Origin of the sequence: Pantoea agglomerans (assembly GCF_020149765.1) — a bacterium.
GTDB lineage: Bacteria > Pseudomonadota > Gammaproteobacteria > Enterobacterales > Enterobacteriaceae > Pantoea > Pantoea alvi.
The window spans coordinates 2,101,320-2,157,117 of record NZ_CP083809.1 but is presented as its reverse complement, the minus strand read 5'-3'; the positions used below and the strand labels follow the sequence as shown (position 1 = coordinate 2,157,117).

General features: G+C 59.6%; 54 protein-coding genes and 3 pseudogenes (2 of these 57 only partly in view). 28 read left to right on the top strand and 29 right to left on the bottom strand.

What is annotated here, in order from left to right; genetic code table 11:
- The 3 genes in view from ytfR to yjfF are tightly spaced (each overlapping or abutting the next) and all read left to right on the top strand, a layout consistent with a single transcriptional unit that may run on beyond the window.
- On the top strand, positions 1–1,169 hold the 3' portion of the coding sequence (gene ytfR / locus LB453_RS12975) for a galactofuranose ABC transporter, ATP-binding protein YtfR (RefSeq protein WP_103795661.1). Its footprint begins 352 nt before the window's first position; only the last 1,169 of its 1,521 coding nucleotides appear in the window; its start codon lies beyond the left edge, outside the window; its stop codon occupies positions 1,167–1,169.
- Positions 1,162–2,172, top strand: a complete 1,011-nt coding sequence (gene ytfT, locus LB453_RS12970; RefSeq protein WP_103795662.1) for a galactofuranose ABC transporter, ATP-binding protein YtfT — start codon at positions 1,162–1,164, stop codon at positions 2,170–2,172. Before ytfR ends, ytfT begins: the two co-directional genes overlap by 8 nt.
- Positions 2,169–3,155 carry a galactofuranose ABC transporter, permease protein YjfF gene (yjfF, locus tag LB453_RS12965; RefSeq protein ID WP_103795663.1) on the top strand — a complete coding sequence of 329 codons (987 nt, stop codon included), beginning with the start codon at positions 2,169–2,171 and terminating at the stop codon, positions 3,153–3,155. The genes ytfT and yjfF overlap by 4 nt, the downstream gene beginning before the upstream one ends.
- 758 nt (positions 3,156–3,913) lie before the next feature.
- Here yjfF and araA read toward each other — a convergent pair.
- Complete coding sequence (gene araA / locus LB453_RS12960; RefSeq protein WP_103795664.1) at positions 3,914–5,416, bottom strand: L-arabinose isomerase; 1,503 nt, start codon at positions 5,414–5,416, stop codon at positions 3,914–3,916.
- An 11-nt stretch (positions 5,417–5,427) separates the two neighbouring features.
- The gene (locus tag LB453_RS12955; RefSeq protein ID WP_103795665.1) at positions 5,428–7,113 is read right to left on the bottom strand and encodes a ribulokinase; all 1,686 of its coding nucleotides are present in this window, start codon (positions 7,111–7,113) and stop codon (positions 5,428–5,430) included.
- A 68-nt stretch (positions 7,114–7,181) separates the two neighbouring features.
- On the opposite strand from LB453_RS12955, the gene LB453_RS12950 reads away from it, so the two are divergent.
- The 6 genes from LB453_RS12950 (at position 7,182) to LB453_RS12925 (ending at position 13,146) form a co-directional block, all read left to right on the top strand.
- A complete protein-coding gene (locus LB453_RS12950) occupies positions 7,182–7,388 on the top strand; it encodes a hypothetical protein (RefSeq protein WP_158253392.1) in 207 nt (68 codons plus the stop codon).
- Between the two features lie 92 nt (positions 7,389–7,480).
- Entirely contained in the window at positions 7,481–8,464 is a 984-nt protein-coding gene (locus LB453_RS12945; protein ID WP_103795666.1) for an arabinose ABC transporter substrate-binding protein, read from the top strand.
- Positions 8,465–8,525: 61 nt separating this feature from the next.
- Positions 8,526–10,046, top strand: a complete 1,521-nt coding sequence (gene araG / locus LB453_RS12940) for an L-arabinose ABC transporter ATP-binding protein AraG (RefSeq protein WP_103795667.1) — start codon at positions 8,526–8,528, stop codon at positions 10,044–10,046.
- 14 nt (positions 10,047–10,060) lie between these two features.
- Positions 10,061–11,047, top strand: a complete 987-nt coding sequence (araH, locus tag LB453_RS12935; RefSeq protein WP_103795668.1) for an L-arabinose ABC transporter permease AraH — start codon at positions 10,061–10,063, stop codon at positions 11,045–11,047.
- A gap of 62 nt (positions 11,048–11,109) precedes the next feature.
- Positions 11,110–12,027, top strand: coding sequence for an arabinose operon transcriptional regulator AraC (araC, locus tag LB453_RS12930; protein ID WP_103795669.1), 918 nt, complete (start codon positions 11,110–11,112; stop codon positions 12,025–12,027).
- A gap of 78 nt (positions 12,028–12,105) precedes the next feature.
- Positions 12,106–13,146 carry an oxidoreductase gene (locus tag LB453_RS12925; RefSeq protein ID WP_224481433.1) on the top strand — a complete coding sequence of 347 codons (1,041 nt, stop codon included), beginning with the start codon at positions 12,106–12,108 and terminating at the stop codon, positions 13,144–13,146.
- A gap of 175 nt (positions 13,147–13,321) precedes the next feature.
- Here the strand turns inward: LB453_RS12925 and add are convergent, their stop codons facing one another.
- The 3 genes from add to malX all read right to left on the bottom strand — a co-directional run bounded on the left by add (position 13,322) and on the right by malX (position 17,227).
- Complete coding sequence (gene add / locus LB453_RS12920; protein WP_103795671.1) at positions 13,322–14,320, bottom strand: adenosine deaminase; 999 nt, start codon at positions 14,318–14,320, stop codon at positions 13,322–13,324.
- A gap of 133 nt (positions 14,321–14,453) precedes the next feature.
- Positions 14,454–15,638 (bottom strand): MalY/PatB family protein, encoded by a 1,185-nt coding sequence (locus LB453_RS12915; protein ID WP_224481432.1) that lies wholly within the window; start codon positions 15,636–15,638, stop codon positions 14,454–14,456.
- A 5-nt stretch (positions 15,639–15,643) separates the two neighbouring features.
- Positions 15,644–17,227: a maltose/glucose-specific PTS transporter subunit IIBC gene (malX, locus tag LB453_RS12910; RefSeq protein WP_103795673.1), complete on the bottom strand. Its 1,584-nt coding sequence runs from the start codon at positions 17,225–17,227 to the stop codon at positions 15,644–15,646.
- Positions 17,228–17,408: 181 nt separating this feature from the next.
- On the opposite strand from malX, the gene malI reads away from it, so the two are divergent.
- On the top strand, positions 17,409–18,440 hold the full coding sequence (gene malI / locus LB453_RS12905) for a Mal regulon transcriptional regulator MalI (RefSeq protein WP_103795674.1): 1,032 nt from the start codon (positions 17,409–17,411) through the stop codon (positions 18,438–18,440).
- 43 nt (positions 18,441–18,483) lie between these two features.
- Here malI and LB453_RS12900 read toward each other — a convergent pair whose 3' ends face one another.
- The gene (locus LB453_RS12900; RefSeq protein WP_103795675.1) at positions 18,484–19,986 is read right to left on the bottom strand and encodes a YdgA family protein; all 1,503 of its coding nucleotides are present in this window, start codon (positions 19,984–19,986) and stop codon (positions 18,484–18,486) included.
- A gap of 125 nt (positions 19,987–20,111) precedes the next feature.
- Complete coding sequence (manA, locus tag LB453_RS12895) at positions 20,112–21,287, bottom strand: mannose-6-phosphate isomerase (protein WP_103795676.1); 1,176 nt, start codon at positions 21,285–21,287, stop codon at positions 20,112–20,114.
- Positions 21,288–21,480: 193 nt separating this feature from the next.
- Between manA and fumC the strand changes: the two genes are divergently transcribed.
- Positions 21,481–22,878 carry a class II fumarate hydratase gene (gene fumC / locus LB453_RS12890; protein ID WP_103795677.1) on the top strand — a complete coding sequence of 466 codons (1,398 nt, stop codon included), beginning with the start codon at positions 21,481–21,483 and terminating at the stop codon, positions 22,876–22,878.
- Between the two features lie 42 nt (positions 22,879–22,920).
- Here the strand turns inward: fumC and tus are convergent, their stop codons facing one another.
- Positions 22,921–23,850 carry a DNA replication terminus site-binding protein gene (gene tus, locus LB453_RS12885; RefSeq protein ID WP_103795678.1) on the bottom strand — a complete coding sequence of 310 codons (930 nt, stop codon included), beginning with the start codon at positions 23,848–23,850 and terminating at the stop codon, positions 22,921–22,923.
- A gap of 211 nt (positions 23,851–24,061) precedes the next feature.
- Between tus and LB453_RS12880 the strand changes: the two genes are divergently transcribed.
- The 3 genes from LB453_RS12880 (at position 24,062) to LB453_RS12870 (ending at position 26,447) form a co-directional block, all read left to right on the top strand.
- Positions 24,062–25,246, top strand: coding sequence for an MFS transporter (locus LB453_RS12880; RefSeq protein ID WP_224481431.1), 1,185 nt, complete (start codon positions 24,062–24,064; stop codon positions 25,244–25,246).
- A 192-nt stretch (positions 25,247–25,438) separates the two neighbouring features.
- Positions 25,439–25,927, top strand: coding sequence for an RrF2 family transcriptional regulator (locus tag LB453_RS12875; protein WP_224481430.1), 489 nt, complete (start codon positions 25,439–25,441; stop codon positions 25,925–25,927).
- A gap of 187 nt (positions 25,928–26,114) precedes the next feature.
- Positions 26,115–26,447, top strand: a complete 333-nt coding sequence (locus LB453_RS12870) for a zinc ribbon domain-containing protein (protein WP_224481429.1) — start codon at positions 26,115–26,117, stop codon at positions 26,445–26,447.
- 92 nt (positions 26,448–26,539) lie between these two features.
- On the opposite strand, the pseudogene LB453_RS23360 reads toward LB453_RS12870, so the two are convergent.
- From LB453_RS23360 to LB453_RS12855, 3 genes and pseudogenes are all read right to left on the bottom strand, one after another.
- Positions 26,540–27,042 (bottom strand): annotated as a pseudogene (locus tag LB453_RS23360) (DUF4760 domain-containing protein).
- Positions 27,043–27,329: 287 nt separating this feature from the next.
- The gene (oqxB, locus tag LB453_RS12860; RefSeq protein WP_103795679.1) at positions 27,330–30,482 is read right to left on the bottom strand and encodes a multidrug efflux RND transporter permease subunit OqxB; all 3,153 of its coding nucleotides are present in this window, start codon (positions 30,480–30,482) and stop codon (positions 27,330–27,332) included.
- A 17-nt stretch (positions 30,483–30,499) separates the two neighbouring features.
- Positions 30,500–31,660 carry an efflux RND transporter periplasmic adaptor subunit gene (locus LB453_RS12855; RefSeq protein WP_103795680.1) on the bottom strand — a complete coding sequence of 387 codons (1,161 nt, stop codon included), beginning with the start codon at positions 31,658–31,660 and terminating at the stop codon, positions 30,500–30,502.
- 310 nt (positions 31,661–31,970) lie between these two features.
- On the opposite strand from LB453_RS12855, the gene LB453_RS12850 reads away from it, so the two are divergent.
- The 3 genes from LB453_RS12850 (at position 31,971) to LB453_RS12840 (ending at position 33,108) form a co-directional block, all read left to right on the top strand.
- The gene (locus tag LB453_RS12850; protein ID WP_033747323.1) at positions 31,971–32,315 is read left to right on the top strand and encodes a helix-turn-helix domain-containing protein; all 345 of its coding nucleotides are present in this window, start codon (positions 31,971–31,973) and stop codon (positions 32,313–32,315) included.
- A gap of 86 nt (positions 32,316–32,401) precedes the next feature.
- On the top strand, positions 32,402–32,836 hold the full coding sequence (locus LB453_RS12845; RefSeq protein WP_103795681.1) for a ribonuclease domain-containing protein: 435 nt from the start codon (positions 32,402–32,404) through the stop codon (positions 32,834–32,836).
- A gap of 2 nt (positions 32,837–32,838) precedes the next feature.
- Complete coding sequence (locus LB453_RS12840; protein WP_033747317.1) at positions 32,839–33,108, top strand: barstar family protein; 270 nt, start codon at positions 32,839–32,841, stop codon at positions 33,106–33,108.
- On the opposite strand, the gene LB453_RS12835 is transcribed toward LB453_RS12840, so the two are convergent.
- The 4 genes from LB453_RS12835 to LB453_RS12820 form a co-directional block, all read right to left on the bottom strand.
- A complete protein-coding gene (locus tag LB453_RS12835; RefSeq protein ID WP_103795682.1) occupies positions 33,105–35,480 on the bottom strand; it encodes a virulence factor SrfC family protein in 2,376 nt (791 codons plus the stop codon). The two genes, LB453_RS12840 and LB453_RS12835, sit on opposite strands and share 4 nt — an antisense overlap.
- On the bottom strand, positions 35,477–38,440 hold the full coding sequence (locus tag LB453_RS12830) for a virulence factor SrfB (protein ID WP_103795683.1): 2,964 nt from the start codon (positions 38,438–38,440) through the stop codon (positions 35,477–35,479). Before LB453_RS12830 ends, LB453_RS12835 begins: the two co-directional genes overlap by 4 nt.
- A gap of 2 nt (positions 38,441–38,442) precedes the next feature.
- On the bottom strand, positions 38,443–39,762 hold the full coding sequence (locus LB453_RS12825) for an SrfA family protein (RefSeq protein ID WP_103795684.1): 1,320 nt from the start codon (positions 39,760–39,762) through the stop codon (positions 38,443–38,445).
- A 162-nt stretch (positions 39,763–39,924) separates the two neighbouring features.
- Positions 39,925–41,100, bottom strand: a complete 1,176-nt coding sequence (locus tag LB453_RS12820) for a benzoate/H(+) symporter BenE family transporter (RefSeq protein WP_103795685.1) — start codon at positions 41,098–41,100, stop codon at positions 39,925–39,927.
- A gap of 92 nt (positions 41,101–41,192) precedes the next feature.
- On the opposite strand from LB453_RS12820, the gene LB453_RS12815 reads away from it, so the two are divergent.
- The 4 genes from LB453_RS12815 (at position 41,193) to LB453_RS12800 (ending at position 43,886) form a co-directional block, all read left to right on the top strand.
- Entirely contained in the window at positions 41,193–41,750 is a 558-nt protein-coding gene (locus LB453_RS12815; RefSeq protein ID WP_103795686.1) for a helix-turn-helix domain-containing protein, read from the top strand.
- A gap of 66 nt (positions 41,751–41,816) precedes the next feature.
- Positions 41,817–42,248 carry a MarR family winged helix-turn-helix transcriptional regulator gene (locus tag LB453_RS12810; protein ID WP_103795687.1) on the top strand — a complete coding sequence of 144 codons (432 nt, stop codon included), beginning with the start codon at positions 41,817–41,819 and terminating at the stop codon, positions 42,246–42,248.
- An 11-nt stretch (positions 42,249–42,259) separates the two neighbouring features.
- Positions 42,260–42,817 (top strand): isochorismatase family protein, encoded by a 558-nt coding sequence (locus LB453_RS12805; RefSeq protein WP_103795688.1) that lies wholly within the window; start codon positions 42,260–42,262, stop codon positions 42,815–42,817.
- 1 nt (position 42,818) lies between these two features.
- Positions 42,819–43,886: an AbrB family transcriptional regulator gene (locus LB453_RS12800; protein ID WP_103795689.1), complete on the top strand. Its 1,068-nt coding sequence runs from the start codon at positions 42,819–42,821 to the stop codon at positions 43,884–43,886.
- Between the two features lie 33 nt (positions 43,887–43,919).
- On the opposite strand, the pseudogene pqqU reads toward LB453_RS12800, so the two are convergent.
- Positions 43,920–45,785: pseudogene (gene pqqU, locus LB453_RS12795) on the bottom strand (TonB-dependent receptor PqqU); the annotation flags it as partial.
- Between the two features lie 189 nt (positions 45,786–45,974).
- On the opposite strand from pqqU, the gene LB453_RS12790 reads away from it, so the two are divergent.
- On the top strand, positions 45,975–47,153 hold the full coding sequence (locus LB453_RS12790) for a tyrosine-type recombinase/integrase (RefSeq protein ID WP_224481773.1): 1,179 nt from the start codon (positions 45,975–45,977) through the stop codon (positions 47,151–47,153).
- Here the strand turns inward: LB453_RS12790 and LB453_RS12785 are convergent.
- The 13 genes from LB453_RS12785 to LB453_RS12725 all read right to left on the bottom strand — a co-directional run bounded on the left by LB453_RS12785 (position 47,134) and on the right by LB453_RS12725 (position 53,122).
- Positions 47,134–47,325: a helix-turn-helix transcriptional regulator gene (locus tag LB453_RS12785; protein WP_103795692.1), complete on the bottom strand. Its 192-nt coding sequence runs from the start codon at positions 47,323–47,325 to the stop codon at positions 47,134–47,136. The genes LB453_RS12790 and LB453_RS12785 overlap by 20 nt on opposite strands.
- Positions 47,326–47,362: 37 nt before the next feature.
- Positions 47,363–48,046 (bottom strand): hypothetical protein, encoded by a 684-nt coding sequence (locus LB453_RS12780; RefSeq protein ID WP_103795693.1) that lies wholly within the window; start codon positions 48,044–48,046, stop codon positions 47,363–47,365.
- A gap of 36 nt (positions 48,047–48,082) precedes the next feature.
- A complete protein-coding gene (locus LB453_RS12775) occupies positions 48,083–48,421 on the bottom strand; it encodes a hypothetical protein (RefSeq protein ID WP_103795694.1) in 339 nt (112 codons plus the stop codon).
- The gene (locus LB453_RS12770; protein WP_103795695.1) at positions 48,421–48,771 is read right to left on the bottom strand and encodes a hypothetical protein; all 351 of its coding nucleotides are present in this window, start codon (positions 48,769–48,771) and stop codon (positions 48,421–48,423) included. The genes LB453_RS12775 and LB453_RS12770 overlap by 1 nt, the downstream gene beginning before the upstream one ends.
- Complete coding sequence (locus tag LB453_RS12765) at positions 48,771–49,277, bottom strand: hypothetical protein (protein WP_103795696.1); 507 nt, start codon at positions 49,275–49,277, stop codon at positions 48,771–48,773. Before LB453_RS12765 ends, LB453_RS12770 begins: the two co-directional genes overlap by 1 nt.
- Entirely contained in the window at positions 49,274–49,966 is a 693-nt protein-coding gene (locus LB453_RS12760) for a hypothetical protein (protein ID WP_103795697.1), read from the bottom strand. Before LB453_RS12760 ends, LB453_RS12765 begins: the two co-directional genes overlap by 4 nt.
- Positions 49,959–50,261 carry a hypothetical protein gene (locus tag LB453_RS12755; protein WP_103795698.1) on the bottom strand — a complete coding sequence of 101 codons (303 nt, stop codon included), beginning with the start codon at positions 50,259–50,261 and terminating at the stop codon, positions 49,959–49,961. The genes LB453_RS12760 and LB453_RS12755 overlap by 8 nt, the downstream gene beginning before the upstream one ends.
- The gene (locus tag LB453_RS12750) at positions 50,261–50,605 is read right to left on the bottom strand and encodes a hypothetical protein (protein ID WP_103795699.1); all 345 of its coding nucleotides are present in this window, start codon (positions 50,603–50,605) and stop codon (positions 50,261–50,263) included. Before LB453_RS12750 ends, LB453_RS12755 begins: the two co-directional genes overlap by 1 nt.
- Positions 50,602–51,039: a hypothetical protein gene (locus LB453_RS12745; RefSeq protein ID WP_103795700.1), complete on the bottom strand. Its 438-nt coding sequence runs from the start codon at positions 51,037–51,039 to the stop codon at positions 50,602–50,604. The genes LB453_RS12750 and LB453_RS12745 overlap by 4 nt, the downstream gene beginning before the upstream one ends.
- 10 nt (positions 51,040–51,049) lie before the next feature.
- Positions 51,050–51,208 carry a DUF1317 family protein gene (locus LB453_RS12740; RefSeq protein WP_103795701.1) on the bottom strand — a complete coding sequence of 53 codons (159 nt, stop codon included), beginning with the start codon at positions 51,206–51,208 and terminating at the stop codon, positions 51,050–51,052.
- The gene (locus tag LB453_RS12735; RefSeq protein WP_146053816.1) at positions 51,195–51,713 is read right to left on the bottom strand and encodes a hypothetical protein; all 519 of its coding nucleotides are present in this window, start codon (positions 51,711–51,713) and stop codon (positions 51,195–51,197) included. Before LB453_RS12735 ends, LB453_RS12740 begins: the two co-directional genes overlap by 14 nt.
- Positions 51,714–52,120: 407 nt before the next feature.
- Entirely contained in the window at positions 52,121–52,258 is a 138-nt protein-coding gene (locus LB453_RS12730; protein ID WP_224481428.1) for a hypothetical protein, read from the bottom strand.
- Between the two features lie 168 nt (positions 52,259–52,426).
- Entirely contained in the window at positions 52,427–53,122 is a 696-nt protein-coding gene (locus tag LB453_RS12725; RefSeq protein WP_103795703.1) for an XRE family transcriptional regulator, read from the bottom strand.
- Between the two features lie 98 nt (positions 53,123–53,220).
- Here LB453_RS12725 and LB453_RS12720 point away from each other — a divergent pair, with 98 nt between their 5' ends.
- From LB453_RS12720 to LB453_RS23320, 6 genes and pseudogenes are all read left to right on the top strand, one after another.
- Positions 53,221–53,475, top strand: a complete 255-nt coding sequence (locus LB453_RS12720; RefSeq protein ID WP_033750701.1) for a helix-turn-helix domain-containing protein — start codon at positions 53,221–53,223, stop codon at positions 53,473–53,475.
- Positions 53,476–53,488: 13 nt separating this feature from the next.
- Entirely contained in the window at positions 53,489–54,037 is a 549-nt protein-coding gene (locus LB453_RS12715; protein WP_103795704.1) for a YmfL family putative regulatory protein, read from the top strand.
- 186 nt (positions 54,038–54,223) lie between these two features.
- A pseudogene (locus LB453_RS12710) lies at positions 54,224–54,400 on the top strand (DUF4222 domain-containing protein); the annotation flags it as partial.
- Positions 54,396–55,283 (top strand): transcriptional regulator, encoded by an 888-nt coding sequence (locus LB453_RS12705; protein WP_103795706.1) that lies wholly within the window; start codon positions 54,396–54,398, stop codon positions 55,281–55,283. The pseudogene LB453_RS12710 and the gene LB453_RS12705, both read left to right, overlap by 5 nt.
- Before the next feature lie 14 nt (positions 55,284–55,297).
- Positions 55,298–55,729, top strand: coding sequence for a PerC family transcriptional regulator (locus tag LB453_RS12700; protein ID WP_103795707.1), 432 nt, complete (start codon positions 55,298–55,300; stop codon positions 55,727–55,729).
- Positions 55,726–55,798 carry the 5' portion of a hypothetical protein gene (locus LB453_RS23320; RefSeq protein WP_263489576.1) on the top strand. The gene runs 50 nt beyond the window's last position, so the window shows 73 of its 123 coding nt (coding positions 1–73); it begins with the start codon at positions 55,726–55,728; its stop codon lies beyond the right edge, outside the window. Before LB453_RS12700 ends, LB453_RS23320 begins: the two co-directional genes overlap by 4 nt.

Genomic DNA, 55,798 nt, shown 5'->3' with positions numbered 1-55,798 from the left:
ACCGCCGCAAAATGGTGCGCGACGCCGACGCGCTGATGCGCAACTACGGTTTTATTCTCGACGTGACGCGCCCGCTGGGACACTACTCGGTGGCGATGCAGCAGATTATCGCTATCTGCCGCGCGGTGGATCTTTCGGCGCAGGTGCTGATCCTCGACGAGCCGACCGCCAGCCTTGACGCCAGCGAAGTCGAGATGCTCTTTACCCTGATGGCGCAGCTGAAAGCCAAAGGGATGAGCCTGATCTTCGTGACTCACTTTCTCGATCAGGTCTACCGCATTACCGACCGCATCACGGTGCTGCGCAACGGCCAGTTTATCGCCACGCGCGACACCGCGACGCTGCCGCAGATTGAGCTGATCAAGCTGATGCTGGGGCGCGAGCTGCTGGAGACCGCGCTGCAGCGCCAGGGCAGCACGCTGCGCAGCGATCAGCCGGTGGCGTCGTTTCGCGACTACGGCAAGAAGGGCACTATTGAACCTTTCGACCTGGAGGTGCGCCCGGGCGAAGTGGTGGGGCTGGCCGGGCTGCTCGGCTCTGGCCGCACCGAGACCGCCGAGGTGCTGTTTGGCATTCGCCGGCCCGATCGCGGCACGGCAACCATTAAAGGCAAGCCTCAGACTATCCGCTCCCCGGCGCAGGCGTCGCGCCTCGGCATCGGCTTTTGCCCGGAGGATCGCAAAACCGACGGCATTATCGGCGCCGCCTCGGTGCGCGAAAATATTATCCTCGCGCTGCAGGCGCAGCGCGGCTGGCTGCGACCAATTAAGCGGCGCGAGCAGCAGGCGATTGCGGATCGCTTTATCAAGCGTCTCGGCATTCGCACGCCGCACGCCGAGCAGCCGGTAGAGCTGCTTTCCGGCGGCAATCAGCAGAAGGTGCTGCTGTCGCGCTGGCTGGTGACCAAACCGCAGTTCCTGATCCTGGACGAACCCACGCGCGGCATCGACGTCGGCGCCCACGCCGAAATCATTCGCCTGATCGAGTCCCTGTGCGCCGATGGGCTGGCGCTGCTGGTGATCTCTTCCGAGCTGGAGGAGCTGGTGGGCTACGCCGATCGCGTAGTGATTATGCGCGACCTGAAGCAGGTGGCGGAGATCCCGCTTGAGCAGCTGTCGGTGGCGTCGATTGTGAACGCCATCGCGGATGGAGGGGCACAACATGCTTGAATCCCATATGACGAAGCCAGAACGCCGTAAGTTTCGCCTGCCGCCGGGTCTGCCGCAGATCGCCGCGCTGATTCTGGTGCTGCTGGTGGATAGTCTGGTGGCGAATAATTTTTTCGCCATCCATCTGCAGGACGGCCGTCTGTTCGGCAGCCCGATTGATATTCTTAACCGCGCCGCGCCGGTGGCGCTGCTGGCGATCGGCATGACGCTGGTGATCGCCACCGGCGGCATCGATCTCTCGGTGGGCGCGGTGATGGCGATAGCGGGCGCGACCGCCGCCACCCTGACGGTGGCGGGCCACAGCCTGACGACGGTCATTTTTTCCGCGCTGGGTGCCGGCCTGCTGTGCGGGTTATGGAACGGCGTGCTGGTGGCGCTGCTGCGCATTCAGCCGTTTGTCGCCACGCTGATTTTGATGGTGGCGGGGCGCGGCATCGCGCAGCTGATTACCCAGGGGCAGATCGTTACCTTTGACAGCGCGACGCTGGGCTGGCTGGGCAGCGGTTCGCTCTGGCTGCTGCCGGTGCCGGTGTGGATTACCCTGGCAGCGGCGCTGCTGGTCTGGCTGCTGACGCGCAAGACCGCGCTCGGGCTGTTTATCGAGGCGGTGGGCATTAACCTGCGCGCGGCGCGCAACGCGGGCGTGACCGGCTGGCTGGTGGTGATGTCCACCTATGCGATCAGCGGGCTGTGCGCGGCGGTGGCGGGCCTGATTGTGACCGCCGATATTCGCGGCGCGGACGCCAATAACGCCGGCCTGTGGCTGGAGCTGGATGCGATCCTCGCGGTGGTGATTGGCGGCGCCTCGCTGATGGGCGGTCGTTTTAATCTGGTGCTGTCGCTGATCGGCGCGCTGATTATTCAGGCGATGAATACCGGCATTTTGCTTTCCGGTTTTCCGCCGGAGCTGAATCAGGTGGTGAAGGCGGTGGTGGTGATGTGCGTGCTGCTGCTGCAGTCGCCGCGCTTTCTGGCGATGTTGAAACGGAGACGGCCCCAATGATTAAACGTCATCTTCCCCTGATGATTACGCTGCTGGTGTTTGTTGCTGGCTATCTGTTCTGTCTGAGCCAGTTTCCCGGCTTCGCCTCGACGCGCGTAATTTGCAATATCCTGACCGATAACGCTTTTCTGGGCATTATTGCCGTGGGCATGACGTTTGTCATTCTCTCCGGCGGTATCGATCTGTCGGTGGGCGCGGTGATCGCTTTTACCGGCGTGTTTCTGGCGCGCGCCATCGGCGATTTGCATATTCATCCGCTGCTGGCGTTTGCCATTATTCTGGTGGCGGGCGCGCTGTTCGGCGCCATGATGGGCTGGCTGATCGACGCGCTGAAGATCCCGGCGTTTATTATTACCCTGGCGGGGATGTTTTTTCTGCGCGGCTGCAGCTATCTGGTGTCGGAGAATTCAATTCCCATCGATCATCCGCTGTATGCCACGCTTTCCAGCATGGCGTGGAAGGTGCCGGGTGGCGGGCGGCTGAGTTTGCTGGCGCTGGTGATGCTGCTAGTGGTGGCGGGCGGCATTTTGCTGGCGCACCGCACGCGCTTTGGCAATCAGGTTTACGCAATCGGCGGCAACGTTACCTCGGCGCAGCTGATGGGGATTTCCACGCGCGCGACAACTATCCGCATCTATATGTTGTCGACCACGCTGGCGACGCTGGCGGGCATTGTGTTTTCTGTTTATACCTCAGCGGGCTATGCGCTGGCGGGGCTGGGGGTCGAGCTGGATGCCATCGCCTCGGTGGTGATCGGCGGTACGCTGCTGTCCGGCGGCGTCGGGACGGTGCTGGGCACGCTGTTCGGGGTGTTGATTCAGGGGCTGATTCAGACCTGGATTAATTTTGACGGTACGCTGAGCTCCTGGTGGACCAAGATCGCGATTGGTATTTTGCTGTTTGCCTTTATCGCGCTGCAGCGTCTGCTGACGGTGATATGGGATCGGCAGAAGAATGCGCCGGTGAAGCGGATTGCGACCTGAGTTAAAAGAGGGGATTTGAGCCGCCAGCGGGCGGCTTTTTTGTTGTGTGCAAAGGGGATAACGTCATGGCTGTGATGTTATGCCGTGTGAAAGGGGGTATTGCCCGATCGCAAAGAATGCCCGCATCCATGCGGATCGGCCTCGCCATCCTGGCTCGGACGCTTTGCTCTTCGGGCAATACCCCCTTTCCCTTGCTGGCTACGGTATCGCTGTGTGAATAACACTCAGCGCTTAATAACGCATCGGTCTTGCCATCCGGGCAATACCCCCTTTCTCTTGCTGGCTACGGTATCGCTGTGTGAATAACACTCAGCGCTTAATAACGCATCGGTTTTGCCATTCGGGCAATACCCCCTTTCCCTTGCTGGCTACGGTATCGCTGTGTGAATAACACTCAGCGCTTAATAACGCATCGGTCTTGCCATCCGGGCAATACCCCTTTCTCTTGCGGGCCAGGGTATCGCTGTGTGAATAGCGCTCGAAACAAATCGCACAGAGGTTCATAAAGGAGGGAGGATGGGCAGTAGAGTGAAGCGTCCGAGCCATGGACAAAAACGGCGTGAGCGTTTTTGAACGATGCATAGCATTGGCCCGCTTGCGGGCGATTCCAGGACAGGACGAGTAAGGCGAGGCCGAGGCTCCACGAATGTTTTTAAACCGACTTCACAGAACTGCCCATCTTCCCTACCGGGCAGCTTGGGCCTGAAAAAGAAAACGCCAACTGTAAAAGTCGGCGCGTATCTCTCTCAAACCACAGCCTAGCGTTTCGAGCGGTAATACACCTCGTTCCAGCGCAGCGCGTCCTTGAACGCCGGCAGCCGCGTATGCTCGTCAATTACCAGCACTTCAATATCGTTCATCTCGCCGTAGAGATACATATCCTCCAGCGTCAGCGCCTGGCTGAACACCGTATGGTGCGCGCCGCCGCCCAGAATCCAGGCCTCCGACGCGGTGGCCAGCGACGGCTGGGCGCGCCACAGCGCGCGCGCGACCGGCAGCTTCGGCAGCGGCTTCGGCTGCTCAATCGCATCCACCACGTTCACCAGCAGGCGGAAACGGTCGCCCATATCAATCACGCTGGCGTTGATCGCGCGACCGGCTGGCGTAGAGAAAATCAGGCGCGCCGGATCGGCTTTGCCGCCGATGCCGAGGAACTGCACATCGATCAGCGGCTTCTCCTCTTTGGCGATAGAGGGGCAGACTTCCAGCATATGCGAGCCTAATACCAGATCGTTGCCGGGCGAGAAGTGGTAGGTGTAATCCTCCATAAAGGAGGTGCCGCCGGGGCGATCCCCTGCCAGCACTTTGAAAATGCGCAGCAGCGCAGCGGTTTTCCAGTCGCCTTCGCCGGCGAAACCGTAGCCCTGGCCCATCAGGCGCTGCACCGCCAGACCGGGAAGCTGCGTCATGCCGTGCAGCGTCTGGAAGTTGGTGGTAAAGGCTTTACAGCCTTCGTCGTCAAGGAAGCGCTTGATGCCGATCTCGATACGCGCCGCGTCGAGCACGTTCTGGCGCTTCTCGCCGCCGCTGGCCGCCACGTCGCTAAAGCGGTAGAGGCTTTCATACTCATCGATCAGCGCGTTAACCTCGCCGTCGCTTACCTGATTAATCACCTCGACCAGATCGCCGACGCCCCAGCCGTTGACCGCGTAGCCGAACTGGATCTGCGCCGCGACTTTATCCCCTTCGGTCACCGCCACTTCGCGCATATTGTCGCCGAAGCGCGCCACCTTCAGCTGCTGGCTGCTCTGCTTCGCGAAGGCGGCGCGCATCCAGTTGCCGATGCGCTGCTGGCTCGCCGCATCCTGCCAGTGGCCGGTGATCACGCTGTGCTGCAGCCCCATGCGCGCGCCGATAAAGCCGAACTCGCGGCCGCCGTGCGCGGTCTGGTTGAGGTTCATAAAGTCCATATCGATGCCGTCCCACGGGATCTCCGCGTTGAACTGGGTATGGAACTGCAGCAGCGGCTTGTTGAGCACGCTGAGCCCGCCGATCCACATTTTGGCGGGCGAGAAGGTGTGCAGCCAGGTGATGATGCCGACGCAGCTGTCGTCATGGCTGGCGTCGCGGCAGAGCGCCAGCGCTTCATCCGGCGATTTCACCAGCGGTTTGGCGATAAGCTTTAGCGGCAAGGTGGAAGAGGCGTTCAGCCCTTCAACCACCTGGCGCGCGTGCTCTTCCACCTGACGCAGGGTCTCCGCGCCGTAAAGATGCTGGGTGCCGATCACAAACCATACGCTGTGCGCGTTGTACTGATCCATAAAACCACTCCTCAATTAGCGTTGGCGGGGCGCGACGCATACTGCGGCTCAGCCGCCGCGCACCAGAATTGATAACGTTCGTAAAGCTGCTGATAGCGCGCGACACGCGTGGCGTCGGGCTGTAACGTGACGGCAATAGGGCTGGCCATGGCTTTTTGCGCCTCAGGCACCGAGGGGTAAACGCCCGCGGCAACGGCAGCGAAGATCGCCGCGCCTAACGCGCAGCACTCATCCGAGGCGACGATGTCCAGCGGGCGGTTCATCACGTCGCAGCACGCCTGCATAATGGCGGGCGATTTGCGCGCGATGCCGCCCAGCGTCAGGATGTTCTCCACCGGGATCTGCTGCTGTTCGAAGCACTCCATAATGGCGCGCGCGCCGAAGGCGGTGGCGGCGATCAGGCCGCCGAACAGCGCGGGGGCGTCGGTGCCGAGATTGAGATCGGTGATCACGCCTTTCAGGCGCTGGTTAGCGTTGGGGGTACGGCGTCCGTTGAACCAGTCGAGCACCACCGGCAGGTGATCCAGCTGCGGATCGGCGGCCCAGGCTTCGGTAAGCTGGCGGATCAGGCTGCGCTGCAGTTCAGCCAGCTGCGGCTGTAGCTCAGGGTGCTGCGCTGCCGCCTGCTGCAGCGGCCAGCCGAGCAGGCGGCTGAACCAGGCGTAAATATCACCGAATGCAGACTGGCCCGCCTCACAGCCGATAGCGCCCGGCATAACGCTGCCGTCGACCTGGCCGCAGATGCCTTTGATGGCGCGATCGCCCACCTGATCTGCATCGGCGATCAGAATGTCGCAGGTTGAGGTGCCGATCACCTTGACCAGCGTATAGGGCTGTGCGCCTGCGCCGACGGCACCCATATGGCAGTCGAACGCGCCGCCGGCGATAGTGACGGGTTGGTGCAGGCCAAGTCGCTGCGCCCATTCGGCGCTCAGCGTGCCGACCGGAATATCGGCGGTCCAGGTGTCGCTAAACAGCGGTGAGTCGAGCTGCTGCGTCAGCAGCGGATCGAGCGCGTTAAGGAAGTCGGGGTCGGGCAAACCCTGCCAGTCGGGATGCCACAGTGCCTTATGCCCGGCGGCGCAGCGGCTGCGCCGCAGGCTGGCGGGCGCGGTGGTGCCGCTCAGCAGCGCCGGCACCCAGTCGCACAGCTCGACCCATGATACGGCTGCGTCGCGCACCGCGGCGTCAGCGCGAGAGACGTGCAGAATTTTTGCCCAGAACCATTCAGAGGAGTAGATCCCGCCAATATAGCGGCTGTAGTCGGTAAAGCGCCCGCTGCGGCAGAGCTGGTTAATGGCTTCCGCCTCTTCAATAGCGGTGTGATCTTTCCACAGCACAAACATGGCGTTGGGGTTGTCGGCGAAGTCGGGACGCAGCGCCAGCACATTGCCGTCGCGGTCAATGGGGGCGGGCGTCGAGCCGGTGGTATCAACGCCGATACCCGTGACGCTGTCACGTTGATCCGGCGTCAGCGCGTCGAGCACCCCCAGCAATGCCTGCTCCATCGCCTCGATATAGTCCAGCGGATGGTGACGAAAGCGGTTGGTATGGGGATCGCTGTACATACCCTGTTGCCAGCGCGAATAGTTCACTACGGCGCTCTTCAGCTCGCTGCCGCTGTCGCAGTCAACCGCCAGCGCACGTACCGAATCACTGCCAAAGTCGAGGCCCAGAGTGATGGCTCCAGCACGCATCGCTTATCTCCTGTTATGAATAATCGTCCCTTATCCTGTGACGGCGGCGCAGGAAACGTTATTCCCCGATGGCTGAGAATATGCACTTTTCTGTCATGGGCAGCGATTTTGTGATCGCCGACAAAAGTTGCCGGTCGGTTAAAATTGCTGAATATATGGAACATTTTGCCGTGATTTCAGGGTGTGATACCGCTCTACATTTTTCATCGTCTTTCCCGCTACAACTAGCCCAGCGTTTGCACAGGCTTTACTCATTCGCCGGTCTAACGCGCTGATTTTCATCTGTACCCAAAAAAGAAAACTGACTGGTAGCGTTTACACCGATTCGTTAACAGCAGGGAAAAACACCCTGGCTCCGGAGAGCATCATGCATAAATTCACTAAAGCGTTCGCGGCCATCGGCCTGGCAGCGGTTATGTCACATTCCGCTATCGCCGAAACCATGAAGCTGGGTTTTCTTGTCAAGCAGCCTGAAGAACCCTGGTTCCAGACCGAATGGAAATTCGCGGACAAAGCCGGCAAGGATTTAGGCTTTGAAGTGATCAAAATCGCCATTCCCGACGGCGAAAAGACCCTTAACGCCATCGACAGCCTGGCCGCCAGCGGCGCGAAGGGCTTCGTGATCTGTACCCCTGACCCCAAACTCGGCTCCGCTATCGTCGCCAAGGCGCGCGGCTACGATCTGAAGGTGATCGCCGTCGACGACCAGTTCGTTAACGCCAAAGGCAAGCCGATGGATAGCGTACCGCTGGTAATGATGGCCGCCACCAAAATCGGCGAGCGTCAGGGACAGGAGCTCTATAAAGAGATGCAGAAGCGCGGCTGGAACGTCAAAGAGACCGGCGTGATGGCGATTACCGCTAACGAGCTGGATACCGCGCGTCGCCGCACCGGCGGCTCGATGGATGCGCTGAAAGCGGCCGGCTTCCCGGCGGCGCAGATCTATCAGGTGCCGACCAAATCCAACGATATCCCTGGCGCGTTTGACGCCGGCAACTCGCTGCTGGTGCAGCATCCGGAAGTGAAACACTGGCTCATCGTTGGCATGAACGACAACACCGTGCTGGGCGGCGTGCGCGCCACCGAAGGCCAGGGCTTTAAGGCGGCGGACGTGATCGGCATCGGCATCAACGGCGTCGACGCCATCAGCGAACTGTCGAAAGACAAAGCGACCGGCTTCTACGGCTCGCTGCTGCCCAGCCCTGACGTCCACGGCTACAAGAGCAGCCAGATGCTCTATGAGTGGGTGAGCAAAGGGGCGGAGCCGCCGAAATTCACCGAAGTCACCGACGTCGTGCTGATTACCCGCGACAACTTCAAAACCGAACTGGCGAAGAAAGGGTTGATGTAAACCCGCGTACCGTGCCGTCGCCTGCGCGACGGCACCTCTACGGTAAACCAGAGGAGTTACCATGAATAGCGAGCCAACCTTTCTGTCGTTTCATGGCATCAGCAAGACCTTTCCCGGCGTTAAAGCGCTGCAGGATATCTCGTTTGACTGTCGCGGCGGCGAAGTACACGCCCTGATGGGCGAGAACGGCGCGGGCAAATCGACGCTGCTGAAAATTCTCAGCGGCAGCTATCAGCCCAGCGGCGGTGAAATCCGCATTAAAGGCGAGCCGGTCAGTTTTCAGCACACCAGCGAGGCGCTGGATGCTGGCGTCGCCATTATCTATCAGGAGCTGCATCTGGTGCCGGAGATGAGCGTGGCGGAGAACATCTACCTCGGTCAGATCCCGCACAAGCGCGGCCTGGTGAACCGCAAGCTGCTGCGCTACGAAGCGGGGCTGCAGCTGAAAAATCTCGGCATGGATATTGATCCCGATATGCCGCTGAAATATCTCTCTCTCGGCCAGTGGCAGATGGTGGAGATCGCCAAGGCGCTGGCGCGCAACGCGCGCATTATCGCGTTTGACGAGCCAACCAGCTCGCTGTCGGCGCGCGAAATCGAGAACCTGTTCCGCGTTATCCGCCAGCTGCGCGCAGAGGGCCGGGTAGTGCTCTACGTGTCGCACCGCATGGAAGAGATCTTTGCGCTCAGCGACGCCATTACCGTCTTTAAAGATGGCCGCTACGTGCGCACCTTTACCGATATGGCCAATACCCATCATGACGATCTGGTGCAGGCGATGGTGGGACGCAACCTCGGCGATATCTACGGCTATACGCCGCGTCCGCACGGGCCGGTGCGGCTGGTGCTGGAGAAGGTCGAGGCGAAAGGGGTGCGCGAGCCCATCTCGCTTGAGGTGCGCGCCGGTGAAATCGTCGGCCTGTTTGGGCTGGTGGGTGCCGGACGCAGCGAGCTGATGAAGGGCATCTTCGGCGCGACCCGGCTGCGCGGCGGGCGCATTCTGCTGGATGGCGAGGTGCTGAAGCTGCGCGAGCCAATCGACGCTATTCGTGCCGGCGTGATGCTCTGCCCGGAAGACCGCAAAGCCGAGGGGATCATTCCTGTTCACTCGGTGCGCGACAACATCAATATCAGCGCGCGCCGTCATAATCTGACCGCCGGCTGCCTGATTAAAAATCAGTGGGAGACCCGCAACGCCGACAGCCATATCCGCTCGCTCAATATTAAAACGCCTCACGCCGAGCAGCTGATTATGAACCTCTCGGGCGGCAACCAGCAGAAGGCGATTCTCGGCCGCTGGTTGTCGGAAGAGATGAAGGTGATCCTGCTGGACGAGCCGACGCGCGGCATCGACGTCGGCGCGAAACATGAGATCTACAACCTGATCTATCAGCTGGCGAGCAAAGGCATTGCGGTGCTGTTCGCCTCCAGCGACCTGCCGGAAGTGATGGGCCTGGCCGACCGCATCGTGGTGATGCGCGAAGGCGCTATCGCCGGCGAACTGCTGCATGACGCCGCCACGGAGCAGCAGACGCTGAGCCTGGCGATGCCTAAAACCACCCAAGCGGCCGCCGTGGCCTGACAGAGGAAAAAATTATGTCTTCATCCACAACTTCAGGTACGCCGCCGGTGCAGCAGCGCAGCGGCATGCGCTTTGGGCGTATCTGGGATAACTTCGGCATGCTGGTGGTGTTTGCGCTGCTGTTTGTCGCCTGCGCCGTGTTCGTGCCTAACTTCGGCTCCTTTATTAATATGAAAGGGCTGGGCCTGGCGATGTCGATGTCGGGAATGGTGGCGTGCGGCATGCTGTTCTGCCTCGCTTCCGGCGATTTCGACCTGTCGGTCGCCTCGGTGATCGCCTGCGCGGGGGTGGTTACTGCGGTGGTGATCAATATGACCGAGAGCCTGTGGATCGGCGTTTTTGCCGGCCTGCTGATCGGCGTCGCCACCGGCTTTATTAACGGCTTTGTGATTGCGCGCCTGAAAATCAACGCCCTGATCACCACGCTGGCGACGATGCAAATCGTGCGCGGCCTGGCCTATATCTTCTCCGACGGCAAGGCGGTCGGCATCGAAGATGAGCGCTTCTTTACCCTCGGCTTCGCCAACTGGCTCGGCGTGCCCGCGCCGATCTGGCTCACTATCGCCACCATGCTGATTTTCGGCTTCCTGCTTAACAAAACCACCTTTGGTCGCAACACGCTGGCGATCGGCGGCAACGAAGAGGCGGCGCGGCTGGCGGGCGTGCCGGTGGTGCGCACCCGCATCATCATCTTTATTCTCTCCGGCCTGGTGTCGGCGGCGGCGGGCATTATTCTCGCCTCGCGCATGACCAGCGGCCAGCCAATGACGTCGCTGGGCTACGAGCTGGTGGTGATCTCCGCCTGCGTGCTGGGCGGCGTCTCGCTGAAGGGCGGCATCGGCAAAATCTCCTACGTGGTTGCAGGCGTCCTGATCCTCGGCACCGTAGAGAATGCGATGAATTTACTGAATATCTCGCCATTCTCACAGTACGTAGTGCGTGGTCTGATACTGTTAGCTGCGGTGATTTTCGACCGCTATAAACAAAAGCATAAAGCCTGACGGCACAAAGACGCGGCGCCCTGGCGCCGCGCGCGGCTTAATCCTGACTGAGTGAGGACGTTATGTACCACCGTGAATCCACAGCGGCGCAGCAAAATCCTCTGTTGCCCGGTTATCCCTTCAACGCCTGGCTGGTGGCCGGGCTGACGCCAATCACGGCCGACGGGCCGCTCGATTTCTTTATTGACCGCCCGCACGGCATGAAAGGCTTTATTCTCAACCTCACTATTAAAGGCAAAGGCCGCGTATTCGACGGTGAAAACGGCTTTGACTGCCTGCCGGGCGATATGCTGCTGTTCCAGCCGAAAACGCCGCACTATTACGGGCGCGCCTCCGACAGCCCGGAATGGCATCACCGCTGGGTCTACTTCCGTCCGCGCGCCTACTGGAACGACTGGCTGCAGTGGCAGGACGCGCGCGAAGGCGTCGGGCGGCTCCATCTCAACGAAACGCTGCGCGCCGAGTTCGACCGGCTGTTCGCCAGCATCGAGCAGACCCATAACTCCGGCCGCCGTTTCGCCGAGGAGCTGGCGATGAACCTGCTGGAGCGCCTGCTGCTGCGCGCGGTAGAGGAGGATCCGCGCAGCCATCAGCAGGTGCGCGATCCGCGCATTATCGAAGCCTGCCAGTACGTCACCAACCATCTCGCCAGTGAAGTCAAAATTGAAGAGGTGGCGCGCCACGTCTGCCTGTCGCCGTCGCGGCTGGCCCACCTGTTCCGCGAGCAGATGGGCGTTAACCTGCTGCGCTGGCGCGAGGACCAGCGCGTGATCCGCGCCAAGCTGCTGCTGCAAACCACGCAGGAGCCGATCGCCAGCGTCGGGCGCGAAGTGGGTTACGACGACCAGCTCTACTTCTCACGCGTGTTCCGCAAGCGGGTCGGCGTCAGCCCCAGCGATTTTCGTCGTCGCAATCAGGATGCGCAGGATAGCCTGCTTGCCGAAACGCCCTGGCCGATGGCGCAGCGTGCTATATCCTGATTTTTCGGGAGAATCCTGCTTGTTCTAACCGATGCTATGGTCTTAAATCAGTCGGGTATACGAATAAGAGGAGTAATAATGAGCGATAAACTTCGTGTTGGATTGATGGGATACGGCTTTGCGAGCAAGACGTTTCACGCGCCGCTGATTGCGGGCACGCCGGACGTCGAGCTGGCCGCTATCTCCAGTAGCGACGAAGCGAAAGTGCACGCCGACTGGCCGCAGGTAAAAGTGGTGGCCGATCCTCAGGCGCTGTTAGAGGACCCGTCGCTGCAGCTGATCGTGATCCCGACGCCCAACGATACCCACTTTCCGCTGGCCAAGGCGGCGCTGAACGCCGGTAAGCATGTGGTGGTGGATAAACCCTTTACCGTGACGTTGTCACAGGCGCGCGAGCTGGAGGCGCTGGCGAAGGCTAAAGGCCTGCTGCTCTCGGTGTTCCACAACCGCCGCTGGGACAGCGACTTCCTGACGCTTAAGCAGCTGCTGAATGAGGGCACGCTGGGTGAGGTGCGCTATTTTGAATCGCACTTCGACCGTTTCCGCCCGGAAGTCCGTCAGCGCTGGCGCGAGATGAAAGGTGCCGGTAGCGGCATCTGGTACGATCTGGGGCCGCACCTGCTCGATCAGGCGCTGCAGCTGTTTGGCGCGCCGGTGGCCATTAACGTCGATATGGCGGAGATGCGCCCAGGGGCGCAGACCACCGACTACTTCCACGCCACGCTGACCTATCCGCAGCGCCGCGTGGTGCTGCACGCCAGCATGCTGGTGGCGGCGGAGTCACCGCGTTACGTGGTGCACGGCCTGCGCGGCAGCTACGTGAAATATGGTCTCGACCCGCAGGAAGATCGGCTGAAGGCGGGCGATTTTCCGCCGGGCGAAGAGTGGGGCTACGATATGCGCGACGGCGTCCTGACGCTGGCCGACGGCGAAGGGGTCAAGGAAGAGACGCTGATGACGCAGCCGGGCAACTATCCCGCCTACTATGCGGCAGTGCGCGACGCGATTAGCGGACGCGGCAGCAACCCGGTGACGGCGGAAGAGGCGATTCAGGTGATGGAGCTGATCGAGCTGGGGCTGCAGTCGGCAGAGAAGCGCCAGACGCTCTCGCTGAAGTAACCGGCAAAGGTTAACGGCGCTGTTCACGCCGTTGCCCGATCTCAGCCCGCTGGAAACGTAAAACGCGGATAACCTGGCCAAAGAGTAAAGCGCTGGCCCGGCGACGGGGCACCTCAGAGATGAGGTGCCTTGTCAGCACATTACTTACTCACAAAGGCCGCATCCGCGGCCTTTTTTACGCCTGCACTTTATTGCGGATAGCGGTTTTCTCGGCGTCGCTCAGGAAGGCGATGGTCAGGCCATTCTCCTGCGCCTGGCGGATCTGCGCGGCGCTCAGCCCGGCAGCGGGCGCGGCGTGCTGATACTCGTGCGCCAGCTCAATACCCTGAACCGCCGGATCGTCGGTGTTTAGCGTCGCCAGGATGCCGTGCTCCAGAAACTGCTTCAGCGGGTGGTGCGCCAGCGAGGAGACGGTGCTGGTCTGGATATTGGAGGTCAGGCAGGACTCGATGCCGATGCGGTGCTCGGCGAGAAAGTCCATTAGCGCGCGATCTTCAATCGCTTTCACGCCGTGGCCGATGCGCTCGGCGCCCAGCTCGCGGATCGCCTGCCAGATGCTCTCCGGGCCGGCCGCTTCGCCCGCATGCACCGTCACGCGGAAGCCGGCGTCGCGCGCCCGGGTAAAGTGGCTCAGAAACTCGCTGCCGGGAAAGCCCAGCTCGTCGCCCGCCAGATCGACAGCGGTGATGTGATCGCGGTGCGCCAGCAAGCCTTCCAGCTCGCGCAGGCAGGCTTCGTCGCCGAAGGTGCGGCTCATAATGCCGATCAGGCGCACGTCGACGTTATATTTCTGGCAGCCCGCCTTAATCCCGTCGATAACCGCTTCCACCACGCCCGCCACCGGCAGGTTATGGTTCATCGCCATATAGCCCGGCGAAAAGCGCAGTTCGGCGTAGTGAATGCCGGCGCGCGCCGCATCTTCAACGTTCTCCAGCGCAATGCGGCGGCAGGCGTCGAGATCGCCCAGCACTTTGACGCCCCAGTCGAGCTTATTCAGGAAGCTCACCAGATCGGGCTGGTTCTCCACGACCTGAACGTGGGGACGCAGCGCTTCCAGGGTGGTGGCGGGCAGGGCAAGGTTAAACTGGCGGCCTAAATCCAGAATGGTTTGCGCGCGGATGTTGCCGTCAAGATGGCGATGGATATCGGTAACGGGAAGGCTGGAATCGAACATGCTGCACTCTCTGACAGGAATAAAAGTGCAGACCATTATAGAAACATCTTGCGCAACATAGCGAGTCCTTTGCGCAACCCACGCCGCAACTGCTGGGATAGTAAGCGAAAGGGCGGCGATTCACCGCCCGATGTCAGACGCCGAGCGCGTGCAGCGCCGCGATCAGGCGGCTGACGCCTTCCTCCAGCTTGCTGCGCGGACAGCCGGCGTTAAGGCGCAAATAGCCACGGCCCGCTTCGCCGTAGGTGGAGCCGGGCATCATCGCCACTTTCTGCTGATGGATAAGCTGTTGCTGCAGCGCCGCCTCGTCGACGCCGAGCGGGTTGAGATCGATCCACGCCAGGTAGGTCGCCTGCGGCGGCTGCCAGCTCAGCTGCGGGAAGGCGCCGTTAAGACGCTCCGCTATCCACTGCATATTCGCCTGCAAATAGCGGCGCAGCGCGTCGAGCCAGGGCGCGCCGTGGCGATAGGCGGCGATATGCGCCGCGACGGCGAGAACCGCAGGGGAAGAGAGGCCGTCCGCCGCCTTTATCTGCCGCAAAAACGCCTGGCGATCCCCGGCATCGGGAATAATCCCCCATGCGCCGGTTAACGCCGGCACGTTAAAGCTCTTTGATGCCGAGGTGAACAGCGCCCAGTCGCTGCGCGCCACCTCGCTCCAGGGCAAATGCACAACATCCGGCATAACCATATCCATATGGATCTCATCGCTGATAACGCGCACCTGATAGCGCGCGCAGAGCGCCGCCATCTGCATCAGCTCCTCGCGCGTCCAGACCTTGCCGGTGGGATTGTGCGGGCTGCAGAGCAGCATCACTTTGCAGCCGGGGTGCGCCAGCTGCTGCGCCAGCGCCTGCATATCACAGCGCCAGCCGTGGCCGTCGCGCTGCAGCGGCTGCGTCAGGACACGCCGTTGACTGGCAGTCAACAAGGCATAAAAGGCGTCATAGGCGGGCGTATGGATCAGCACTTCGTCGCCCGGATCGCTCCAGAGCCGCACCATCTGCGCCACCATATAGATCACCGAAGGCGCGTAAACCAGCGCGCGCGCATCCAGCGTGGCGTTAAATCGCCTCTGCATCCAGTTGCAGACCGCCGAGAGAAAGTCGTTATGCTGCCAGCGGCTGTAGCCGAACACACCGTGGTCGAGCCGCTGCTGCAGCGCCGCGCGGATAGCGGGCGCGACGGCGAAATCCATATCGGAAATCGTGAAGGGCAGCAGATCCGGCACGCCGAAGCGGTCGGCGACAAAATCCCACTGGGTGCAGTAGCTGCCGCGTCGGTCGATGGGCTGGTTAAAGTTAAAATGATCGCTCATATTCGTTACACCGTCACATTCATCAGCGACGCCAGCTCTTCCTTAACCGACTGCACCTGCGGCCCAATCACCACCTGCAGCGTGACCGGGCTGAGATGCACCACGCCGATGGCGCCGTTGGCCTTCAGCGCGGCGTTGCTTACTTTGCTCATATCGACGATACGCAGGCGCAGGCGGGTCAGACAGTTATCCAGCGAGGTAATATTCTCTACGCCGCCCAGCGCGTCGAGGATAGCGGGCGCGTTATAGCCCGACTTGCCTGCCCCGGCGCGGCTGACCTGCTGCTCGACGCCGCTCTCTTTTTCACGCCCGGGCGTAGCGATATTAAAGCGGGTGATGGCAAAGCGGAACAGCGCATAGTAGCCCGTAAACCACAGCGCGGCGGCGACCGGCACCCAGTACCATTTGGTGGCGAGCCCGTGCAGGATGCCAAATACCACAAAGTCGATAATGTTGCCGTCGGTATTGCCGATGGTCACCCCCAGCACCGCCATCAGCGTGAAGCCCAGCCCGGTGAGCAGCGCGTGCAGCAGATAGAGCGCCGGCGCGACAAACAGAAACAGAAACTCGATCGGCTCGGTGGTGCCGCCAACCACACAGGCCACCACCCCGGAAATCAGCAGCCCCTTGATTTTGTGGCGATTCTCCGGCCGCGCGCAGTGGTAGATGGCGAGCGCCGCGCCGGGCAGGCCGCCGAGGAAGGCGGGCATTTTGCCCTGCGAGAGAAAACGGGTGGCGCTTTCCGAGAAGCCTTTCACTTCCGGGCAGGCAAGCTGCGCCTGGAAAATGGTCAGCGCGCCGCTGACGCTTTTGCCGCACACCTCCAGGGTGCCGCCCGCGTCGGTAAAGCGAATAATCGCCACCAGAATATGCTGCAAACCAAACGGCAGCAGCAGGCGTTCGCCGGTGCCGAACAGCATCGGGCCAAGGTCGCCCGCGCCGTTAATCATCCAGCCAAGGGCCGCGATGCCGCGCGCGAAAAATGGCCATATCAGCGGCACTACCAGGCCGAGCAGGCCGGTGACCAGCAGGGTGATAATGGGAACAAAGCGCGTGCCGCCGAAAAAGGCGAGCGCGTCCGGCAGCCGGATAGTGTGGAAGCGCTCATGCAGCCAGAACACCACCACACCCGTGATTACTGCGCCGAGGATGCCGGTGTCGATCGCCTGGATGCCCAGCACCGACTGCACGTTGTTCGCCTTCAGCAGCGCCGCGTCGCCGCTGGGCAAGATGCCTTTAACGGTGAGCCAGAAGTTGGTGCTGAGATTCATTACCGTGTAGCCGACAAAACCGGCGAAGGCCGCGACCCCTTTATTTTCGCGCGCCATGCCGAGCGGTATGGCGATGGCGAACATTACCGGCAGAAAGCGAAAGGCGAAGGCGCCGGTAGTCGCCATCCAGACAAACAGATGCTGCAGCAGCGGCTGGTCCAGCAGCGGGATCAGCGTCAGCACGTCGCGGCTGCTGAGCGAACTGCCGATGCCGAGCATAATGCCGCAAAAGGAAAGCAGGGCGACGGGCAGCATAAAGGTCTTGCCGAGGCTCTGAAAAAACTCCCAGAGCGTCAGACGCGGAAGTGAAGCGGACATATTTTCTCCTGAAAAGAAAGCGGGCAGCGGTTAGGTGAAATTCAGGATAAAACGTTTTACCACTACGTTTTGAGCGGCCTGTCACAATCCAGGTGAGCGCCGGGAGGTTAAGTTTTTTCGGCAGGTTTAACGTTTTACCTATATGATGGAGCCACGTAATAGCTCTCCCCAGGCGCGCACTATGACGCAGCAAAAAATTACCATTAACGACGTCGCCGAGGCGGCTGGCGTCTCTGTTACCACCGTTTCGCTGGTGCTCTCCGGCAAAGGCCGCATCTCGCCCGCCACGGTGGCGCGGGTTAACGAGGCGATCGAACAGTCCGGCTATGTGCGTAACCGAACGGCGGCCGCGCTGCGCGGCGGCACCAGTGGGGTGATCGGATTGATCGTCAGGGATCTGAGTCAGCGCTTTTATGCTGAAATGACCGCCGGGCTTAGCGAGGCGCTGGAGGCGCAGGATAAGATGCTGGTGCTGACCCAGAGCGGCGCGCAGGGGCAGCATCTGACGCGCTGTTTCGAGTCGCTGGTGGCGCAGGGCGTCGACGGCGTGGTGCTGGGCGGCGATGCGGGCAACGGCGCAGCGCTGGCGGCGCGCGCCGCCGAGCTCGGCCTGCCGTTGATCTGCGCCTCACGCGCCAGCTATCTGGAGGGGAGTGACAGCCTGCGGCCAGACAACGCGCTGGGCGCGCGCATGGCAACGGAGTATTTGATCCGCCAGGGGCATCAGCACATTGCCTGGCTGGGCGGCAGCGGTGCCTCGCTGACGCGCGCCGAGCGTATCGGCGGCTACTGCGCCACCCTGCTGCAGTACGGCTTACCCTTTAAGCCGGAGTGGATTATTGAATGCGAAGAGAATCAGAAGGCGGCAGCCGACGCCACCGCGCAGCTGCTGCAGCGCCATCCGCGCCTGACGGCCATTATCGCCGCCAACGCCGCCACCGCGCTGGGCAGCTACTTCGCGCTGCTGCGCAGCGGGCGCACCCTGGGCCAGGGCGCGGTTGACAGCTACTACGCGCAGCAGATAGCGCTGGTGGGCTTTAGCGACGAGCCGCAGGCGAACCTGAGCGATCCGCCGCTTACCTTTGTCTGCAGCCCGGCGCGCGAGATGGGCCGCGCCGCGGCGGCGCGCATTCTGCTGCGGCTCAGCGCGCCAGAGACCGCCAGCCAGCATATGATTTTGACGCCGAGCCTTATCGACGGCGACAGGAAATAAAAAAGCGACCCGCAGGTCGCTTTTGTTCTCGTTTCGCGCAGGCTTACTGCGGCATACCTTCGCTGGTGGGCAGGCCGAGCATATAGCGCGACATAAACTGCTCCAGCGTCATGGTGTTGCCGTTCATGTTCACCTGGCCGCCGGCGCTGTACTGCAGGCTGGTAACGATATTGTTGTCCTGCTGCTGGGTGAGACGGAACATCTGGCCCATCGCCGCCAGGCCTTTCACCTGCTGATCCGCCAGCTTCTGCGCGTCGTCGCCGGTGTAGCCTTCAGCCAGGCCAACGTTGCGCATCACTTCGGTCGCCATCGGCATATTGATCACCAGTTTGGCCGATAAGCTCTTCAGCACGCGGTCCACTATGCCAGCCAGGTTTTGCGGCTCGCCGGTCACGGTGGCGGGATCGTTGAAGTTGGCGGTGAGGTTAAAGGTGCTTTCGCCTTTGCTGTTTTTCCAGCTCAGCGGCGCAATGCTTACCATCGGCGCGCCTTTCAGCAGCGTCGGCAGATTGTTCATCAGAATGGTGTTTACGCCCGCCTGATAGCGAATCGGATCGCTGGCGAGGCCCGGCTGATTCAGCAGATCCTGCATCTGCGCCTGGTAGTTGTCGGAGAACGTTTTCACCGCCTGGGCGTCAAACTGCGCCAGCTTCATGCTGAGCTTCGCTTCGCCGAAATCGTTGTTCTGCAGGTGGACGTTATCGACGCGATAGTCGATATCGCCGCTGATTTTGCCCGCTTTGTTGTCAAACGATGAGGTGCCGTTGAGCTTTTGCAGCGTCAGGGCATCTTTGCCGTTAACGCTGGCGTTAAATTTCTCCAGCGCCACTTTTTGATCGCCGATGCGCACCCCTTCCGGCGTCAGATGCGTATTACCGCTGAGCTTCACGCCGTTGGCGGTAAACAGCACCGGCATGCCCAGCTCGTTTTTGCTGGTGATGGCGATGCTGTCGATATCGCTATCCATCGACACTTTATCGCCTTTGCTGTCCGCGCTGACGTTCAGCGTGCCGCCGTTGGTCGCCACGCGCTGGCCGGTCTGCGCATTCTGGTAATTAACCGGCAAAAAGTGCAGGGCGGTATCGGTCGCGCCGCTGTAGCCGACGCGGGTGTCCGCATTTATCGGCGACTTATTGTCGGTCAGGGCGAACAGATTTTTCAGCGCCTCGGTATTTTCCAGCTCGGTGTGTACCGACGCCATGCTCGGGATCAGCGTAAAGCGGCGCAGCTGGGCGAACGGGAAGGGACCGTGATCGATAGTTTCGTTAAAGACGATGCTCTGCCCTGGCTTCAGGAAAGCGTTATCTTCGGTTTGCGAGTTTGCCTGCAGTACCAGCTTCGCTGAACTGCTGAACACGCCGCGCTGGTAATTCTGATAGCTGAGCTTCAGGCGGCTGTCCGGCGCGTACGCGTTAAGCTGGGTATTGGCGTTCTGCACCAGCTCATCCATATGGCTTTCCAGCTGCTTACCGGTAAACCATGCCGCGCCGGTCCAGATTACGCCCAGGGCGATAATCACACCTACGGCAACGTTGGTCTTTTTCATTGCTGAGTCGTCCTTATCCTTGTGTCCGCTTACGCCGCTGTCCGACGAGGGAAGAAAAACGCCCGCAGGCGTTTTTCGCTAATAGATTGAAATAATAGCAGTTAGGGTCAGTTCCGTCAGCCAGATCAGCGCAATGCGTTAAAAACGCGCGCCAGGCGGCCGCTGCCGGTGGCTTTTAGCGCGCCGTCGCTGGCGGGCACAAAGCAGGACTCTCCCGGCTGCAGATGCAGCTGCTGCTGGCCCAGCGTCAGGGTCGCTTCGCCTTCAATGCAGAACAGGATCGCCGCGCTCTCCTGCGTGAGCGTCTGCGGTTCGCCGTCCAGCGCGTGAATAGCGAACGCGAAATCCTCTACCGGAATGGGGAAGTTCAGCGCGCGCTGCTGGCGCTGCGGCTGGGTAAGCAGCTGCGACGCCGGCTTTGGCTCAAACTTCACATTGGCGAGCAGCTCGGGAATATCGATATATTTCGGCGTCAGGCCGGCGCGCAGCACGTTGTCGGAATTGGCCATCACCTCCAGCGCCACGCCGTTGAGATAGGCGTGCGGCGTCTCGGCGTAAAGGAACATCGCTTCGCCCGGCTGCAGCGTAATCACGTTCAGCAGCAGCGGCGAAAAGAGCCCGCTGTCGTCCGGATAGTCCGCCGCAATCGCCTTAATGGTCTGCCACGGCTGGCCGTCGCGCGCGTTGAGCGCGGCTTTCAGCACGCCGAGCGCCAGCGACTTTGCGTCTCCCTGCAGCGACAGCATGGTGGTAAACAGCGTCGCCAGATTCTCGCTGTCAGGATGCTGCAAAAAGTGGGCGATCTGCGGATGCGCGCCAGCGACCGGCTGCAGCAGCGAGGCGATCTCCGGCAGCTCGCGGAAGCCGTTCATCGCCTGAAAAGGGGTCAGCGCATACACCAGCTCCGGCTTGTGGTTGGCGTCTTTATAGTTGCGCTCCGCCGCGTTAAGCGGAATGCCCGCCGCATTCTCGCGCGCGAAACCCTCTTCTGCCGCGCTTTTGCTGGGATGAACCTGAATCGACAGCGGGCGATCGGCGCACAGCACCTTAAACAGAAAGGGCAGTTCGCCAAAGCGTTTCGCCACCGCATAGCCCAGCATCTCCTCGGGCGCGGCGGCGATGACCTCGCGCAGGGAACAGGGCTCGCCCCCTACCTCAACCTGTGAAGGACTTTTAGGATGCGCCCCCATCCACAGCTCCGCCATCGGCGCGCCGGCAGGGTTGGCGATGCCGTAGAGATCCGTTAAGGCGGTTTTGCTGCCCCACGCGTAATTTTGCAGCGAATTGACCATCTTTTGCATGATTAACCCTTTAATCACGGGAAGTTATTGCGCCTATTAAAGCAGAAAATGGTGCGGATAATACATATGAAGTGCAAACAGCGCTTATGGCTCGCATAATGTTAAATTCTTGTATGTAAGATTTCTGCGCGTCCGGCGTGCTTCCCGCGTCGGGCGACCAATCACCACAACCTGTGCTAAAGGAGACGTAGACATGGCAGCCACGCGCATTGAAAAAGATTCAATGGGGCCCATTGATGTACCCGCAGACAAGTTATGGGGCGCGCAAACGCAGCGCTCGCTGGAACACTTCCGTATCTCGACAGAAAAAATGCCCACCGAGCTGGTCTATGCGCTGGCGCAGACCAAGCGCGCCGCCGCGACCGTTAACCGCGATCTCGGCCTGCTGCCTGCTGAACGTGCCGATGCGATTGTCAAAGCTGCCGACGAGGTGCTGGCCGATCGCCACAGCGGCGAATTCCCGCTGGCGATCTGGCAAACCGGCTCCGGCACCCAGACCAATATGAATATGAACGAGGTGCTGGCCAACCGCGCCAGCGAGATCCTCGGCGGCGAACGCGGCATGTCGCGCCTGGTGCATCCCAACGACGACGTCAATAAAAGCCAGAGCTCTAACGATGTGTTCCCGACCGCAATGCATGTCGCGGCGGTTATCGCGCTGCGTGAAAAGCTGATCCCGCAGATTGAAACGCTGAAAAAAACGCTGAGCGAGAAGTCCAGCGCCTTTAAAGATATCGTCAAGATTGGCCGTACCCATCTGCAGGATGCGACGCCGCTGACCCTGGGCCAGGAGATCTCCGGCTGGGTGGCGATGCTGGAGCATAATCTCCGCCATATCGAGCAGAGTATTCCTCACGTCGCTGAACTGGCGCTGGGCGGCACCGCCGTTGGCACCGGGCTGAATACCCATCCGGAATATGCGGAGCGCGTGGCGAAAGCGCTGGCCGAGCTGACCGGACAGCCGTTCGTTACCGCGCCGAATAAATTTGAGGCGCTGGCGACCACCGATGCGCTGGTGCATGCGCACGGTGCGCTGAAAGGGCTGGCTGCCTCGCTGATGAAAATCGCCAACGACGTGCGCTGGCTGGCCTCAGGCCCGCGCTGCGGCATCGGCGAACTCTCTATCCCGGAAAACGAGCCGGGCAGCTCTATTATGCCGGGCAAGGTCAACCCGACCCAGTGCGAAGCGATGACCATGCTCTGCTGTCAGGTGATGGGCAATGACGTGGCGATCAATATCGGCGGCGCGTCGGGCAACTTCGAGCTGAACGTCTACCGGCCGATGGTGATCCACAACTTCCTGCAGTCGGTGCGCCTGCTGGCTGACGGCATCGACAGCTTTAACCATCACTGCGCCGTCGGCATCGAGCCGAACCGCGACCGTATTTCGCAGCTGCTTAATGAGTCGCTGATGCTGGTGACCGCGCTTAATACCCATATCGGCTACGACAAAGCGGCCGAAATCGCCAAGAAGGCGCATAAAGAGGGGCTGACGCTGAAAGGCTCGGCACTGAAGCTGGGCTATCTCACCGAAGAGGAGTTTGACGCCTGGGTGCGCCCGGAAGATATGGTTGGCAGCATGAAGTCGTAACCGCCGCCGTTATAAAAGGCCAGCGCTGCTGGCCTTTTTGCGTTATATCGGGCAGTCGACCCACAGGTGCAGCCGCGGGATCAGCAGGTTGAGCGGCTGCGCCGCCGGCTTGTAGCGATGCTGCACGTTATCGGCGTTGTAGTTCAGCAGTTCGCCCAGCACCGGCACCTGGGTGCGGTCGCGGCACAGCACAATAATCGGCGACGGGCAGGCGAGCTGGGTCTGCTTTTTCTCGTCGGCGCGCCAGACGCGCGCAATCGGCTGCACCTTTACCGGACGCTTTATCTTCAGCCGGGCGGTGGCGGGCAGGGCGCGCACGCTCTCCAGCTCATCCTGTACTTTTTCTGCCCACTGCTCGCGCGTCCAGGGCGCCTGCGCGCGGTTTGCGCTCAGGCTCTTCTCCAGCTGCGCGATAATCTCCTCGCGCTTCACGTTTTTGATGACGTGCTTATTGGCCCAGCCGAAGCGCAGGCTGTCTGGCGCCTGCAGCAGGGTAATGGAGCGGTAGGCGTTCAGCGTAATCAGGCCGCGCAGATGCTGGTGAACGAACTCAAAGCGCGCCTCGCTCGGCAGCCCCGACTCCACGGTAATAATCTGCTCCAGTCGCGCTTTATAGTGATTCACTTGCGCGATCTGGTCGATAAGGGCGGTTTCGCGTTCGCCCTCAGCCTCAATACAGAGGGCACCGGGCAGGCGAACGGCCGCTTTGGTGCTGAGCTTTTCTGACTGGTGCTGCATAAAGAGGCGGCAGAAGTGCGCCAGCGCCATTTCGCGCGCCGCTTCGCCCAGGTGCTGCTCGACGGCAATTTCGGTCACCGCGTCATGCTCATGGCCTTTTTCAACCGGGGGCAGTGAGAACACCCGCGCGATCAGCAGCGGCTGCGCCATAATCATTTCGCGTAACTCGGCCAGCGCCCGTTCAAGGCTGTTGGCGCAGTCATGCAGGTCGGAAATCAGATCGTAACGCATCATTACTCTCCATAGTTACAACATTCCTTACTCTGACAGAGAGAGGCTCTGTGTGCAATCCGCTCTATTAGTTACAACATACATAAAAATTGCGATACAAAATGGTGCGGCCTGCCTGCTGAACAGGCAAAGCGAGGCGCTGCGTGCGTTTCGGTTTTTTCCTTATTCTCTGGCATGTTATAAAAGGCGCTACCTGTACAAAAGGGTGACGGATGTGAATCAACGGAATAAACCCGGCGTGTCGGCGGTTGTGGTGCTGGGCCTGGTACAAATACTCTCCTGGGGCGGCTCCTTCTATCTGATGGCGGTGATGGCGGCCCCCATCGTCGCGGAAACCGGCTGGTCGCAGCAGTGGGTCTACGGCGCACTGTCGCTCGGCATCCTGGTGTCCGGCCTGCTGGCGCCGCTTTGCGGACGCATTATCGCGCGCACCGGCGGCCGAATGCTGCTGGCGCTGAGCGGGGCGGTGATGGCGGCCGGGCTGGTGGTGATGGGATTAAGCCACTCGCTGCCACTGTTTCTTGGCGCCTGGGTGATTATCGGCGTGGGTATGGCGATGGGGCTTTATGACGCGCTGTTCGCAACGCTGGGCACGTGCTACGGCGGGCAGGCGCGCAGCGCCATCACCAGCATTACCCTGATCTCCGGCTTTTGCACCACGCTGGTATGGCCAGGCACCGCGCTGCTGATTCATCTGCTGAGCTGGCGCGGCGCCTGTTTCGCTATCGCGGCGATGCTGCTGTTGCTGGTGTTGCCCGCCTCTGTTTACGCGCTGCCGAATAACGCAGTGGCCGTGAAGGCGAAAGCGACATCAGCTCCCGCGCCGCAGAGCGATATCGCGCCGTCGCTGTTCTGGCTGCTGTGCGCCATCTTTACGCTGGCCTCGGTGATTATGACGGCGATGTCGGTACAGCTGATCGCCTTGCTGCAGGCGAGCGGCTATACGCTGGCTGCCGCGCTAGGGCTCAGCGCCATTCTGGGGCCGTGTCAGGTGGGCTCACGCATCGTCGATATCCTGTTTAAACGCGGCCATCCCATCTGGACCGCTTTTTTCTCGGTCGGTCTGGTGGCGCTTGGCCTGCTGTTGCTGGCGCTGTTTCCTCAGCTTGCGCTGCTCAGCATGGTGTTTTACGGTGCGGGAAATGGTCTGCGCGCCATCGTACGGGGAACTTTACCGCTGGCGATGGTCAAACCAGAGGCGTATGCCGTCGTGGTTGGGCGGATGGCGCGCCCGGCGCTTATCGGTCAGGCGCTGACGCCGCTGGCAGGGGGATATCTGTTTGAAACCCTCGGCGCTTCCGCTACGTTGTGGCTGCTTTGCGCGCTGGCGCTGCTTAACGTCGCGCTGGTGCTGCTGCTGAAAAAGCGGCTGCCTTCGACGCCGCCAGCGGCAGTTTAAGGGCAGGGCGAAAGCAGTGGCGCCGCGGGCTGAACAGCTTGTGCTGTTGGCTACCAGGTTTTAATGAATACGTGCCCTGGCGCAGTCGCCTTGCTTCTAAAAAGCAACAGTGTTTGTTATATTTATTGCTCACTGAATGTTCACTTACGCGGCAATAAAACAATAAGATCCACCGCAACTCAGGATAAATAAATGCTTGATTACCGCTTCCCGACAGCTTTGCAAATGGTTCTTAGCGTAGCGATGGCGGAGCAAATGGGTAAACGCTCGACCAGCGCCATTCTGGCATACGGCCTTGAGGCGAATCCCAGCTTCATCCGCAAGCTGATGGTTCCGCTTACTCGCGACGGCATTATCGTCTCGACGCTTGGCCGCACCGGTTCAATCCACCTTGGGCGTCCGGCCAGCGAAATCACGCTGCGCGATATCTACACCTCGGTGATTGAGGACAAAAAGCTCTGGGCGTCGCGTCCAGACGTTGCGCCTCGCTGCCTGGTCAGCGCCAATCTCTGCTGGTACTTTAAATCGATTGCCGATGAAGCCGAGCAGGCCTCGCTGGAAGTGCTGGAAAAACGCACCGTTGCCGACGCGCTCGAAGAGCTGAAGAAAGGCAACGAAACCGAGTGCGCCCCGGTGCTGGAACCGGATGCGATCGAGGACCTGTGTAAAAAAAGCCGCTAAATGCGGCTTTTTTTATATCTGAGTTTTGCGCCTTTCCTGAACGTTTTCTCGCCTCTCCTGCCGTCAAATCCTGCCAGTTTCTCGCTATAGCAAAATTACCCGGCGAAATGAGGGTGTTTTTATCCGATTGATAACGCAGAAAAAGCGTATTTTTCCGTCTGATTATTTTGTATCTATGGAGAGAGAAATGGCCTTAATCAACTGTCCGGAATGCAAAGCGGACATCAGCGATTCCGCTTTTAAATGCCCCTCATGTGGACATCAGGTAAAAAAACCGAAGCGAACGCTGTTTGGGAAAATCGTGAAGATCGTGTTTATCCTTTTTAACCTGCTGATGATCTATTCCATCTTCGCCGGCATGGGCGCGAGCGGAGACGTCATCAACAACGCCGCTTCCGATGCAGAACGCGCTGGCGCAGCGCTGGGCGCAGGCATGGGCGCGATGATGCTGGGGATCCTCTGGGTCGTGGGCGATATTATTATCGGCACGCTGGTTTTTCTGACGCGTCCCAAAGCCTGACAGGGCCTTTTGCAACGTGTTATGAATATCAAAAGCCGCTAACCGCGGCTTTATTATGGTGAGTATGCTTCCAGTAGCCATTTCACGCCGGGCTATTTTTTCTGTAAAGGGTTCTGCTTCCAGCGCATCACCAGCCACTCAAACTCCTGATACGTGGTCTCAGAGTGAATATGCTCTCTGATCGCTTTAATAAGAGGCTCCGCAATATCCCAGGCCTGAATAACGGTAGTAAAAGAGGCTCTCTTAATCATCTGCTCATCATATATCCCTTCACGAATAGCGACGGCGACTCTCTCATAGAAGTTAAGAATATATTGTAACTTGCGCCGCTCAATTCTCTCTCTCTCTCTCCGTTATGATTTTTCCTTCGCGCGGGAAAATATATGAACGAAAAGACTTACCTGAACGATTTACTTTTTTAAGAACGTGTAACGATTCCGTGTAAGCCGTATCCTGGCGGCTTTCAAATAAAAAGTGAGCGGTCTCTTTTTTTGGCTGTGCGCACGTTATAGAAGATTGCGCAAGTTGCGACGACAACGCCGAGCAGGAGGATAGCGTTACTGATGAATGGCCAGATGGTCAGGTTTAGTGTCATATTTTTCATCCATGAAAAAGGCGGGGCGCTTTCCCGCCTTAGCTATTATACGTCTGCTCAGAATCCGTCAAATTCGTCTCTTAATTTAATCATATGGTCTCCTTGAATAGCCTTTATTATTTCACGTGAACAGTTGATCCTTTGCGGCATTGCCGTAGGGAAATTAACCTGGAAGCTTTTCTCTGTCAATTATTGCGCCTGGCCACAATTGCGTAGCGGTACGCAATTTTCATATTTAGCGTTAATTATATAAATAAAAAAGGGCGGTCGCTGACCGCCCTTAATCTTTACACCGTCTGCATCGTTTCTTGCGGTGCCTTGCGCGTCACCAGCTTACGCAGCGTGACGTAGAACACCGGGGTCAGGAACAGACCGAACAGCGTGACGCCCAGCATCCCGGCGAACACGGTAATACCGGTAACGCCGCGCACTTCTGCGCCCGCGCCTTCGCCCAGAATCAGCGGCACGGTACCGGCGATAAAGGCGATAGAAGTCATCACAATGGGACGCAGACGCAGGCGACAGGCCTCCAGCGCCGCTTCCACAATGCCTTTGCCCTGCATCTCCAGCTCGCGGGCGAACTCCACAATAAGAATGGCGTTCTTACACGCCAGCCCCATCAGCACCACCAGGCCGACCTGCACAAAGACGTTGTTATCGCCGCCCGTCAGCCAGACGCCGACCAGCGCCGACAGCATGGTCACCGGTACGATTAGGATCACCGCCAGCGGCAGCGTCCAGCTCTCATAGAGCGCGGCCAGTACCAGGAACGCCAGCAGCACCGCCACCGGGAAGACGATAAAGGCAGTATTACCCTGCGTCGCCTGCTGATAGCTCAGGTCGGTCCACTCAATATTCATGCCGTTAGGCAAAAGCTGACCGGACATCGCTTCCAGCTGGGTCATCGCCTGCGCGGACGAGAGGATACGCGGATCGGCATCGCCAATCAGGTCCGCCGCCGGATAGCCGTTATAGCGGATCACCGGGTCGGGCCCGTAGGTGGTGGTGATATGCACCATGCTGCCGACAGGCACCATCTCGCCGCGATCGTTGCGGGTGCGCAGGTTGGCGATATCCTCAACGCTGTCGCGGAACTCGCCATCCGCCTGCGCCATCACGCGCCAGGTGCGGCCGAAACGGTTGAAGTCGTTGACGTATGACGAACCGAGATAGGTTTGCAGCGTGCTGAAGAGATCGGTCAGCGATACGCCCTGCGCCTTGGCTTTATCGCGATCCACCTGCACGTCGAGCTGGGGCACATTCGCCTGGTAGGACGAAATAGGATAGTGCATCCCTGGCGTCTGCATCACCGCGCCGGAGAGGGTGTTAATCGCCGTCTGCAGTGCGCCGTAGCCCAGCCCCGCGCGGTCCTGCACGTAGAGCGAATAGCCGGAACCCTGGCCCAGACCGAGGATAGGGGGCGGCATAATGGAGAAGCCGAACCCCTGCTGCAGCTGAGAAATCTTCGCATTGATCTCCGCGTTAATCTCTGCCGCACTGTGCTTACGCTCGCTAAAGGGCTTCAGACCGAAGAACACCGTGCCGGTATTGGGCGTGTTAGTGAACTGCAGCGCATTCAGGCCGGGGAAGGCGACAGAATAGGCGACGCCTTCGGTATTCATGCCGATTTCGCTCATCTTGCGGATCATCTCGTCGGTACGCTCCAGCGAAGAGCCTTCCGGCATCTTCACGCCGCCGATCAGATAGAGTTTGTCCTGCGTCGGGATAAAGCCGCCCGGCACGGCGTGGAACATAAAGCCCGCGCCCGCCAGCAGCAGCACATAGACGCCGAACACCGCGCCGCGGCGGCGCAGCGTTTTGCCTACCAGGCCTTCGTAGCCGTGCGCGCTGCTGTTAAAGAAGCGGTTGAACGGACGGAACAGCCAGCCGAGCAGGCGATCGATAATTCGCGTCGGAATATCTTTCGGCGCATGGTGATCTTTTAGCAGCTTCGCCGCCAGCGCAGGAGACAGGGTCAGCGAGTTGATGGCGGAGATCACCGTGGAAATGGCGATAGTCACCGCGAACTGCTTATAGAACTGGCCGGTCACGCCGGAGAGAAACGCCATTGGCACGAACACGGCGCACAGCACCAGCGCAATAGCGATAATCGGCCCGGAGACCTCGCGCATCGCCTGATGCGCCGCCGCCTGCGGTGAAAGGCCCAGCGCGATATTACGCTCGACGTTCTCCACCACCACGATGGCGTCATCCACCACGATGCCGATCGCCAGCACCAGCCCGAAGAGGCTCAGGGTATTCAGCGAGAAGCCGAGCAGGTAGAGCACGCTGAACGTCCCGACGACCGAAACCGGCACCGCCAGCAGCGGAATGATCGAGGCGCGCCAGGTCTGCAGGAACAGGATCACCACCAGAACCACCAGGGCAACCGCTTCCAGCAGCGTATGCACCACCGCGCTGATAGAGTCGCGCACGAACACGGTAGGGTCGTAAGGGGCAGCCCACTTCACATCGTCCGGGAAGCGCGTTGCCAGCTCGTTCATCTTAGCGCGCACCGCGTTGGAGAGATCGATGGCGTTGGCCCCCGGCGCCTGGAAGATACCGATGCCGACCGCGTCCTTATTGTTGAGCTGCGAACGCAGGGCATAGCTGCCAGAGCCCATCTCGATACGCGCCACGTCGCGCAGGCGTACCAGTGAGCCGTCATCCGAGGTTTTCAGGATGATGTTGCCGAACTGCTGCTCGTTTTCAAGGCGGCCAGCGGTGTTGATGGAGAGCAGAAAATCGGACTGCTTCTTCAGCGGCTCGGCACCCAGCTGGCCGGCTGACACCTGCACGTTCTGCTCCTGCATCGCCGTCACCACGTCGGCGGCGGTCAGGCCGCGCGCAGCCACTTTGTTGGGATCGAGCCAGACGCGCATCGCATATTCGCCCGCGCCGAAGATCTGAATCTGGCCCACGCCAGGCAGGCGCGCCAGCTCATCTTTCACCTTCAGCGTGGCGTAGTTGCGCAGGTAGAGCGAGTCGTACTTGCCGTGCGGCGAGAACATATGCACAACCAGCGTCAGCGTTGGCGACATCTTCTGGGTGGTGATGCCGAGGCGGCGCACATCTTCCGGCAGGCGCGCTTCCGCCTGGGCGACGCGGTTTTGCACCTGCACCTGCGCCTGATCGGGATCGGTGCCCGGGCGGAAGGTGACGGTAGTCACCAGCACGCCGTCGGAACCGGCCACCGATTTCATATACATCATATTTTCAACGCCGTTGATCGCCTCTTCCAGCGGCGTAGCCACCGAATCGGCAATCACCTTCGGGTTGGCACCGGGATATTCGGCGCGCACCTGCACGCTGGGCGGTACCACGTCCGGGTATTCACTGATCGGCAGCAGCGGAATGGCGATCAGGCCGGTCACGAAAATTAAAATCGACAAAACGGCGGCGAATATCGGCCGGTCGATAAAAAAGCGGGAAAAGTCCATAGCGGCAGTAGCCTCAGTTAGTTGGCGTTAGCCGCGCGCATCGCGACCTGCTGGGCCGTTACCGGCATTCCGGGCATAAACACTTTTTGCAGCCCGTCGACAATCACCCGATCGCCCGACTGCAGCCCGCTTTTCACAATGCGCAGACCCTCGGCCATCGCGCCGGGCTGGATGTCGCGGCGCTGCGCTTTGCCCTCTTTGTCCACCACATAGACATACTTGCGATCCTGGTCGGTCAGCACCGCCTTGTCGTCAATCAGCAGCGCCTGGAACTCCGCGCTGCCGGGCAGGCGCACGCGGGAGAAAAGGCCGGGCGTAAACTGGCGCTGGCGGTTGTCGAGCTGGGCGCGCATGCGGATGGTGCCGGTGCTGGCGGTCAGCTGGTTGTCGGTGAAGTCGACGATGCCGCGATGCGGATAGCCGCTTTCGCCCGCCAGGCCGATTTCCACCGGCAGCGAGCCGCGCTGCTGGCCCTGACGCGCCATCGCCTGGTAGTGCAGGAAGGTGGCTTCATCGACGTCGAAGTAGACATACATGCGATCCTGCGACACCAGCGAGGTGAGTACGCTGGCGCTGTCGCCGGCGGTCACCAGGTTGCCGGTGGTGATCATGGCGCGGCTGGCGCGTCCGTCGATCGGCGCGGTCACGCGGGTAAAGTCAAGATTGAGCTGCGCCATATCCACGGCCGCTTCAGCAGAGAGCACGTCCGCCTGCGCCTGGCTGGCGGCGGAGCGACGCTGTTCCCACTGCTCACGCGACACCGCCTGAGTGCCGATCAGCTTCTCGGTGCGCGCCGACTCGCTGCGCGCCAGCGCCGCCTGACTGCGTGCGCGCGCCAGTTCGGCCTTCGCCTGCTCCAGCGCGGCGCGGTAGGTGCGGTCGTCGATGGTGAACAGGACCTGACCCTTTTTCACTTCGTCGCCTTCGCGGTAGTTCACCGCGTCGATATAGCCAGAGACGCGCGGGCGCAGCTGCACGCTCTGCACCGCCTCGATGCGGCCATTAAAGCTGTCCCACTGGCTGACGGGTTTCACCACCACGTCGGCGACGCTGACCTGAGGAGGGGGCGGCGGGGCGTTTTGCGCCACGCCTCTGTCGCATCCGCTGAGTATGCTGCTGAGCAGCACCGCGCCCAGAAGGGTTGAACCCTGACGAACCCACTTCGTTTGTCTGTTCATTATTGTTATTCCGCATAGCGTTAAAAAAAGAGCCCACAAAGGCGGGCCAATATTTGCAACTTTTAAGATTGCAATTTATCGCGAGGAGTGTAGGCTCGGGTATCCTGCAACTGCAAGAATATCTGATACACTTTATGTGCGGTTTTGCTGGGGGCGATGCACAGGCGTAGCGGGGCAGAGAATGACCTTACGGCGAGTGCGGCATTTAATGTATCAATTCAACTTGCATTAAATGGCAAAGTCAGTCACCCTTAAAGTGTAATTGCAACTGATACTGATACTGTTCGCAACGGCGACGGGAGAAAATGGGATGATGAGCGACGCATTTATTCACGATCTAATCGACTGGATCGATAACAACATCGAAGCACGTCTGGATCTGGACACCGTATCGGAGCGCGCAGGCTATTCCAAATGGCACCTGCAGCGTATGTTTAAAGAGCACACCGGCTATCCGCTGGGTGAGTACATCCGCATCAAGAAGCTGAAGAAATCCGCGGATCGTCTGACGACCACCAACGAGCCGATCCTCAACGTGGCGATTTCGCTGGGCTTCGACTCGCAGCAGTCTTTCAACCGCAGCTTTAAACGCCAGTACGGCGTCGCGCCAGGCGCCTGGCGTCGACATGGGGCGCAGATGCAAGCCATGCAGTGATCCCCGCAGGGCCAGCTTCGCTGGCCCGCGCTGTATCTGCCCGCTAAAGCTGGTATTATCAGCGTCCTGTTGTCTGGGATGCCATCATGTCAAAAAAACTCTGGATTGCACTGTTCATCGTGCTTGCGGCCGCCTGGGCCGGTCTTAAACCCCACCTGAACGTTTCACCCACGCCTGAAACCGGTGATATCAGCTCGCTGACCGATGCGCGTACCGTGGCGCGTTACCTGCTGCAACATCAGCAGCTACCCTCATATTACATCAGCAAAAATGACGCGCGCCGTCGCGGCTGGGATCCGGCCAAAGGCAATCTGTGCGAGGTGCTGCCGGGCAAAGCGATCGGCGGTGACCGCTTCGGCAATCGTGAAAAGCGCCTGCCGCAGCGCAGCGGACGCCTCTGGTATGAAGCTGACGTCAACTATCGCTGCGGCCATCGCGAGGCGGATCGGCTGGTCTACTCTTCTGACGGCCTGGTCTATATCACCACCGATCACTACCGCAGCTTTAAGCAGGTGCCCTGAAGATGCTGACCATTACGCTCGACTTTCGTCGCCTGGCGGATCGCGATGCGCTCTACCAGACGCTGGCGCAGCAGAGTCATTGCCCGTTCGCCTTCGGCAATAATCTGGACGCGCTGTGGGACTGGCTGACCGGCGGCATGGCGCTGCCGGCGCGTATTCATCTGCGCCACGCGGCGGAGGCGGAAAAGCGCGACGAGTTTGCCGCCGTGCTGGCGCTGCTGGAAGAGGCGGCGCAGGCGCTGGAGGGCGACCTGCGCCTGAAGCGGGATTAGCTGCGCAGCGTCGCGAGGATGGCGGTCAGCGCGGCGCGCGCGGCGGGCGTGACGTCGCGTCCACCGGCGTGACCGTTGTTCTCCAGGATCACCGAATTGAGCCCGACCAGCCAGTCGTAAATATAGTAGGCGGTGTGGTTGGCGGGCGCGGCGGAGAGGCGCGTCAGGCGCTGTCCGGCAGAGAAGCTGACGCTCGGCGCGGGCGGACGCGCAAAAATCGGCTGGCCGCGATTGACGCGGCTCGGCGGCCGTTCCGCTTCATCACGCTGTAAAAAGCCCAGCCAGGCGACAAAATCCCCCAGCACCGTCATGGCGCGGGAAACCTGACGATCGGCGCGCGACTCATGGGTAACGGTGGGGTTTTCCGGCTCGTGCAGCGCCTGCTCCAGCGACGTCAGCATATCGAGGCGGAAGCTGGCAACGATCAGCTCTTCTACCAGCCACTCCAGCGTGCCGCGATCCACATTCAGCAGCGTCAGCAGGCTGCGGTTCTCCGGCAGCTCGCGCAGATGATCGAGCCACAGCGCCATTACCTGGCGCGCAAAGCTCTGTCCCACGGCGCTGACCTGATGCGGCGCGCCCGCCGGCTCGGCCAGCGGCGTATCGCTAAAGAGATCGAATTCAAATCCGACGCCGAAATGCTGCGCGGGCGCCTCAGCGCGGATCGCCGCGGCCGTGGTCGGCGCATCATGCTGGCTGAGCCAGAGCTGGCGCAGCGTTTCGCGCGGCGGCTGCAGCCGCTCCAGCAGTTCGCCGTGCAGGCCGGTGCGGTGCTGCAGACATTTCAGCAGCGTATCGGCGATGGTCTGCCTGCGCGCCGCCTGTTCGGCGCTCGCTTCGGCATCGGTCCAGGGCAGCAGTCGACGCTCCAGCACGCTGTGCTGCAGGGCGCGCAGCTCGGCCAGCAGCCGATCGCGGCGCGCATCGGGCTGCATCTCATCCTGCAGCCACTCCGCCATGCGATCGACGCCGGCGCGATCGAGCGCCAGCATCGATCCCCAGCGCTGACCGGGCTGGCCGATCTGGCGCTGTACCGCCTCATCGACGTTAATCTGCTGATGGCGCGCGTCATAAGGGGTGATGGCCCAAATCAGGCGCGGCTTTTCGCCGTTTTCGCGCGGCGGCTGATGCAGCTGCCATTCGCGCAGCGCGCGGCTGGCGACATCGACATCCTGGCGCTGGCTGGCGGCGGTGCAGACCAGCATTAAATCGATCCCCTGGCGCGTGGCGTAAAAGCCAGGCAGCAGGGCGCGTTTCTGCTCCAGCAGTCGGGCAAGCAGCGGATCCTGCTGCTCCAGACGCTGACGCTCCTCCAGCGCCGCCGCATCGGCGGGCGCGCCGGGCGCGGGCAGATCCAGCATATCGGCGTCGTCAAACAGGGCGGTGCGCGGCGTGGAGCTTAAGGGGATGGTCAGCTCCAGGGTCAGCAGCGCCAGCCAGCCGAGCGCCACCTGCTGCGGCTTGCCGATGCGGTTGCCGTTCAGCGGGCAGACTTCCACCTTCATCTGCCGATCCTGCTCGCTGGCGGGCGCGATCAGCTGTTCGCTCGGCAGCAGCGCCTCATCCGTCAGCAGGCTAAGCGGCGCAAGCACGCGGCTGGCACTGCGCAGCTGATGGCGCAGATGCAGCAGCGCGCGCAGCGCCTCGCTCAGCTCCGGCTGCGTCGGCCACAGCAGCGCAAAGAGCTGCACCCGGTCGTCCACGCTGAGCGCCGGGGCCAGTTCGACCGCCTGCGGCCAGAAATGGCGGTCGAGCCGCGGATCGTGACAGCGGTGACGACGGCTCCAGGCCCAGAGCGTGACCAGCGCGTCGCTGTCGAGCCCGCCCACCGGGGCGCTGAGCCGCTGGCGCTGCAGGCGCTGCAGCTGCTGGTCGAGCTGGGCGCTTTCCGGCTGCGCCGCCGTATGACGGCAGCTCAGCACCAGGCGTAAAATTTCCGCCTCGCCCAGCAGCTGCAGCTCCACCGGCCATTCACCGGAAAGGGGGTCGCGCTGATGGCAGTAGCGGGTCGCCGCAGCGAAGTCGAGATTGCCGGGATTGATCTGCTGGAAGACGTTCAGGCTTTTTTCGCCGAGGCGCGTCAGCAGCTGCCCCTGCGCGTCGGCGACCATTTCGCTCAGCAGCCAGGCTTTACCCGCCTGCGACTGGCCGAACAGCGCCAGCGTCACCGGACGGGCGACCTGCTGGGCCAGCGCATCGCTCTGCACGCGGGCGCGGCGCAGCTGGCGCGTGAAGGTTTCCGCCTCCAGCGCCAGGCGCGGCGACGCGTCGCGGTGTTCGGCGATCCAGCCCAGGCTGGCGTTAAGCGCCTCCTGCAGCAGGCCAAGGCGTTTTGCCAGCGTCTGCGGCTGGCGCGGTTTTACAGTTCTCATCGTTTACAAAGGCTTCCGCTGTCAATCCAGTACTGGGCGTTGGCGTTGCCCGTCGGCGAGAGGGTGTTGAGCTTCAGGCTCAGCTGCTCGAGCGGCACGCGGGTGCCATCGTCAAGGCGGGCGTCGCTCAGCACCAGGCGCTCCGGCCCCGGCAGCGTCGGGCCGGGCGCAACCGCCAGCTTCACGCGCAGCACGCTCTCTCCGGCCACCTTGCGCGCCAGCTGAGCGTCGTTCAGGGTCAGGCTGTAGAGCGGCGACGCGGGCCAGCGATCGTTGTCGAGCTGGCGGAAGCCGAGGCAGACGTTGCCGCGAATGCGGAAGCTGCTTTTGCGGTCCAGCGCGAAGCTCCGGTCGTCGAGATCGATATCGCCGTAGCAGAGATTATCGTCGGTCAGCGCCTGATTTTCATCCAGCACGCCAAGATAGCGGATCGTCGAGTAGGGCTCGAAATCGCCCGCGCGGAACCAGAAGCTGTTAAGGCGCAGATCCAGCGCCAGCAGGCAGAGCATCGCGCCTACCGCCGCGGTGGATTTCGGGTTGTCGATGCGGCCATGTTTGTTGAACGGATACCAGTCGCTGGTGTGATAGCCCTCCAGCGACAGAATGCGGCTGCCCGGCAGCGGCTGCAGATGGCGCACCAGCGCCTGAATGCCGGGGAAGCGCGACGGGCGGCCGGTGAGCAGCAGCACATCGCACTGATAGAGCGACACCACCTCGCACATTGAGCGCAGCGCCGGAATAATCGCCATGCGGTGCTGCATAAACTCGGCGTGCAGCTGTGCAAGGCTGACGATCAGCGGCACTTCCAGCAGATCGAAACCGCTGTCGGCGCCCAGGGCGCGCTGGATCTCGCCGTTGATAAAGGCGAGCACCGCGTCGGCCGGACGGCTCTCCACCAGTTCGCCGAACAGGGCGTTAATCTCCGCGTGGCTCTCCAGCGGGTCCCAGCTTTCGTAGCGCTCCAGCACCGCCTGCGCCAGCGGAATAAACAGCTGCAGCGTCGCCTGCTGGCGCAGCGTAGCCTGCCCGTCGAGGCGGCCGTCGTGGCCGAACAGCTTGTTCAGCAGCGGCTCGGCCAGCGTCAGGCCCGCCTTTTGCAGGCTCTGCTGCAGCGCAGGCAGGATCCAGAGCTGGATAACGTCCAGCAGAATATCGTCGCCCGCGACTTTAAAGCCTTCGCGGAACAGCAGGCGCGGGGTAATTTTGACGTTATTGCCCTGGCCGTCGTCGAGACGGTAGTGGGTAATCGCCAGATCGGTGGTGCCGCCGCCGATATCGATCGAGGCGATGCGCAGGCTTTTGCCCGGCACTTCGTCCGCTTCGCGCGGACGATCCGGGCGCGCGGTGCTGCTAAAGAAGTCCTGCGCGCGTCCGGCGAAGTTGACCTGCGTTTCGTTGAACAGCCAGACCATCTGGCCACAGGTAGCCTCGTCCCACTCCATCTGCACGTCCGGCACCGGCTTGCGGCACGTGGGCGGCGTGGCGGCGTCAAACGGCTCGTCGGCCGCGTGCCAGCCCTCGGCTTTCCACACCAGCGCGATCGCCTGCTGCATGCGGCGGCGGAAAATCTCGCGCTCCGGCTTCGGCATCGCCGACGGCAGGGTCAGGATAACGTGGCGCAGCTGGCGCGGCGCGTGGCTCTGCGGCATGCGCTGGCGCTGCGCGGCGCTGTTCATCTGCATCAGCGCCTGCGCCAGCAGTTCGCACAGCATAAAGGTCATCAGCGAGCTGCGGCTGTAGTGGGCGGAAAAGACCGGCAGGCGATCGTCCTCGGCGAGCGCGTGCAGCGGCTCACCTTCGTCATTCAGCAGAAAGGTGAAGGGCGCGGCGTTGGCCTGCGGCTCGTTTGCACCCTGCGGCTGGTTAAAGCGCCAGCCTGGCTGGTAGCGCGCCTCGTCCCAGAGATAGCGGCGCGGGCTGGAGATGCCGGTGCTGCCCTCAAGGCCGGCGCGCTGCAGCGCCAGGCGGCTCGCCTCGCGGCCCACGCGCGTCAGCGACGGCCACATAAAGGCGTTTTCGCGGCCGCTCTGCAGCGAAAAGCTCGCCTTGCCGAAGTTCGTTTCCGCAAACTCCAGCCGGCTGTCAAACAGTTCGTTATAGACCTGATGCGGCTGCGAAAGGTCGCGCAGCTGGAGTTCGTAGGTCTGCTTCAGGCCGTTGCTCTCTTCCGGGTGATCTTCTACCAGGATGCCGCAGGTGTGCGAGTTGCCGACGTCGAGAATAATATCGACGTTCACCGCCGGCGTTTGCTGGGTGGCGGCCTGAAGATGGATATCGTTCAGGTTAAGCTGCTCGCCGAGCAGCTCCAGCAGGTTCAGGTAGTGCGCCTGATACTCAAACTCGCGCAGCGCCTGCGCGATCGCCTGTTCGCGGCGGTCGCCGACGCGGTCGCTGAACGCCTCACGCAGCCAGCCGTCTACCCAGATATGATCGAGAAACTCGCCCAGCTCGTAGTTGTGCCAGGCGAGTGAGAAGGTGACGCCGTTTTGCGCGTCGGCGGCGGTCAGGCCGAGCTGCTCGCCGCCATCCTCCTGCGCCACGCAGCGGGTATCGAACGCCAGGGTCACGCGGTGGGTATTGCCCGCCGCATCGGGCTGCGCCAGCGCGGTGAGGCGCAGGCGCGCCCAGTTCTCCGGGCCGCCGATAAAGCGACGGCCGCTGGCGCAGCGCAGCATCGGCAGGGGCAGCCAGCAGTCCGCCAGCAGCGTCAGCGAGTCGGCCAGCGCCACGTCCGATTCCGGGCGCACCACTTCCGGCGCGCCGCCATCCTGCGGATAGAGCAGAAACTTGCCGCTGTTGCCGTCGACGTTGAGGCGCAGCAGCGGACCGTTTGCGGTCTGGCGCACAAACTGGCGGCGCGCCTGGCCTGCTGCGATGCGCAGGCCGAAATCCAGAAACTGCACGCCGCTCTCTTCAATCAGCGTGATTTTTTGTTTGTCATCGATCAGGGGAGCCAACATGGTTACTTACTCTCACGCTTAATCGTCATCGGGAAGGATTTGTCATCGCTGAACAGCGCTTCGCACACGGCGGCGCCGTCTCCCGGCTTACACATCAGCTGCGGCATGCGGTAGCGCGAGCCGTCGCTGCATTTTGCGGTATAGCGGCTGCGCACCGAGAGCTGACCGCTGCCGAGCATGGCGGCGGAGACTTCATCGGCGCTGCAGCGCAGGTTATTGCCCTGGGTGACCGTGGCGCTGCCTTTACCGCCGCGGATCTCATAGTGCAGCACCGGCGATGCGCCCCCCGGCAGGGAATTTTGCATCACCACGCGCCAGCGGCCGTCAACGACGTTGATCGCGCCGGTACGCACATCCTCCACGCTCATTTTCAGCGCGTCGCCCGCGGCGGGAACGGCGGGCGTCACTACGCTGGCAAGGGTAGCGGAAGGCGCTGCCGTTTCGGCGGGCGCGGCAACGCTGGCTGGCGTTTGCGGCAGGGTAGCGGCGAGCTTTTGTGCGGCGACCAGTGCGGCAGGCGGCGCGATAGCGGTGGCCGCCGGTGCGGCCAGCTGCGGCGCAGCGACCTGCACCGGCTGATGCAGCCAGAACGCGGCGGCCCCGGCAACGGCCAGCGCGACCGGCGTCAGATACCAGAGGCGGAAGGCGCGGCGCTTTGTGACCGGCGCGACAGCGGGCGCTGCTGCTGACGCGACAGGAGGCGTCGCGGCGACCGGCACCGCGTCGGCGACGGGTTCCGGCACGGGCACAGGCTCAGCGACCATCAGTGGCATCTCTGCCATCGCCGGCTGCGGTGCAGTAACGGTGACTTCCGGCAGCAGCGGCGGCAGCGACGCCTCCAGCGTATCGCGCAGGCAGGCGAGCGCGTCGTCGCGCGTGCGCGACTGAGCGTCGACAAAGCCCCAGAAGGTGATCACCGGCTTGCCGTCCACCAGGTAGACATACTGCTGATCGGGAAACTGCAGCGCTTTGCTCAGCAGCGCGCCGAACAGGCGCATCGCCGGATTCTCCGCGTCGCGCGCGCGCGCGCTGAGATCCTGCATCTCCTGCTGCGTTGCCGTCAGCTGTTCCAGCGCCTGCCGGCGCTCGCGATCGCTGGCACCCAGCCAGGATTTAACCTTGCCGCTGAAGGGCGCGTACCAGTCGAGACGGTCACCACGCGCATTAGGCTGAGGAATAGCCAGGCAGTTGGCCAGCACGGTCTGACGGCGTAGCCGCAGCGTTTCGCGAATTTGCAGCGCGGATGCGTAAACCGGCTGGCCGTTTTCACCCAGCGCCAGCACCGCGTCAAGATTGCCGCTGCGCAGAAAAGTTTTTGCCACCTGTTGGGCCCTTATCGGTCAAAGTGTAAGGCAGAAAATCGTGTGATATCGGCGATTAGAGTGATTTTACGCCGGGCTACGGCAAATCAAACGGCGGAAAAAACGATAATTAAGGGCGTTTTTCGCGCGCTGCGATAAAAAATGCACAGCGCGCCCAGCCGGTTATGGTGCGCGGCGCGTCAGCACGGCGTGCGCCACAACGCCGCCGACCAGCCCCCAGAACGCCGCGCCAATGCCAGACAGCGAGAGGCCGGAGGCGGTAATCAGAAAGGTAATGGCGGCGGTGTCGCGGGTATCGGGCTGCGCCAGCGCGCGCGTCAGGCTGCCGCTAAAGGTCGACAGCAGCGCCAGCCCGGCGAGGGTGGCGATAAGCGGCGACGGCAGCGCCACAAACAGGGCGGCGATAAGCGCGCCCGAGAGCCCGGCCAGCAGATAAAACAGGCCGGCCAGCGCGGCGGCCATCCAGCAGCGGCGCGGGTCAGGGTCAACCTCATCGCCCATGCAGATAGCGGCGGTGATGGCGGCGATACAGACGGAAAACCCGCCGAACGGCGACAGCAGCAGGGCGACCAGCCCGGTCCAGCTCATCAGCGCCGAGACCGGTGGCTGATAGCCGTGCGCCTGCAGCGTGGCGATGCCCGGCGCATTTTGCGACGCCATGGTAACGAGAAAAAAGGGCAGGCCGACGCCGAGCAGCGCGGTCAGGCTAAAATGCGGCATGATGCCCTGCGGCAGCGCGAAGCTCGCTATCTGCGCCGGAAAATGAATTTCGTGCCGGGCAAGCGCCACCGCGATGCCCACCGCCAGCGTCGCCAGAATGGCGTAGCGCGCCAGCCAGCGCCGCGCCAGCAGCCAGCTCAGCAGCATCGCGCCGCACAGCGCACTATCGTTCTGCAGGCCGGTAAAGGCTTCCAGCCCGAAGCGCAGCAGGATCCCGGCGAGCATGGCGGAGGCCAGCGCGGGCGGGATCACCTTCATCAGGCGCGCAAACAGGCCGGTCACGCCGCTCAGCACAATCAGCGCGTTGGCGAAGATAAACACGCCGACCGCCTCATTGATGGAAAGGCCCTGCAGGCTGGTCGCCAGCAGCGCCGCCCCGGGGGTGGACCAGGCGCAGAGGATCGGCATGCGCGTCCAGAGCGACAGACCCAGCGAACAGAGGCCCATCGCGATACCCAGTATCGACAGCCAGCCGCCGATCTGCGTCGGCGAAGCGCCGGCAGCCTGCGCGGCCTGAAAAATAATGGCCGCGGAGCTGCTGTAGCCGACCAGCACGGCAACGAAACCCGACACCAGCATGGGAAAAGAAAAGGCGGATCGCGCCGTAATGCTTTGCATAAAACCTCCGCTGTGCGTTATAGCGCACATCGTAGCAGTGTGCGCTATAGCGCTCAAGTGTTACACTGCCGCCAGGATTTCAGGAGAAACTTATGGAAAATCTGCATCAGCATCTCAGCGGGGCGCTGAAACAGCTGCGCCAGGCGAACGGCTGGAGCCTGACGCTGGCCGCAGAGCGCACCGGCGTCAGCAAAGCGATGCTCGGCCAGATCGAGCGCGGTGAGTCCAGTCCGACGGTGGCGACGCTGTGGAAAATCGCTACCGGTTTCAACGTTCCATTCTCTTTTTTTATTCAGGGCAACGGGCTGCAGAGCGGCGACAGCGCGCGCTTTAGCCAGCCCAACGCGCAGATGACCGTGCGGCCGCTGCTGCCTTACGATGCGCAGCTGCGTTTCGACCTGCTGGCGGTCGAGCTGGCGGCGGGCGCGCAGAGCGACTCCTCGCCGCACGAGCAAGGCTGCGTCGAGCAGGTGGTGGTGATTGAGGGAGAGCTGCTGCTGGGGCTGCACGGCGTCTGGCGGCGTTTACAGGCGGGCGAGGCGCTGCAGTTCGCCGCCGATGTGGCCCACAGCTACCGCAATCCGCTTGCCGTGCCGCTGCGCTTTCACAGCCTGATCCACTATCTGCAGCGTCCCGACCTTACAAATTGATACGAAGGTAAACTACACAGTTTGCCTTCCTATATCTATACTTCAGGCAACGTAAGGAGAAGGGCAATGAGCGAACTGAACGAATCAGCCACCCTGCTGCGTATGCTGGTTGGCCGACTGGGTCGGCGGCTGCGCGAATCTGCGCCGCCCGGCGATCTCACCTGGTCGCAGGTTTCCGTGCTGGGTTATCTGGTGCGCGACGGGGCGATGACCGTGACCGAACTGGCGGCGGCAGAGGGCGTACGCACCCAGTCGATGGGGGCTACCGTTGCCAGCCTGCTGGCGGCGGAGATGGTGCAGGGAGAGGCCGATCCCCTCGACGGCCGTAAAACCCGCTATACCGCCACGCCTGCCGCCCGTGCGCTGCTTACCGCCAACCGGGCGATGCGCGACGACTGGCTGGTGCGCGCCATTGATACCGAGCTCAGCGCCGAGGAGCAGCAGCTGTTGCTGCGTGCCATCCCCTTACTGCAACGACTCGCCGACCACGCATCCTGAGAGGATTTTTTATGGCATTGACTACCCTTGATCCCCAAACCGCTCTCATCATTATCGACCTGCAGCACGGCATTGTGCGCCTGCCGGTGGTGCATGAGCCGCAGCCGGTAATCGACCGCTGCGCGCAGCTCGCCGACGGCTTTCGCGCCCGCCAGCTGCCGGTGGTGCTGGTGAATGTGGCCGGCGGCGCGCCGGGCCGAAACGAGCAGGGCAGCCACAGCGGCGAGCTGCCGGCCGACTGGGCGACGCTGGTACCGGAAATGACGCCGCAGCCGGGCGATATTACCGTGACCAAGAAGACCTGGGGCGCGTTTCACAATACGGCGCTGCACGAGGAGCTGCAAAAGCGCGGCGTCACCCAGGTAGTGGTGTGCGGCATCGCCACCAGCATCGGCGTCGAATCCACCGCGCGTCAGGCCTATGAGTTAGGTTACAACGTCACTTTAGCCACCGACGCCATGACCGATCTTAATCTCGACACCCACAACAACAGCGTTAAGCTGATCTTCCCGCGCCTCGGCGAAACCGGCTCGGCTGCTGAGGTGCTGGCGCTGGTCGACGCGCGCTGATATGACGATGGCGCAGGCGGGCCTGGGGCGCTGGGCCGGGCTGATCCTCAGCTCGGCGGCGCTGGTGGCGCTGCTGGAATGGCTGCATATTCCGGCCGCGCTGCTGCTTGGCCCGATGTTTGCGGGCATCGGCTTCGCCGCCTCCGGCCGCACGCTAAAAATCGCGCGGCCGCTGTTTAACGGCGCGCAGGCGACGGTGGGCGCCATGATCGCCGCAGCGATCCCCGCCACGATTTTTCATGAAATCGCCGACGACTGGCCGCTGTTTGTGCTCTGCGTCGGTTCGGTGATTATTGCCAGCCTGGCGCTGGGCGGCCTGCTGGCGCGCTTCCGCGTGCTGCCGGGCTCGACCGCCATCTGGGGATCGTCGCCCGGTGCGGCGACGGCCATGACCCTGATGGCGGAGAGTTTCGGCGCCGACGTGCGCCTCGTCGCCTTTATGCAGTATCTGCGCGTGATGATGGTGGCGCTGGTCGCGACCCTGGTGACGCGGCTCTGGACCCACGAGGGTGGCGCGCCTGCCGCCTCGCCCGCGCTCCACCTCTTCGCGCCTTTCGCGCCGACCGCCTTTCTGTTTACGCTGCTGACCATCGCCGCCGGGCTGCTGGCGGCGCGTCTGTTACGCATTCCCGCCGGCCCGATGCTGATGACGCTGATTGTCGCCTCGCTGCTCCAGGATTTTGGCGGCCTCGCGATCACCCTGCCTAAATGGCTGCTGGCGCTGGCCTACGCCTTTGTCGGCTGGGGCATCGGCCTGCGCTTCAGCGCCGATATTTTGCGCTATGCGGCGCACGCCTTTCCGCGCGTGCTGCTGTCGGTGCTGACGCTGATCGCTATCTGCGGTCTGTTCGCTTTTCTGCTGGTGGAGTTTGCCGGTATCGATCCGCTGACCGCCTATCTGGCGACCAGTCCGGGCGGGGCGGACTCGGTGGCAATTATCGCGGCGTCGAGCAACGTCGATATGCCGTTTGTGATGGCGATGCAGACCGGGCGCTTTATCGTGGTGATGTTCACCGGTCCGATTTTATCGCGCTGGATTGCCCGCTGGATGGCGCGGCGCGCGCCATAAGAAAGCCCCGGCGGCTGGCCGGGGCGACAGGGCTTACTGGAAGGCGTAGCTCAGCGTCAGGCCGACGCTGTAGTTCCGTCCCGGTGCCGGTTCAAAGTAGCGTCCGTTGCCTTCATTTACTATGACCGAGCCGACGTAGCGGCGGTCGAAAAGGTTATCGACGCGGCCGAAAAGATCCAGCGTCCAGTTCTGCACCAGCCATTTGTAGCCGCTGTTGAGCGCCGCCACGGTATAGGCGGGCGCCTTGACGTCGTTCTCGTCGTCGGCGGCGATATCGCTCATATAGCGCATCTCCGCGCCCGCATAAAAGCCCTGTTCCGGCGCGTACGCCACGCTGGCGTAGAGCATATTACGCGCAATGCCGGGAATGCGGTTGCCGTCGCAGCTCGTATCGCCGCAGGCGTTGCTGCGATAGCGCGCGTCGAGCAGCGTCCAGGCCGCCTTCGCGCGCCAGTCGGCGGCGAACTGCTGATCCACTCCCAGCTCCAGGCCGCGACGACGGGTTTGCCCGGCGTTTTTGTAGGTGGTGCGGCCGCCGAGGCTGGTATCGGTGACGATCTCGTTTTGGGTGTCGGTCTGGAACAGCGCGGCGGTGATCAGGCCGTTGCCGATGCGTTTTTTGGTGCCCAGTTCGACCGTGTCGCTGGTCGCTGGCTTCAGCTGGGTATTCAGACCCGTCTCGCCGTCGGCGCGATAGGAGAGTTCGTTGATGGTCGGCGTTTCAAAGCCGCGCCCTGCAGAGAGATAGGCGTTCCAGCTGCTGTCGATAGCGTACTTCAGCGACGCGGCGGGCAGCCATTTATGGTAGCGCGCGTCGCCGCTGTCGTCGCCGTTGCCGGCGGTAATATAGTGGTCGTTGGAGTCGAAGCTGACCGTGCTGTAGCGCAGCCCGGCGTCCAGCGACCATTTATCGGTCAGCTGCCAGGCGGTCTGCAGGTAGGGATCCAGGTTCCACATCAGGTTGCGTTCGTTGCGGCGGATATTACCTTTAACGCCCAGGTCGTTGCCGCTGAAGTTTTCGAAACCCTTGCGGCGCTCGGTCATGGTTTCATAGTCGAGCCCGCCGGTTAGCGTCACCGGCACGCTGAACAGGCTGTCGCGGTGGGTCCAGCGCGTGTCGATGCCCTGGTAGTGGCGCGTCAGGTCGATCACGCCGCCGGGATGTTTCGCGCTGAGCTGGACGTTTTTCGGGATCGACTGATACTGGGTGGTTTCGCGCATCCCGGCGTACATCATCACGCTGAGATCGTCGTTTTCGCCCATCTGACGCTGATAGTGCAGGCCGCCCTGGGTCTGATCCACAGTTTTGCGCGTGTTGTAGAGGGTAACGTTGCTGACCACCTGGCGCGGGTTGGCGCGCCACTGATCCGGCGTCAGCCCGCCGGGATCCTGCGCGTCAATATGCACGCTGTTGAACAGCAGCGTCAGGGTGCTGACGTCGTCGATGCGCACCCCCAGCTTCGCGTTGCCGAGATTCTTCTGCGCCTCGCTGTGGTCGCGGTAGCCGTGAGTGGTGAAGCGCGAGGCGGAAACGGTGTAGTTGACGTCACCCGCCTGGCTGCCGTCGCCGGTCGCGCCGCTCGCCTTGACGCTGTTGCGCCAGCTGCCGTAGCTGCCGTACCAGCTGCCTGCTTCCAGCGTGGGCGGCTGCTGGCCCGTCTGGGTGTCGACGTTAATCACGCCGCCCGAGGCGTTGCCGTAGAGGGCGGAAAAGGGGCCGCGCAGCACCTCGATATGGTCGATCGAGCCGATATCGATATTGGAGGTTTGTCCCTGACCGTCGGGCATGGTGGCAGGAATGCCGTCGACGTACAGGCGCAGTCCGCGCACGCCGTAAGTGGAGCGCGAACCAAATCCGCGCACCGAGAGCTGCAGATCCTGGGCGTAATTCTGTCGGTTATGCCTCACATGTATCTATGGGTACTTTTATGTATTCATGTGGCCATTAATGTATTTAAATAACTGTAATATAAGAAAATAAATTAAGCTGTTTGTATTCTTTATTATTTGTGTGTCTGCTCGCGTATTCCTTTGTCCAACGATGATCAAGTACAATGTGAGTACCAACAAAATAAGATGAGTACACAGATGGCCATCAGTGACACAAAGCTAAGAGGATTGCAGGGTAAACCCTATGACGGACCGCCTGAGTTAACTGACGCAGATGGCCTAGGAATCCGCATCACGCCAAAGGGTATTATCAGCTTTCAGTACAGATACCGATTCAACGGTAAGCAGCATCGTCTCGGAATTGGGCGCTACCCGGAAATCTCGCTGAGGGATGCGAGAATAAAAGTAGGGGAATTTAAGGAGTCCCTTGGAGCAGGTAAAGACCCTAAGCACCATAAGCCACGGGTAAAATTTCGCCCAACACTCCAGGACTGCATTAACTACTGGTGGAAAAACTATGTTCAGCAATCCCTCCGTGAGAGCACTCAAGAGGTTTACAACCGCGTAGTTCTGAACGAAATGGAAGGCGTGTTTGAGGGTATTCCTCTTGAGGATATAAACGTCAGTACATGGGTAGATTTCTTTACTGAAAAAGAGCAGGAAAACCCTGTTAAGGCCCGAAGGCTCCTGGTTAATCTGCGTGGTGCCGTAGACTGGTGTATACGAAGGCAATACATAGACAGTTCAAGCCTACTTCGCCTTGACCCTAAAGACTTTGGCAAAAAACCAAGGGTAGGGGAAACAGTCCTGACCTATCGCCAGCTGGCCCAGATATGGCTTGAAAATGAAAAAACTACTGCGACCGCGTCCTCTAAGCGCCTGGTTAAGTTACTCATTCTTTATGGCGCTCGAAATAGTGAGATGCGCGAAGCCCTCAGGCAAGAATTCAATTTCGAAGAAAACATTTGGACTCTGCCGGCCGCAAAGAGCAAAACAGATAAAATCATCAGGCGTCCTATTTTCAAGCATGTGCTGCCACTGTTGGAGGAGGCTAAGTCATCAGGGAAAGATATTCTTTTCCCTGGCGCTTACGATCGCGATGTCCCCTTGTCGATTGGCTCCGCAACAAGATATGTCAGGCTATTGCGTGATCAATTGAGCATTGGTGACTTTACGGCCCATGACTTCAGGCGAACTCTGGCGACCAGACTTTCTGAGGAAGGTGTTGCGCCGCACGTCATCGAGAAGATGCTTGGACATGATTTAGGGGGCGTGCTTGCCGTTTATAACAAGCACGACTGGTTAGCAGAACAGAAGGCGGCATATGAACTTTATGCAGAAAGGATTTTTGAGCAAATTAAGCTGATCTCTGGTTAACGCCGCCGTTAAGTATCCAGCTATCAACCTCGGCCAGTAAGTAAAGCTTTGGACGGCTTCTTACTGGTTTAGGGAACCCCATCCTATTGGTGTAAGTCCAGATGGTCATTCTGGATGAAACCTTTAGCTTATCCATAACTTCTTTCTCTGAAATCAAATCTGTATTGGCCATGTTATTTCTCCACGATAAACCTGCTGCAACAGGAATGTTATTTTCTGGGTTTTTTCATTTCATCTTTAGAAAGGAAAGTTACTGTTAGAATGTCCAAATTAGTGAAATCTTCATCTGAATAATTTTCGAACATCAACTTCAGCCTGTTACACTCTTCATCAAATTCTTTTATTAAAAAAGATCTAGTTGATTTAACAAGATTATAAAGATTACTGAAGCTAGGTTGATCCAAGGTTTCTGCTAGCATGCCTATGCAAATAACCCTTTCCACCTTAAATTCTTTTTCCCCATTGTTTAGTATAACGGCAGGAATACTATTTAGATGAGCAGTTTCATCATGGACAATATGTTTGTTTCTCAAGAGCTTAAAATACTTAAAGCTCTCAAGAGCTATCGGGTCTAGGTTGCTAAATAACTGCGCCTCATCTAACCTCGCCCTAGATAAAGGAATATCCTCCTTTTTTGTAACTTGGTGCGTGAAACACTTTGTGAAATGAATAATGGCAGATCTCCATAGTGATTCTTTAACAAAGTTTTCAATCTTTTGATTATTAAGTATGTAATTTAGGCTACTAATTGATATATCTAAATCCGTTAAGTGATAGTGTAAATCTACTAGTTTTTTTGAAAGCTCCTTGGGAATTGTAAACGCTTTATCAGCATCTTGAATTCCATCTATGTGGAGTCCTTCATCGGTGAAAGAGAATCCGAAAGATTGCATTTTAACCTCTTTGACTAGGAAATAATGATCAGCAACTTATATCATTAATTTCAGTCGATGCCAGCCATTTGTCAGCCAGCAGGCGGATTCACCCTGGCAGGGGCAAGCACTTACCGGCAGACGGTCGCCACACTTTCCGCACTGGCGCTTCGCCAGCGCTTCCAGCTGCTGCGCCAGCTCAGCCGCGTCCTTGCGGATAAGCATGGTGATATACTCGTTTAGCTCATACGGCTCGCGGCCGGGGCGCCGGGCGGCGCAGTTCTGCGCCAGCATTTCCACTTCCTGACTATCCAGCTTCAGCTCCAGCTTTTTACCGCCGGCAACGCGCTGGCGGGCACGCTGCGCGGCTTTACGTTCGGCGGGGGATTTTGGCATCAGCTTTTGCCTCCGGCGCGGCGAATCCTTGCTTTAGCGTTGCGCTCTACCTGAATAAGCTTCTGAATATTGGCCCTTCGATAGCGCTCTTCATCACGTAGAGCCTGCACATCATTTGCCAGATTGGTTTCTTTGCGTGCAATCTTCATCAGCAGGTCGAACGCATCAATGACGGCGCCGCATTTCTTGCATTTAACAGAGCGATCATGCTCGTTGACGGTGAAGCCTGGATGCAGGCAGAACTGACCATCTTTTTCGAGCGCAAAATTAATGCGCTCTTTTGGGTTCGTATCGTCCGCGATCGGAAAGGCGACGACGTTGTTCAACTCCTTTTCCGTATCTGTGTACATCACTCCACCTCCGGCGCTGCTGCCAGCATGGCCCTAAAAACCTGATAAGGCGCATCAGATGAGATTTTGCTGTATTCATGAACTGAACCGTCTTCACAGCTATCGAAACCGCAGTCTACGCACTCCTCAAACTGGTCTTGCCCTGCTGACACCATCTCCTTTGTCGGCTCGACCGGCACGAGTTTCCATCCGGCCGGTATTGCTGTCGCGGTAACGGGCTGAGCCAAGTAGAGGGGGGCTGGTCGATAAATTAGATTTTCTTTCACTAAATGCTTCGGCTTAAGCCATGAACCAAAAGTCGCATTGTCTTTGCGCTGCATTCCGTACCCGACAGGCTTTGCCTCCAGTGACACCAGGGCAATTTCGGTGGTGGCCAACTCTTTTTGCAACTCCTCCCTGACACTTTTAAGTGCGTGCTGCTTTACGGCAAATTTGAGGCCTGCCAACTTCTCTTTGTTGAAGGCGATCAGCTCATTACGCTGCTCTTCCGTATATGCCTGCATCATTCCCCCTCCACGCGCTTAAACTCGATCACCCACACCCACGGGTTAGCCTGCCAGCTTTCCTCTCCGTAGATAGAGCGCCACAGCTTGCTATAAGCGCTGATGGGGTAACGCTCCCACTCATGCCATGGCCAGCCAAAATCATCAGTACCGGGGTAGCCATCACGGTCAGGAATGCCGTACTTATAGGCTCGCCCGTCTTTGCTTATTTCTGCCAAACCTTCAGCGATAGCGTCATGCTCATTGATACTATTCAACCGCTCGACCCGCACGCCGGTAATCTCCAGCGTTATGCGGGAAGCCCAGCGCGGCAAGTGGATGGATGGGCGCCAGTTAAAACCGCGCACATCACGATCTGAGTTTGCCAGGCGGTCAGATGCAGCGTATCGAACGACCTGGGCATAGCCATCGCAAGGTTTAACTGGTTCATAACTGCCAGGCTCAAGCGTGGCGAACGTCTCACGCACCCACAGGCGATCGCCCGGCAAACCGAATGGACACCATTCACGGTAGTAGCTTTGGCTGTTAGCGTGCTGGTGGCCTGATTCAAGCGGGTAGCACTCTCCAGCGTGCGCAGCTGCTTCTATCATCTTCAGCTGGTGCGGCGTAAGTATCCGGCGCGTCTGCGTCTTGCTGCCGTTCAGTACGGCGCGCACCATGTCCGCATTGAAAATCATCCCGCGCTCACGCATCTACCCACCCCTCAACTTTCGCGCCACTCATTACATTCAGCCAGGCAGAAACTTTTGAATTGAGTTCGGCAATATTTTTCTCAGCCATAACTTTGAAATATTCGCGAGCCTCATCGGCTGTATCAAAAAGGCGATAACGCTCTTTGGGGTAATAGCTTGTATAACGAGTTCGACCAGCAATAATAAGCCAGCTTTTAGCCGTCTCCTTAACGACTTCCACGGCCTCAATAACAGCAATCGAATGATGCTCAGGCGATAAAGTAGCGCGTACCAGATATTTTACTGTCTTAGCCATCACTCACCATCCTTACCGTCATGGAGCTGGGCGCCTAACGCGTAACGGGCATCGATAGGGTCTTCGCCATCTTCCGTTTCGAGATAGTCACCATTAACGCTTTGAACCATTGCCTGACAGCAGGCATTACAGCAGCGATATGACATCAACTCACCATCGAACCTCCATTTCGCGCTGCGGTGGATTTCCCCCGGCTGAATTTCCCCATGACAAATGAAGCAGACGTATTTTTTGCGCCCAAGCACTATTTCATTGGAAAGTTCGGTATCACCTTGCTCTCCAAAATCACCTTGGAAGAGATCAAAATCCAAGGCATCCTGCAGTTCGTCTTTACTCATCATCATTCACCATCCTTACCGGCGCCGGCGCGAAGCATATCCATCTCAAGCTGCGAGATGAGGTTAATAACGTGAGATACGCCGGGCTGCTGGTGGTTGGTCATGGTCTGGACGTATTTCCGCGTCTGCACGACGGCTTCAGCCTGGAGCGCCTTAATCCACTCGTTAGCAGCTGGTGTCACCATTGCGGCATTCAGGTTGGCAACGAGGCTCATATGGTCGCCTGTGGCGTTCAGCGCGGCGATGGCATCCGGCATGATGCTGTTGATGCGTAGCACTTCACCTGCCATAACGCTGGCGCGCGCGTTCGCGACGTCGAGACGTGTAGCGAGCTCGCTTACCATCTTAGCCATATCCATCAGGCCGGTATCGGCTGAGAGGTTTTTGGCAAAGGAATGGCCAGCGGCAACAATTTCTTTATTTGATTTTGCGTTGAGCATGTTGGGCGCCTCAGTGGATGGTGATGTTGCGGTTTATTTCCTCAGCCATGCGCTGAGCTTTAATCGGGTTTTTAACCAGCTCACCATCCGGGGCGATCCATCCCTTTAAGATGCTGGAGTAGGGGAAGATGATGATCCCGACTCTGATGTCGTCGTTAGGCGTCTGCATTCTGGCGCTCCCGTTTTGCCTGGTCGAACTCGCTGCCCAGTATTTCAATAGCGCCTGCAGTTGCTTTCGGCGTTGCTGAGGTTTCAACGTAGATAGCATCACCATGGCGGAAGTAGGTAATGCCGGTAAAAAGTAAGGTGCCCCAGTCGAGGCCGATCAGCGGATAGAAAGCACCTTTATCAACGTCAATTTTTGGACGCTGCTCATTCCACAGCACTTGCAAAGCCTTATGCTCTTCCGCCATTCCAGCTGGTGCCTTATGTTTAGGCCAGCATGCAAACCCTGTGCGGCTCGTTGCTTTTGTCCAAAGCTCAGCAGAAACGTAGATGCCACCTGAGAATTTGACGCCATAAAAACCTTCACGGACGCCATCAGAATTGAACACAGGTTTTGCATCAAATAAGGCGGCAAACGAAGTTCCAGCGGCGCGCAGCTTAATCGCATCGCTCTGTAGTTTTTCCCAACCAGCCAGGGCTTCCGCGCTGGTGAATTTAAAAAAGCTCATGAAACTTTCTCCACACGATTTTTGATTGCATGAATCCCTTGCCAGTGACGGCAATAAAAAGCTGAGGGATTCGCTTAAAGGGCTGGTGGGTTACTGCAATAACCCACAGCCTGATTTCTCCACACCGAAACATCGAAGGGTATTGTGGCGCCGGGTGCCTCCCGGTGCTCTGGCCGAGCTGGCGAACTCCAGAGCGGTGACCTTTAAACTCTGAGCATCGCACGATAATCACGATGCCAGCTCTCCGCGTGCGCTAGCCGCATTCACCACAATGAGGAGGGCATTCACTCCACGTCTCTAAGCGTTCGAAAACACCCGCTTTGCAAATGCCCTTTTCATTGTGAAAAAAAGAGCGGTTAGATCAGATTGCGAACTGAAGAAACCGCCAAAAAACACAGCGTCATCCATCAAAAAACCGGCTTCGCTGCCGGGCTATCGACACAGCACTCCAACAACACGATTCCCATATCCCCATCGCAAACCAGCTCGGCATCCGGGAACAGGTACAGAAAAGTGATCAGGTCCCAAAACTTGGTGTTGCTCATGTTCTTGACCATTCTCATCTCAATATCCGTAAGTAACTGCTGATGAGGAAAACAATAATGCGGATATGCATATAACGCAAGTGTTAAAATGCGTTATTTGCAAACAATAAATGTTAAAGACGCAAAAAAGCCCGGCAGAACCGGGCTTATGTGACTTGTGAGGAGGGGTTAGCCGTGTCGTTTGAAGGATTGCGACTGGCTGATCATGACCTTGCCGAAAATATAAAAGCGGTGTTCATTCGATTCATCAATGAACCAGTCGCGATATCGGGTATTGTCAGAAATGACGACGATTTTATCGGGAACCATCTGCAAGCGCTTTATGTGTATTTTTCCATCGAAATCAAACACATAAATACCATCACCATCAAATTGATTTACTGAAACATCTACAAAAACAAGGTCTCCTGGCTCGATAGTGCCCGACATACTGTCACCGCGGACATTAACCATCTTGACCGTTGTCGCAGGCTTACCGCCGAAGAAGTTCTTGGCGTGCTCAGTGTTGTACTCAATAGAGCGAATGACATCGATAATGTCACTACCAACAAAGGCTCCTGGGCCAGCACTTACATTTACATCAAGCAAATCCACACGATACACATCCCCCCCTTGTATAACCTTAACCATATCCTTACTGTTATTATATACAGTATTTTTTGGATCGGAGGGAATAAATAATTCACCGAGGCTCACATTTAGCGCATTCGCTATTTTATTAAGCGATTGCTCGGTAAAGGATTTTTGCTTTCCTGTCTCAAGGCGTGAAATGTTCGCCTGGTCGACGCCTACAGCATCAGCCAGATCGTTCATTGTCAGCCCGCGCGCAAGCCGCAGTTCTCTGATTCGATTTCCTATGTTCATGTGCCTATTTAATGGCTAGTTTGCATGAAACGCAAATTAACTTGCGCAATCTGCTAGCATGAAATAATATGCGAATTACGCAACTAAGGGGGTAAAAAATGTCTTCACCGCTACGAAACTTGCGCAAGTCGCAAGGCAGAACACTAAGTGAAGTAGCCGGCGCCATCCATCTGGATGTAGGCAACCTAAGCCGGATTGAACGCGGTCTGCAGGTGGCATCACTGGATGTAGCAGAGCGCCTGGCTTTGTTCTTTAAAGGCGAAATCAGCGAGCTGGAAATTCTTTATCCCCAGCGCTACCTGACCAGCACCGAGACTTTAACAGCTACGCCATCCGTAGCGAAACCACAGTAGAGAGGGCTTAGCCGTGGGTAAACCTGACTGGCAAATAGAAAAGCAACCAGCCTGGCTTGTTGCTGCGATCCGAAAAACCATCACCAGCATGCCTGGTGGTTATGCGGAAGCAGCTGAGTGGCTGGGCATTACAGAGAACGCGCTCTTTAACCGACTGCGTCTTGAGGGTGACCAGATATTCCCCATGGGTTGGGCGATGGTTCTTCAACAGGCCAGCGGCACTAAATACATAGCTGACGCAGTGTCCCGTCAGTCGAACAGCGTTAACGTCCCAATGGTGGAGATCGAGGATGTTGATAACGCAGACATCAACGAGCGCCTGATGGAGTCAGTTGAGTGGATCGGTAAGCATTCAGCCTATCTGCGTAAAGCCACAGAGGACGGCGTGATTGATGCAGCTGAAAGGGAGCAGATTGAGGAGAACAGCTATCAGGTAATGGCTAAGTGGCAGGAGCATCTAACGTTGCTGTATCGCGTTTTTTGCCCGCCAGATAAGGCGAACGCCCCAGGTTGCAGCCCGGAGCGTTCAGTTGCGACCAAATCACTTGGTGTGGAGAAATAATCGCATGGTCAATTTAAACAGATTCCATCCTGTTCCGCAATTTAGGTGCCTGCCGTCGGCTGGTGGCCGTTTCAATCAGGAGCCGCTGCGGTATGTGCTTAATGTACCTGGATGCAGCGAAGAGGTGAACCACAGCTTTGTAGAGTGGGCTGTGGGTGAGTCACACCGTCAAATGGGGTTAATGGAATGCGCGAGCTCAACCGAATGTTCAAAGACAAACGCGGCGTCATTGTCCGTGTCGTTCGGTGGGAGCCTGAAACAAACCGCGTTATCTACCGGCGCGACAATTACGAACATGGTGAGTGCTTCAGCCCACTTGACCAGTTTCAGCGTTATTTCAGGGAAGTAAGGGCAGATCATGAGTTTACTTCTGAAAGTGAAGCCCCTAGTCATCAGCCCAGTGCTGGCATGCCGGATCGGCCTGAATGAAGCTATCGTGCTTCAGCAAATCTGTTACTGGCTGGAAGACACTAACTCTGGCGTAGAGCATGACGGTCGGCGATGGGTTTATAACACTATTGACGAATGGAATGAGCAATTCCCGTTTTGGTCTTCTGACACGGTTAAGCGCGCCCTGACTTCGCTTAAAAAGAGCGGTCTCATCTATGTTGAGCAATTGAAAAAGTCTCAGCACGACCGTACTAATTTTTACGCAATCAACCACAAAAACCCACTGCTCACCGATGAGGGCAATTTGCACTCATCGAAGGGTGCAAATTGCACTCGTCGAAAAGGGCAGGTTGCGCCAGTCGAAAAGGGCAATTTAATCTCATCCATGGGGGCAACCTGCCCTCGTCTTACAGAGAATACAACAGAGAATACTACAGAGATTACAACAGAGACTGTTCGTCAGGCTTCGCCTGCCCAGCAGCATCTGGATTACCAGTCCATTCTGGACGCTTATCACCAGATCATCCCAGAGATGCCGCGTGTGGCTGAATTCACAGGCAGCCGCCGTGAAAAGCTGCGCACTTTCTGGCGTAAGTTCGACTTCACCCAGGAGCGCTGGGTGGCGTATCTCCGCTACATCGCGAAGAACTGCCGGTGGATGTGCGAGAACCGGGCGGATAACACTTCAGGGCGCACATGGCGCAAAAAGAACTTCGACTACCTGATCACCGAGCGCTGCTACTTATCGGTCAAAGAAGAGCGTGCGAACGACCTCCCTAAAGCTGGTGGACAGCGTGACATCACTGTCGTGCCATCCGCTGATTACGCAATCCCGCATGGCTTCCGTGGCGAATAACAGGAGACGCAACTATGAATACTGAGCAAATGATTCTGGCACATATCCTGGCTAAGCCGGGGATGCTGACAAGCGAGCTGGCAATTGCCATCCAGATGAACCGCACTGAGGTCAGCAAGCTGGTGGGAAACCTTACAGCTGTTGGTGAGCTTTACCGCGATGATAAGTGCCGCTACTTCGTAACCGAGCCAGCGACGGAGGAAGATCACAGGTTCGCTGCGCTTTGTGACAAAGCCTATGACCTGGAGGATCGCCAGTTATGGCGCCGGGCATCTGCAATGTGGCTAAAAGCCATGGACGCAACTCGTAAAGAAGGGCTGAGGCAAAAAGCAGTTCTTCGCAGAGCGCGCTGCTTGAACATGGCTTCGGTTCGCTGCACGAACTATGGCGGCCTGAACAGCGGAGCGTTGAGTAGCGAAAGCGGCTGGAGTGAATCGTACCGATGATGACTTCACTGCAGCGCCATTACGAGCGCAACGTAATTTTTTACCAAAGCATTCGCACTGCGGCCCTGA

Coding starts and splice junctions, on each gene's coding strand:
- oqxB (WP_103795679.1), bottom strand. CDS start 30,482: ATGGACTTTTCCCGCTTTTTTATCGACCGGCCGATATTCGCCGCCGTT.
- fumC (WP_103795677.1), top strand. CDS start 21,481: ATGGCAGCCACGCGCATTGAAAAAGATTCAATGGGGCCCATTGATGTA.
- LB453_RS12945 (WP_103795666.1), top strand. CDS start 7,481: ATGCATAAATTCACTAAAGCGTTCGCGGCCATCGGCCTGGCAGCGGTT.
- araH (WP_103795668.1), top strand. CDS start 10,061: ATGTCTTCATCCACAACTTCAGGTACGCCGCCGGTGCAGCAGCGCAGC.
- LB453_RS12700 (WP_103795707.1), top strand. CDS start 55,298: ATGAATACTGAGCAAATGATTCTGGCACATATCCTGGCTAAGCCGGGG.
- LB453_RS12925 (WP_224481433.1), top strand. CDS start 12,106: ATGAGCGATAAACTTCGTGTTGGATTGATGGGATACGGCTTTGCGAGC.
- LB453_RS12740 (WP_103795701.1), bottom strand. CDS start 51,208: ATGCAGACGCCTAACGACGACATCAGAGTCGGGATCATCATCTTCCCC.
- LB453_RS12760 (WP_103795697.1), bottom strand. CDS start 49,966: ATGCGTGAGCGCGGGATGATTTTCAATGCGGACATGGTGCGCGCCGTA.
- LB453_RS12845 (WP_103795681.1), top strand. CDS start 32,402: ATGTCAAAAAAACTCTGGATTGCACTGTTCATCGTGCTTGCGGCCGCC.
- LB453_RS12875 (WP_224481430.1), top strand. CDS start 25,439: ATGCTTGATTACCGCTTCCCGACAGCTTTGCAAATGGTTCTTAGCGTA.
- LB453_RS12900 (WP_103795675.1), bottom strand. CDS start 19,986: ATGAAAAAGACCAACGTTGCCGTAGGTGTGATTATCGCCCTGGGCGTA.
- LB453_RS12790 (WP_224481773.1), top strand. CDS start 45,975: ATGGCCATCAGTGACACAAAGCTAAGAGGATTGCAGGGTAAACCCTAT.
- manA (WP_103795676.1), bottom strand. CDS start 21,287: ATGCAAAAGATGGTCAATTCGCTGCAAAATTACGCGTGGGGCAGCAAA.
- LB453_RS12805 (WP_103795688.1), top strand. CDS start 42,260: ATGGCATTGACTACCCTTGATCCCCAAACCGCTCTCATCATTATCGAC.
- malX (WP_103795673.1), bottom strand. CDS start 17,227: ATGTCCGCTTCACTTCCGCGTCTGACGCTCTGGGAGTTTTTTCAGAGC.
- LB453_RS12730 (WP_224481428.1), bottom strand. CDS start 52,258: ATGAGCAACACCAAGTTTTGGGACCTGATCACTTTTCTGTACCTGTTC.
- araC (WP_103795669.1), top strand. CDS start 11,110: ATGTACCACCGTGAATCCACAGCGGCGCAGCAAAATCCTCTGTTGCCC.
- LB453_RS12815 (WP_103795686.1), top strand. CDS start 41,193: ATGGAAAATCTGCATCAGCATCTCAGCGGGGCGCTGAAACAGCTGCGC.
- malI (WP_103795674.1), top strand. CDS start 17,409: ATGACGCAGCAAAAAATTACCATTAACGACGTCGCCGAGGCGGCTGGC.
- LB453_RS12855 (WP_103795680.1), bottom strand. CDS start 31,660: ATGAACAGACAAACGAAGTGGGTTCGTCAGGGTTCAACCCTTCTGGGC.
- yjfF (WP_103795663.1), top strand. CDS start 2,169: ATGATTAAACGTCATCTTCCCCTGATGATTACGCTGCTGGTGTTTGTT.
- LB453_RS12745 (WP_103795700.1), bottom strand. CDS start 51,039: ATGCTCAACGCAAAATCAAATAAAGAAATTGTTGCCGCTGGCCATTCC.
- LB453_RS12735 (WP_146053816.1), bottom strand. CDS start 51,713: ATGAGCTTTTTTAAATTCACCAGCGCGGAAGCCCTGGCTGGTTGGGAA.
- LB453_RS12850 (WP_033747323.1), top strand. CDS start 31,971: ATGATGAGCGACGCATTTATTCACGATCTAATCGACTGGATCGATAAC.
- add (WP_103795671.1), bottom strand. CDS start 14,320: ATGTTCGATTCCAGCCTTCCCGTTACCGATATCCATCGCCATCTTGAC.
- LB453_RS12750 (WP_103795699.1), bottom strand. CDS start 50,605: ATGATGATGAGTAAAGACGAACTGCAGGATGCCTTGGATTTTGATCTC.
- ytfT (WP_103795662.1), top strand. CDS start 1,162: ATGCTTGAATCCCATATGACGAAGCCAGAACGCCGTAAGTTTCGCCTG.
- LB453_RS12780 (WP_103795693.1), bottom strand. CDS start 48,046: ATGCAATCTTTCGGATTCTCTTTCACCGATGAAGGACTCCACATAGAT.
- LB453_RS12835 (WP_103795682.1), bottom strand. CDS start 35,480: ATGAGAACTGTAAAACCGCGCCAGCCGCAGACGCTGGCAAAACGCCTT.
- LB453_RS12725 (WP_103795703.1), bottom strand. CDS start 53,122: ATGAACATAGGAAATCGAATCAGAGAACTGCGGCTTGCGCGCGGGCTG.
- tus (WP_103795678.1), bottom strand. CDS start 23,850: ATGATGCGTTACGATCTGATTTCCGACCTGCATGACTGCGCCAACAGC.
- LB453_RS12775 (WP_103795694.1), bottom strand. CDS start 48,421: ATGCCAAAATCCCCCGCCGAACGTAAAGCCGCGCAGCGTGCCCGCCAG.
- LB453_RS12755 (WP_103795698.1), bottom strand. CDS start 50,261: ATGGCTAAGACAGTAAAATATCTGGTACGCGCTACTTTATCGCCTGAG.
- LB453_RS12820 (WP_103795685.1), bottom strand. CDS start 41,100: ATGCAAAGCATTACGGCGCGATCCGCCTTTTCTTTTCCCATGCTGGTG.
- LB453_RS12785 (WP_103795692.1), bottom strand. CDS start 47,325: ATGGCCAATACAGATTTGATTTCAGAGAAAGAAGTTATGGATAAGCTA.
- LB453_RS12870 (WP_224481429.1), top strand. CDS start 26,115: ATGGCCTTAATCAACTGTCCGGAATGCAAAGCGGACATCAGCGATTCC.
- LB453_RS12830 (WP_103795683.1), bottom strand. CDS start 38,440: ATGTTGGCTCCCCTGATCGATGACAAACAAAAAATCACGCTGATTGAA.
- LB453_RS12810 (WP_103795687.1), top strand. CDS start 41,817: ATGAGCGAACTGAACGAATCAGCCACCCTGCTGCGTATGCTGGTTGGC.
- LB453_RS12770 (WP_103795695.1), bottom strand. CDS start 48,771: ATGTACACAGATACGGAAAAGGAGTTGAACAACGTCGTCGCCTTTCCG.
- LB453_RS12765 (WP_103795696.1), bottom strand. CDS start 49,277: ATGATGCAGGCATATACGGAAGAGCAGCGTAATGAGCTGATCGCCTTC.
- LB453_RS12950 (WP_158253392.1), top strand. CDS start 7,182: ATGGCTGAGAATATGCACTTTTCTGTCATGGGCAGCGATTTTGTGATC.
- LB453_RS12840 (WP_033747317.1), top strand. CDS start 32,839: ATGCTGACCATTACGCTCGACTTTCGTCGCCTGGCGGATCGCGATGCG.
- LB453_RS12955 (WP_103795665.1), bottom strand. CDS start 7,113: ATGCGTGCTGGAGCCATCACTCTGGGCCTCGACTTTGGCAGTGATTCG.
- araG (WP_103795667.1), top strand. CDS start 8,526: ATGAATAGCGAGCCAACCTTTCTGTCGTTTCATGGCATCAGCAAGACC.
- LB453_RS12915 (WP_224481432.1), bottom strand. CDS start 15,638: ATGAGCGATCATTTTAACTTTAACCAGCCCATCGACCGACGCGGCAGC.
- LB453_RS12800 (WP_103795689.1), top strand. CDS start 42,819: ATGACGATGGCGCAGGCGGGCCTGGGGCGCTGGGCCGGGCTGATCCTC.
- LB453_RS12705 (WP_103795706.1), top strand. CDS start 54,396: ATGAGTTTACTTCTGAAAGTGAAGCCCCTAGTCATCAGCCCAGTGCTG.
- araA (WP_103795664.1), bottom strand. CDS start 5,416: ATGGATCAGTACAACGCGCACAGCGTATGGTTTGTGATCGGCACCCAG.
- LB453_RS12720 (WP_033750701.1), top strand. CDS start 53,221: ATGTCTTCACCGCTACGAAACTTGCGCAAGTCGCAAGGCAGAACACTA.